Origin of the sequence: Roseofilum reptotaenium CS-1145, from assembly GCF_028330985.1 — a bacterium.
GTDB classification, from domain to species: domain Bacteria; phylum Cyanobacteriota; class Cyanobacteriia; order Cyanobacteriales; family Desertifilaceae; genus Roseofilum; species Roseofilum reptotaenium.
Map to the genome: position 1 here is coordinate 1 of NZ_JAQMUE010000041.1, position 51,095 is coordinate 51,095.

Consider the following 51,095-nt stretch of genomic DNA (forward strand, 5'->3'; position numbering starts at 1 on the left):
ATATCTTTTCACCAATTCATATATCCACCAACGGCTATATCCTGTTATTTTTTGCACTTGCTCCGGGGTTTTCCCCTGAGCTAAGAGCCAAATCGTTTGATATTGCCGACTCTTCCAAGCTTCTTTGGCTTCCTGATAAGCAATGAACTGGTGGAGATGGAAACGGTTATGCGGCAACTGGTGGAAGCCACTGCCTCGATTTCCTCGAAACTAGGGGTCATGAATCAGAAAGCAGGTAATATCAACAATGTGGTGATCCCGATTACGAAAGTTGCCGATCAAACCAGTCTCCTATCCTTGAATGCTGCTATTGAAGCCGAAAAAGCGGGAGAATATGGAGCGGGTTTTGCCGTCGTTGCTAGAGAAATTCGCCGCCTCGCTAATCAAACTGCTGTCGCTACCCTAGAAATTGAGCAAATTGTCAAAGATATGCAATCAGCCGTTACCGTGGGTGTGATAGAAATGGACAAATTTAACCACTCTGTGAGTACCAGTGTGGATCGAGTCAGCAAAATTAGTGATGAAGTCGCCAAAGTGATTCATCAAGTCCAAAGCCTACCCCCACGATTTGAACAAGTTAGTCAACGTATCGAAGAACAATCCGAGGGAGCGCAACAAATTAGTGAGGCAATGGGGCAACTGAGCCAAGCTTCCCATCAAACGGTAGATGCTCTCAGAGAAACTAATAACGCCTTGGAACAACTTGACGATACAACTCAAGGACTACGCCGAGAGATTTCCACGTCCCAACCCTATCGCCATATGTGATATAGCACTTCGCGCTACCTAATAGGGAATAGGCAATAGAAAATGTCCTAACTTTCCTTTTCCCTGCTACATGCGATCGCTCTCCGCATCCCCCATTCCCCCACCCCCATCCCTCTATGAGCGTAGAAACTCACCCAATCGACGAACATCTAATCTTGCATGACTGCTGGAATCAAATCGGAGTCATGGGCGATCGCTCCTGCGATCAACTCGAAACCGTAATCCATTGTTATGAATGTCCCGTCTATACCGAAGCAGGTGACAGTTTGCTCGAACGGGAGCCGCCCCCGAATTACTTGGATGAGTGGTGCGACATTCTGGCAGAAACGGCGATCGAGCAAGAAGATATAGAAGGCGATGACATCGTGATTCATACTCTCGATGCCATTTCCGTGATTATCTTTCGACTGGGCAATGAACGGTTAGCCCTTCCCGTAAAAATGCTGCAAGAAGTCACCTCTCCCTGTGTGATTCAACCCCTACCCCATCGCAGTAATGAATTATTTTTGGGATTGGTCAATATTCGCGGTGAAATTTTGCTTTGTGTGTCCCTGAGCCATTTATTAACCTTAGAAACCACTGCCCCAGAGTCTGCCTTAGTCACCACAACTCAAAGCCAAAGGATGATGGTGGCTGGACAAGGAAGCGATAAGTGGGTGTTTCCTGTCGATGAGGTTCACGGAGTCTACCGCTTTGCCCTCAAGGAATTACGAGATACACCAGTCGTGATTACCAAAGCCACAGAAGCCTACACCCAGGGCATTATTTATTGGCAGGGGAAGCAGGTGAATTATCTCGATTCTGAATTACTCTTCTATACCCTCAATCAGAAAATTTTGTAGCTGAGTCTAGGAGTCAACCAACCATGAGCGGGTACTCAAAACTGGAACTGTTTCGTGAAGAAGTGGAAACTCAGGTTAACGTCCTCAAACACGTGATTCCTTTACTCAAAACCCAGTCCTTACCTAAACAAGAATTGGGGCAAGCCATTCAGGCGGTTCATGCCATTTGGGGAACCGCTCGGATGGTTAAAAGAGAGGAAATGGCTAATCTGGCACAACTGCTCAAGGAATGCTTAATTGCCGCTCAAGAGCAAACGATTATCCTGGGTGATGAGCCAATCGATCTCCTGCTTCATGCTGGGGATTTACTCTTGGGTATGAGTCGAGTAGAGAGTGACGCTCTTGAGAATTGGATGACTGAGCATTCTTGGGGTTTGGGGGTGACTCAACGGGGGATGGCTGCTCTGTTGGCTCCTAACTCGAGTGCGCGTTCTCAGACGTCCTCTGAGCCAGAACTCCCTGCTCTAGAAACCGATGAAGCGTCTGTCAATGCTCCTGTTCCCCTGATTGATTCTAGTGAGGACAATGAGGAAATACCGGAGGTTAAGACCGAGATTCCCTCGCCTGAGCTAGAACAAGCCCAGGCTGCTCCTACCCCTACCATAACCCTCACGGCTGACGAGTCGATGATCGACCTATTTCGCCTGGAAGTAGAAGCACAGATGGTGGTTTTAAATGAGGGACTGCTGGCTTTGGAAAGTAATACTCAATCGACACAAGCTTTAGAACAACTGATGCGAGCGGCTCACTCGATTAAGGGTGCTGCGCGAATTATTGGACTCGATGCGTTTGTGAATCTGGCGCATGTGATGGAGGATTGTTTTGTCGCCGCTCAGAAGGGTTCCCTTGTCCTGACTGCCGATGATGTGGATGTTCTGTTGCAAGGGGTGGATTGGTTGGGTCGTGTTTGTGAGATTAATAATGAGGAATTGCCGGATTGGTTAGCTGGGCAATATTCATCTATAGAAACGACTAGAGAAGAGGTGAATCAGATTTTAAACCCTGAAACGTTACCCCCACGCCAGAAGCAGTCGAGTTCGGTGGTGGTTAGTACACCTGAGTCTTCATCATTGGTGGAATCTTCGCCCTCTTCTCATGTGCAAGATAGCTCTGGTGAGGGGGCGATCGCCACCCAACCCAGTTCAGAGGTCATTCAACCCTCTAGTGATCCATCTGGCTCCTTGAGCGTAGTCGAAGGGAGCAAAGGGGGAGGACAACAGAGCAATATTAGCGATCGCGTCGTGCGAGTCAGTGCGGAAAACTTGAATCGGATTATGGGATTAGCTGGAGAATCTCTCATTGAAGCCAATTGGTTACAACCCTATGCCGATTCTATGATGACCTTGAAACGGCGCATGGTAAAGCTCTCACGCATCCTAGAACAGTTGGAGGATAGCCTAGGAGACAGTGTTTATAGCCAGGAAGTAAACGATTATTTAGAACAAGGGAGAAACAAGGCACAGGAAGGTCTGGATTTTTTAGGCGATCGCCTCGAAGAATTAGAACTCTATGCCCAGCGCACTGCGAACCTCTCTGATCGCCTCTACCGAGAAGTGATCACCTCCCACATGCGTCCCTTCGTCGATGGCGTGCAAGGTTTTCCCCGCATGATTCGCGACTTAGCTCGTAAACTAAATAAGCAAGTGCGCTTAGAAATCCTGGGTAAAGCCACCCCTGTCGATCGCGACATACTCAAGAAATTAGAAGCACCTTTAACTCATATTCTACGCAATGCCACAGATCACGGCATCGAACTACCGGAACAGCGGATTGCCGCTGGGAAATCTCCAGAAGGTACAATCCGCCTAGAAGCTTTGCATCGTGGCGGAATGCTGGCGATTACTATTACCGATGATGGCAAAGGTATCGATCCAGAAAGGTTACGCCAAAACGTGATGAACAAAAATCTCGCCAATGCAGAAATGGCAGCCAAACTAACCGAGATCGAGCTGATGGAGTTTTTATTTTTACCTGGATTTTCTACTGCCCAACAGGTTACAGAGATTTCTGGACGGGGAGTCGGTTTAGACGTAGCGAAAAGCATGGTGCAGGAAGTCGGGGGCACCGTGCGAGCCATGTCTCAACCGGGAAAAGGAACCAGTTTTCATTTTCAACTGCCCCTCACCCTTTCTGTTGTTCGCACCCTGTTAGTAGAAATTTCTGGCAAACCCTATGCAATTCCCCTAGCTCGCATCGATCAGATTATGACCCTGGAGAAATCACAAATTTCAGAGGTCGAAAATCGCCAATATTTCACCATGAACCAACAGCATATTGGCTTAATTGCGGCCCATCAAGTTCTGGAGTTAGCTGAAGTTACTTCTAGTCCAGGTTCCCTATTTGTGGTGATTCTTAGTGATGGACCCCATACCTATGGTTTAGTGGTTGATCAGTTTTTAGGAGAGCGAGATTTAGTGGTGCGTCCCCTCGATCCTCGGTTGGGTAAAGTCCCTGATATTAGTGCTACGTCTTTAATGGGAGATGGATCGCCGATTTTAATTGTTGATGTCTCGGATATGGTGCGATCGATTGATCGGATTCTGAATGCGGGACGACTCATGAGAGTGGGGAATGAAATACAGAAATTCCTGACTCAAAAGCATAAGCGGGTTTTAGTGGTTGATGACTCAATTACCGTACGGGAAATGGAGCATAAACTCTTGGAAAATAGTGGCTATCAGGTGGATACCGCAGTCAATGGTGTGGAGGGATGGAATGCTGTTCGCACTAACACCTATGATTTAGTAATCAGTGATATTGATATGCCCCGGATGAATGGTATTGAATTGGTGAAGCAGATGAAGGGGCATCCCCGCTTGTATGATATTCCTGTGATTATTGTTTCGTATCGCGATCGCGAGGAAGACCGGATTCAAGGTTTAGAAGCAGGTGCAGATTATTATCTTACCAAAAGCAGTTTCCATGATAAAACCCTGATTGATGCTGTAGTGGACTTAATTGGGCATTGAGTCGGGAGTAAGTAGTCGGAACGATACAGCGCAAAGCGTTGGGGAATAGGCACGAATCGCAATAGGGTTGTGGTATATGGAGAGAGAGGATTCAAGCTTGTGTTTTATAACAATTGTCCTATTTCTGGTTCCCTATTTCCCATTGCTGACGGCGCTATTGTAAGATCAAACCAATTTTTAATTTTTCATTGAACCATGCGAGTCCTGTGCTTGAGTAATGGCCATGGGGAAGATGCGATCGCCACTCGCATCTTACGCCAATTGAGAGCCACCCCCAATCCCCCAGAATTATCAGCTTTATCCTTGGTGGGAGAAGGTCAAGCCTATCGACACATGGATATTCCTCTGATTGGCCCAGTCAAAGCCATGCCCTCTGGTGGCTTTGTATATATGGAGGGTCGCCAATTAGCCAAAGATGTCAAAGCGGGAATGCTGCAACTCCTTTGGCAACAGTATCAAGCCATTCGCTCCTGGGCAAAAGATGGAGGTTCAGTCTTAGCTGTTGGAGATATTATACCTCTACTGTTAGCTTGGCTCAGTGGCTTGCCCTATGGATTTGTAGCGACAGCCAAGTCAGAATACTGGATTCGGGATGAGAATGGGCCCTTAACCGCTGGTGTCGCCCAGGGTTGGTCCGGTTCGGTGTATTTGCCTTGGGAGCGCTGGTTAATGGCACGGCGGCGCTGTATGGGCGTGTTTCCCAGGGATCGGTTAACGGCTCAAACCCTACAACAATGGCAGCGGTTACCCGTGTTTGATTGTGGGAATCCAATGATGGATGATTTATTACCAGTGGAGCAAGAACCCGAAGAAGAGGAAAAAGGGAAACCCTTGGCATTGGTTTTACTCCCCGGTTCCCGCGCTCCAGAAGCCTATGAGAATTGGCAGGTGCTATTAACTGCACTGGGGCAAGTTATGGGCGAACCAAAACCGTTTCCAGGGTTGCATCGACCGATAAGGGTGTTTGCGGCGATCGCTCCCGGATTAGGTTTAGAAACCTTTGGCCAAATCCTGGAATCCTTTGGATGGCGGCGCAAAGACCTCCCTGAAAGCATGGCTCTGCCTTCTCCAGAAACACTCTGCTATACCCTCAGTAATGGCACATTGTTCTTAACTGAAAACGCCTATAATTGTTGTCTACAACAAGCCCATTTTGCCCTGGCCATGGCTGGAACCGCCACTGAACAATTTGTCGGTCTCGGTAAACCCGCCCTGACTTTCCCCGGAAAAGGCCCCCAATTCACCTCCCAGTTTGCCCAAGTGCAAGCCAAACTTCTGGGCCCATCCGTTATACCAGTTCAAAGCCCTCAAGCTGTAGCCCAAACCCTCCAAGACCTTTTACACGATCCTGACCGCCTACAATTGATCTATGCCAATGGCAGACGGCGGATGGGCGAACCTGGTGCTTCCCAAAGAATTGCGACTTGTTTCTTAGAAAAAATTTCTGCTCAGGGTGGCTAATTGCCTAAACCTGTGTTATGCTGAGATATAGTCTCAATTTATGGCGAGCGTAGCCAAGTGGTTAAGGCAGCGGATTGTGGTTCCGCCATTCGCGGGTTCAACTCCCGTCGTTCGCCCTCTTCAAAAGCATTTAGCTCCGGGATTTTCATCCGCCAATGGCAGAACTGCAATCCTTTGCACTGCACGCATTCAACACAAAACCACTCTACCACTCCAAAATGGAGTATGAGGTAAATAGGTTATAGGAACAGAGAAAACTCATCTATGGAAGCATTACCATAGACTTTCATCAATATATCAATCACATGACCATCACCTTAAGGGGTGACAAGGAGACTAAAGAGTAGACTGTATAAGGGATAGAACCTTTAATCCCTTCTGGAAAAATAAGGGTTTATGAGGTTTAGAATCCATCAGTTCTTGAGCCAAAGAAGACCAACATTGAAAGGAGTGAGCCCACAATAACCCATAGCATTCGATATAAAAATGACTGTGGCGTTTTACTTTACGTTCCTTTTCTGTAATCCGGGCAAGATAAGGACTTACCTCCATTTTTTCCCAAGCTATTCCTTTTAGGGTTGCCCAAGTATAAGCCATTGCTATGACTAATATAGTGGCCAATATTCGTTGCTCATTGACTCTCGTATTCTCTTATAATTCAGGGAACATTTGCATTTTTGGTGGTCTCTACCAGACCACTTTACCTCTTTTAGCGTTCGCGAAGCGACTCTGTAGGAGTATCGCGACCTTTTAGTTGATGTTTTCGGCAAAATACCACCAAAAAAGCTTGCTATAGCAACCTTTGAGTTGCCTTGTCACCCCTTAAGGTTTTTCAATCAAGTTAATGATTTCCTCCGCAGACAAAGGAACTGCATCTTCAGCCGTTTTCAGTGTTGTAACTAATGTGTTTATCCTATCTTGGCGTTGATTTCTTTCAAACAACAGCAATCGAATAATTTCAGCCATCAGAATATGAGGTAAAACTCGATGGCGATAAATATCATCGAGTAAATTCAGAACAGCTTGATACAACTGTGGCGGTTTGCCAACAAGATTCAACTCTTTAGTCAGTGGAAGATTGCGATTTCTTAGGGCGGGAGTGAGAAAAGCAGTAGTATTATTACAGGGCAAGTTATGCTGATTAATGAAAGGTGTAATATAGCGCTCATCATAAGTTCTACCGGAAAAACAGTCCGGATCGCCAATTTCTGTATATGGCTTTCTAATATCGAGATCTGGTCGATGTAATTTGGCCAATAAACATGCCATTAAAATACGAACTCCTGCACGATTTTTCAGATTACAAGCAACATAGTCAGCCGATTCTCGGATCTGGGGATCTTCAATAAAAGAGTCTTCTAAGTTGGTGTTAGCTTGTCGAAAAGTGGCATTGAGGATGTCGATAGGTTCTGACATTGGCTCATCTCGGGTGGCAAATCATAATTTGTCCAAAACACCTCTGTTCGAGGCTTTTTTACTGAAAGACATTGTTTTGAGGGAGCTTCAGTACGGTTCCAATCTTGGTAGAGTTGATCGAATAATGAACAACCATAGCCGGATAGAGCGACTTTTCCTTTAACCTGGTTCAAAACTGCCGCTAATTCTCGATGATTGTCATCGGTCATTTCGTATCGGTAAGCGTAGAGATCTCCTCGTGAATCATGGGGATAGGGAGGATCGCAATAAAATAAGGTTTCTTCACTATCATATCGCCTAATGACTTCTATCGCTGTCCCTTGTTCAATTTGAACCCTTAACAGTCTTTGCACAATTTCTGAGAGTCCTTCCACGCTTCCTAACCAACGAGAAACTGCTCCTGCCATTTCTGCTCGACTAGTTAGTTTACAATGGGCCGGCCGATCTTCCCACGCTAGCAGTTTGAGCTAGTCCTGTTCTCACTTGACGAGCGCGAACAAAAAAACGCCGCGCTCTTTCGAGTTCTGTAAAATGTTCGCTGGGTTCTTGTACGGCAATTCTTAGTTCTTCTCTGGAAAATGGGGTTAAGGCTATTGCTTTAATCAAGTCTTCTTGTTGGTCACGCAGAACCCGAAAAAAGTTGACGACTTCCCCATCAATATCATTATAGGTTTCAACAGGAGACGGTTTACGATTCAGGAGTACAGCCGCAGATCCTGCAAACGGTTCACAGTAATGGGTAGCTTCTGGTAATAAAGGCAGAAGCCAGTTTAAATGATTAAATTTTCCGCCATACCAACCAAATGCAATCCGTTTTCCCATGACTTTCAAAATTTATTAATAACGCAAATTCCGCCCCAATTCCTGGATATATAACCCTGGATCTTCAGCCACCCAACCCACAGCCGATTTATAGCGCATTTCAAAATGGAGATGGGGAATGGAAAACTGGGGATTTCCAGTTGTTCCCACGGTTCCTAGTACGTCTCCTTGGCGAATATTTTGACCGGGGGAAACTTGAATCGTTTGTAGATGAGCGTAACGGGTTTGTCGTCCTCCAGGATGGTTAATGACGACGAGTTGACCATAGGAAGCGCGATCGCCTGCATAAGCAACGATACCATCTCCCACTGCCGAAACGGGAGTACCAATGGGGGCGCGGATATCTACACCACTACTAAATTCTCGTCTTGAGGTTTGTGAATTTAAATACCAACCATATCCTTTGAGCAAGGGCGCAACAGCCGGAAGGGGATAGGCCGAGAGCTGAGTGCGCATTTCCCTAGAAGGACGACCGGGAGACCAATTGACTCCTGGGACAAACACCATTTCTGGGTTCTGTTGACATCCATTTACCTCAAATAGGGCATCAGCAGGAACTCGGTATGCTTCGGCTACATCGCGCCAAGTTTTACCGACTGGAATCCGCACTAAGACCCCATCATAAGGAGGAATCACAATTTGAGTGCCAACGGGGGCTTGTCCGTTGCGTAAGGAACGATTGAGACCCATTAAAGTTGACGGCATTAATTGATGATTTGCAGCAATTTGGCTTAGGCTTTCTCCCGGAGAAATTGTGTAATAAATAAAGCGATCTATGGCAGGTTCTTGGGGACAAAATTGTTCTGGATTCGGTCGTAAGGGAATAAAAGATGGCTCATCCATGGGGGTTTGAGCGAGACTCGCAGGAGTCAATAGAACAGGTAAGATTAAAGACAGGCAAGCAATGAAGATCCCTCTCAATCCTCCTTGAGAAAGGGGATTTTCATTGCTTCCCAAACGTAAGTACCCCAAGCTATTTCCTCTTGCCTCTTGCTTTTTGCCGAGCGCGAAGCGCTGTAAGTGCCACATAGTCAAGAATTCCTATTAATTCGCTTTCGCTTTCTTTTTGGCCTTTTGTTTCGCTTTTTGTTTTTCCCGTTTTGCGGCTGCTTTTTCTGCTTTCGCTTTGGCAATTTCCGCTAACTTCACCTTTTCTTTTTCTTCGGCAATTTTATCCAGATAGTAATGGTAGTTCCCCAGATAGACGTGAAATTCACCTTCGCGAATTTCCACAATCTTATTGGCGACTTTGGAGATAAAATAACGGTCGTGGGAGACAATAATAGCGGTGCCATCATAATGTTGGAGCGCTTCCTCTAACATTTCCTTAGCCGGAATATCTAAATGGTTGGTCGGTTCATCTAAAATTAATAAATTCGCCGGCTGTAATAACATTTTGGCTAGGGCTAACCGGGCTTTTTCTCCCCCACTCAGGGCTTCCACCTGTTTATAAACGGTATCCCCACTAAATAAGAATCCCCCTAAAAGGGTACGTACTTCCTCATTTTTCCAATCGGGGACTTCATCATGAATGGTATCCATGACCGTTTTATCTAAATCTAAGGCTTCCGCTTGATTTTGTTCAAAATAACCTGGAATCACGTTATGTTTCCCTAGGCTGACGCTGCCTTCTATGGGTTGTTCCCAGCCCATCATTAATCTCAGGAGGGTGGATTTTCCACAACCATTGGGCCCCAGAATGGCGATGCGATCGCCCCGTTCAATCCCCAGAGATGCCCCCAGGAAGAGGATTTTATCATCATACAAGTAGGTTAAATCCTTGATATTGACCACGTCGCGACCACTGCGGGGGGAGGGAGGAAAGCGGAAATGGAGCGTTTTTAGGTCGCTGATGGGGGCTTCGATGCGTTCTATTTTTCCGAGTTGTTTCTCGCGACTTTTGGCTTGGGTACTGCGGGTGGCACTGGCGCGAAATCGTTCAATATAAGCTTGCTGTTTCTCTAATTCCTTTTGCTGATTTTCGTAAGCACTTTGCTGGGCAGCTTTTTGCTCGGCTTTTTGTTCCAGATAGGCGGAATAATTGCCTAAATAGGTCGTAGACACTCCGCGCTCGGTTTCCACAATTTGCGTACAGAGGCGGTCTAGAAATTCCCGGTCATGGGAGACAATTACCATGGGGATCGTTGAGCTTTTTAGATAGGTTTCTAACCATTCAATGGTTTCTAAATCTAAATGGTTTGTCGGCTCATCGAGCAACAGCATATCGGGAGATTGCAGCAAAATTTTACCCAATTGAATCCGCATTTGCCAGCCCCCAGAAAAGGCGCTGACCAGGCGATCGCCATCATCTGCCTCAAATCCCATCTCGGGTAACATCTTCTCAATTTGTGAGTCTAACCCATATCCATCCAGCGCTTCAAAGTGCCGTTGTTGCTTATCGAGTTTATGGATAAGAATCTCTAGCTCCTCTGGAGTCGCCGTTTGCATCAGATGCTGAATCTCGGCGATCGCATGATGGACTGCATTAGCCTCATGAAAGACCGTCCAAAATTCCTCCCGCACCGTATCCCCAGGATTGACATCAAATTCCTGGGTCAAATAGGCGATCTGCAAATTTGCTGGTCGGATCACCTCCCCAGAAGTCGGCTCAATTTCCCCCGCAATAATCTTGAGCTGCGTCGATTTTCCCGCACCATTGACCCCCACCAAACCCACGCGATCGCCAGGTTTCACTTCCCAATTGATATCATTGAGCACTTGGCCAGTCGAATAGATTTTGCTGATATGCTCTAATCGCAGCATCGAAACCTCCAAGGGCAGGGTAATAGTCAGGATTCAGGGGAATGAGTTAATGGACTTCTGGTTTGACCTCAAAATTGGAGGAGATAACCGCGATCCATCACTAGGGGTTTGAGCGTAGTGCTTGTAAACTTGCACAATATTGTACAAAGTTTGACAGATAGTGGCATATAGAGATTATAGGTCTAACTCATGCGAGAGTATCTGAAGCAGCCAAACTATCAGGCGTGTCAACGCCAGACTATATGCCGTAGAATAAATAGATAGTACAACAATTAAAGGAAGTAGCCAACGATTTTTGTTGTGAAATCATTCAAAACCTCACTCAACCTCAACAAAAAGCAACGCACCTTAATGGCTAAACACGCAGGAGTGGCTCGTCACGCCTATAATTGGGGACTAGCAATTTGTCTTGAAGCCAAAGAAAAAGGTGAAAAGCGCCCCAGCGCGAACACCTTACATAAGCGTTTGGTAGCTGAGGTAAAATCTCAATATGAATGGTACTACGAAGTTTCTAAATGCGCTCCCCAACAAGCCTTGAGGGATTTGGATAGTGCATTCAAGAACTTCTTTACTGTCAAAGGGCGTGGGTTCCCTAGATTTAAAAAAAAGGGGAGGCATGACAGCTTTTACTTAGAAGGAAACATTCAAATAAGAGGAAACCAAATCAGGTTGCCTCGCATTGGGTGGGTAAAGACCTATGAAAAACCTCTTCCTCCTATCTTGGTAAAATCCAACAGCAACGTAACAATTAGTCGTCAGGCTAATAAATGGCTTATTTCTTATAAGGTTGATGTGGAACCGGAAAAAATTGACCATTCTAAAGGCGTTGTGGGTGTGGATTTGGGAGTAAGGACTCTAGCTACATTGTCTAATGGGGTGATATTTCCGGCGGTTCATGCTTATCGGAGTGCTAAGAGAAAATTAGCCTCACTCTCTAGAAGTGTCAGTCGTAAAGTCAAAGGTTCCAACAACCACAAAAAAGCAATCAAGCGTTTAGCCAAAGCACATTATCGAGTTGCCTGTATTCGTAAAGATGCCACCCATAAGTTAACGTCCTACTTAGCTAAAAACCACAGCGAAGTAGTCATAGAAGACTTAAACGTGAGCGGGATGCTCAAAAACCATCGGTTAGCTCAAGCTATAGCAGATGGTGGTTTTTATGAGTTTAGGCGGCAACTGGAGTATAAATGTCAATGGTATGGCAGCTTTTTAACAGTCGTAGATAGATTTTTCCCTTCTTCTAAAACTTGTTCAGATTGTGGAGAAATCAAGAAAGACTTAAAACTCAAAGAGAGGATGTTTATCTGTCCATCTTGCAGCTTCTTTTTAGACCGTGATTTAAATGCTGCCATTAATTTGTCGAAGGCTTGCCCTGAGCGAAGCCGAAGGGCGGGAAGTTCTCCCGTGTCAGCCTGTGGAGTATCAGATAAACGCAATGCTATGGCAAAGTGGACACAGCGAAGCAGGAAGAAAACATCAGATTATGTACAGCTTAGTTTAGGCTTATCATAGTTTGTCTAAGTTTTTCAGAACGGTTTATAATTCTTAACCATTATATCTGGTTCAGTCCCCTGCTGAAGGCCATCTCTTAAATCCAGTTTATTTAGGGAAAAATCCGGTTGTCCTTTGATTTCCAAGATAAGTGTGTTGTTTAACACCCAACCCGTGTAAACTGATCTAACTGAAACGGGAATTAAGGGTCTCAAGCTTTTTAGGCCGTTCTATCATCATCCGTTCTGACTATTATCTTCAACCCTAGCTATGGCGACATCTTCTAACTCAACTTCCTCCACCATGTCAAGTGAATCGAGCAACCTATTACGCACGACCACTCAAATTGCTCTATATCTTAAGGACTCTCCCCAAAGTCAGGCGTTATCTACATTCGTTGAAGTCAGTCGCATTCCCATGATGGGCGAATTTATTGAAATTGGAGGCACGCTCTATCGCGTCTTTCTCGTTTGCCATCAACCTGACTCCCAAGAGGTTACTGCATCTGTAGGAGCAGTCAAAACCCCTTGGGAAGGTTGCCAAAGTTTAATTGAAACCCAAAATATATAGTGCCTGATGCTGGTAATGGGTAATCCGTAAACTGCTACAATCAGAGCTTCTAGAACTCTCAACGCTCAAACTCTCAATGAAGACAAACGGGTTAAAAACATGGATGAGTAATCTAGGGTTAGCAGCCGGAAGCTTACTCTTTGCCCTATTAATGGCTGAAGTGGGACTACGCATTGCCAATATTCCCCCTCAAGCAAAACCGGAACCCCAACCCCAAGCATCAAGTTCTCCAGAACCGACTCCCTCTCCTGTCGAACCCTCTCCCTCTCCAGCGCCTTCACCTGCTCCAGCACAGGAGAATATCTTGCCTTCCCAGAGAAATGCGCCGCCTAAACCTGCACGGGGAACTCCTCAACCGAACTTTTTCCAAACCGATCAGGATTTGGGATGGACGCATCAAGCGGGAGTGTCGGGATGGTGGACAGCCGAAGGAGAAGCCTATATTGAGATTAGCTCTGCTGGATTGCGCGATCGCGAACATCCGATCGAAAAACCACCCAATACTTTCCGCATTGCCCTCTTAGGTGATTCCTTTTCCGAAGCACTGCAAGTTCCACTCGAACAAACCTATTGGTGGTTCATGCAACACGCCCTGCAAAACTGTCCAGCGTTGCAAGGACAAACGGTAGATGTGATTAATTTTGGTGTAACCAACTATGGAACGGGACAACAGTTATTGCGTTTGCGTCGGGATGTATGGCAGTACAACCCAGATATAGTCCTTTTAGCTGTGTTTACAGGCAATGATGTCCCGGATAATTATAAACCTTTAGATGCTCGCAATCGTCCCTATTTTGTCTATAACAATCAGGGAGAGTTAGTGCCAGATATGTCGTTCCGAAATCCGGATAAAACTCTACCTCCCTATAATTTATCTAGGGTAGATAGGTTACCGGATTGGTTGGTGGATCATTCTCGGATTTTGCAGTTGGTGCGTAAGGTGGAAAAGGATATGAAAAACCGAGAATTGGAAGCGCTGCGCCAGTATACTTATAATTATTTGTATCGGGAACCAGAAGATGAAACCTGGGGAAAAGCTTGGCAAATCACGGAGGATTTAATCGGGTTAATGCATCAGGAGGTTAAAGAGAAGAGTGCCGAGTTTATGGTGGTGACGTTAAGTAATGAGGCGCAAGTCAACCCCGATCCAGCCTTTCGTGATGGGTTTGTAGCCAGTAATGGGATTACGGATTTATTTTATCCAGATAACCGGATTAAGGCATTAGGCGATCGCCTGAATTTTCCGGTGGTGAATTTAGCGCCAACGCTACAAACCTACGCCGAAGAGAATCAGGTGTGCCTACATGGATTTGCCAATGCGGTAGAATGTGGGGGACATTGGAACGATCGCGGTCATGCGATCGCCGCTCAAGTGTTAACTCCCCAAGTGTGCCAATACCTCAGTTCAACCCTCGGAAAACAGGAAAACTGAATGTCTGGCGATCGCACCACCGCTTTTAATAATAACTGGGGCTATTTGAAAACCGAGTTTAACTGGCTCGATCGCGTTCTCCGTTTGGCAGTTGCTAAACGACAACGAGAGAGAAAAGCCATCGATCGGGTGTCCAAAACTCCAGGCGATCGCGCCAGTAGTGATTGGTGGAAAGGACTCGTTACTCTAGACGGAACAGTGGGACGAGATGAAATTGACAAACTAGAGGTTTTTGCCCAGAAATCTGAGACTTTAAACTATCAGCAACAATTAGAAGAAAAAATTCAGGCTAGTCAAGAACAAGGGGTTTTATTGGGATTGCCGATGCTCTGCAATCGCGCAGCTTTAACCCTATTTGAAAAACACCTGGTGTTAGCCAGTTTAGCACCAGAGGTTAATCATCGCTATTCCCGTCTCTATCAGTATTTGCAAGAGGATCGGCACAGTTTTTTACCCACAGTCGATCTGATTTTACGCTTATTTTGTCGAGGGGATAATCAATGGAAAGAGGCAAGAAATTTGCTGACTTCTACCTCAATTTTAACTCAATTGGGTTTAGTGCAATTTTTGCCCCTTGACTCAGAAACATTTCTCAATAGTGGGGTGAAGCTTACCCCAAAGTTAATTAATTATTTGTTAGCCGATCGCCCAGATGAACCAAGTTTAAACGATTTATTACACCCCACAAGAGAAGCTCTGAAGATTAAATCGTATACTCCGAAAAAATCTTGGTCAGAGTTGATTGTGGCTTCGGGTTTGCAGGAGACTCTTAAGTATATGGCTTACCGATATCGATGCGATCGGGAGATGGAAATCGAGGGAATTCATCCAGGGCAAATTATGGTTTTCTCTGGAATTTCTGGAACTGGAAAAACTACAGCAACCGAAGCGATCGCTACTGAGGTCAACCAGAATATTACTGAAGTCGATCTTCAGCTTTTGCCCGATCCGATAACTGAATTATCCGATCTTAAAGCACTCAAGGCTCCCATTTTGCTGATTAAATCGGCTCATTTGTGGTTAAAAAGATGTAATCAAACACCAGTCTATCGATTTTTACGCGATCGCCAGCAACACGAAAGCCTCACCATTTTAACCTTCGATCCTGCCTATCAAGGGTCTGTGGTGCTGCAAAAATGGCTCAGAGAAGGGGTTGTAGAGCAAATTTTAGCGTTTCCTGTTCCTGGAACAGGCGATCGCCTCAAGCTCTGGAAACAAGCCTTTCCTTCCCCCATTCGAGTCAGTCCATCCTTAGACTGGGAAGACGTAGCGCAGCGTTGGAAACTCACAGGGGGACAAATTCTGGCGATCGCCCATAAAGCCAGGATTTTTGCTACTCTCGAATCACTAGAAACTGCCATCACCCAAGAACATTTACAACGCGCCTTTTCAACCTTTCCCCTACTTCAAAACAAGAAATCCCGAAAATCCTAAACTATGACTTAACGTTCATTAGCAGCATTTAAAATAGTTATGTAAAGTTGCTAACTAATACGAAAGCCAGCTCGATCGATCAAATTATCCATGATTGGTTTAATAACTTCGATCAATCCTTCTTGCTTGGCAGTTAACAAAACACCCAAAATACCAATAAATTCCAGATTAAATTCAGTAGCAACTTTCCTACCTGGATTTTCATCTATGATTAAGAGATTAGCATTTAATTCAATAGCCAAGGCGATCGCCTCAGACTCTCCTCGATCTAACTCAGTTTGAAATTGACTAACCAGATCTTTATTTTTGACCGGTTCAGTTCTAATCCAAGACAGGGTTTGAACTTCAGCCCTCCCTGGAACAGGATAACCTACATCGGTCATTTCCCGATCGACAGCTTCTGGAATAATAATGCTTCCATAGATTTGTTGTAATAAATTTAATTGTCCAATCGCAGCTAAACTTGTAATTGGTGATGTATCGCTGACGACAATCATAATTTACCCATTCGCTTTAAGGTTTCTATATCAGCCTCAAAATCTGCTACATCATAGTTGACACAAATTCCTCGACTAGATATTTCTCTCCTAAATTCTAGTAAGTTCATTTCTGCAAGACGGCGAGCTTGTCCTGTACTCAGTTTCCTTTGTTGATAGAGTGAGATTGCCAATTCTACTTTAAGATCTGCTTCGGACAGTTGAGCAGAGTTCAGGATTTCGTCAGGGATGGTAATATTCATCTATCGCCTAATGCTCTTACCTTAGCAAGATATAGTTTTCCTCTAGAGTACCATATTACTCATAGCTAGAGCTTACCAATAGCCAAATCTATGTATAATAGAAATGGATTTTGGGGAATCACATCATGCCACAGATTGCGCCCATACTTAACCAACAGCACAGCCAAATCTCCATCTCGGTGGATGAAGTCGAACAAGCTAAAGAGCTTCTGCCTACTCAAGAGGCGAAATCTCAGTTTGAGCGCCAATTGGAAAAACCGGTATTAGCCTTTAGTCATGACGATCGCTTTCAGACGGTTAGCACTCGCTACAATGCTCCATTAGCTCGTGGGATTCATCCCCTAGCATTTGCAGTTCATCTGGCATTTTCCGAGCATCGTCCCTTATTGCTCACCCCGGATATTATTTGGATAACGATCTCTTAAGGATTTGCCCACCATGTTAACAATCATGCCGAAGAATTGCGCGATCGCTTTGTATCCCATTCGGGTAAAGAGACTCTGACTATCGAAGTCTTGGAGATGCCCAAACAAGCAGACGAGTGGAGCCAAGCCGTTCATGAGTGGACGTTGTTGATTCGCGATCGCGTTGGAGCAGAAGTTTATCATCTCTTAGAATGTAACTTTAGCACCACCACCCCTAACGCGCTAACCGCCAGTCGCATCGTGATGATGGATGCCTTTCGCCAGTATTTTGACTATAAAATGATAGGTGCTTGTGGTATTCCGAAGATTACTCTATTAGGAACAGTACAAGATTGGCAGAGTATTTGCGATCGCGTCCGCATGATGGCTGAATATAACTTAAACTGGTGGACAGATCGATTATTACCCATCTGTGAAGAGTTGGTAAACACTGCATCAGGACATCCTTCCTTGTCATTTTGGCAACAAATTTACAAACCCCAAGAAGTATATCTTGCAGACTTAACTAACGGTTGGTTAGCCGATTTATTTCCCTATCTCCTTGATCCGATTACCCGCGAGCCTTCAAGACGAAATCCTATTTTGGCGATCGAGCGATCGAATATTCAAAGTGATGATGGTATTCCTCTTCATCGATTACCTGTAGGTCTGTCTAAAGTTCCCTTTAAACTTACACTAAATCAACAAGAATATTCTCTAGAACTATTGGCTGGCTTGATTGGCGTTTACCAAAATCCAGATGAAAGCACGTTGACTCCTGAAATCGGGTGGTCTGTTCAAGAAGGAGATCGATTTCAACGATTATTAGATAAGATTGAGCGCGAACATATCATAGAAAAATCGATTGATTGGTCGAACTTTAGATCGAAGAGTTATCTTTCTAAAGAACATATCCAAATTCTAGAACGATTTGATGGAGCGACGCTTTACCCAAACAGTAGTCATAGTTGGTTCTTTTCTAAATATGATGTTTTTAAAAGTTATAGATGCGATACAGTCAATGATTATGGCTCATCTCAACCGTTGATCGAACTAGAGGATGGACGCTGTATTGGCTACACCTACAAAGGATTAATTTTACTAGGAAAACCTGTTTCATCTCCCCATCCTTTATTTGAAGATATGACAGATTATGAGTTAAAAGATTCCGTCGTTATTGCTGAAGGAATCGAACAACTCCTAGAGCGCATCTTCCAATCTGAAGGTCGTTATTACTTTGACGATCCTTCATTTCAAATGCAACTACGATCCTAGAAGACGAACAGAAATAAATGAAAACTCTACAAGAGATTAAATGCTTTTTACATGAACACCAGGAATTGGTATTCCAACAGGTTCGGGTGACAGAAATGCGAGTTTTTGATTCTTATGCACAAAGATTCAGGAACAGGTTTGGGTAGAGGGAGTTGAGATATTAGTCAAGGAGATTTAACAGATTTTTTACAAGATATTTTAGTGCATGAGTATTGGAAAGTTGATGTTCAAGTGGTTTGGGAAACTGTTTCTGAGGCATGACCTTTGCTCAAGTCCGTTATTATCCAAATAATTAGTGAGAGTAGGAAGACATATTTTCCTAACAGAAACTCGAAAATCCAGTCAGATCAGTACATCTCTCTCTCCATAGGGGATACAGCGATCGCGATTTCCGAAAGTGACAGAAGAGGGATTAGATATCGGTTGTAGTATTGGGGGCAGTAGCCGGATTTTAGCGACCGAATATGGTTTTGATGTGACTGGAATTACCATTATTCCCCAATAGGTACAACGGGCCTAAGAATTACTCCGAGTCCTCAAACCCGGTGGAATTTTAGTGCTGGTTGACTGGAATCAACGGGATGACCGGCAACTTCCTCTGAATGGCCTAGAACGGGTGATGATCAAACAATTGCCAGATCAGTAGTCTCATCCCGCGTTTTCCAGTATTCAAGAGTTTTCTGAACTCTTAAAACCATAATCTAACTATCCTAACCAACTCTTTCTCTGCTATGCCCACTCTATTGTTAATGCGGGTGGCTTTTGGGACGAGTTTATGTCGGCTTGGCATGTTTTGCGCCATTCGGGGAAGTGGCCCTGGGGATCTCACGGAATCCAAATCCGATCGGATGAGTATAATTACTTCTTAGTCTGACTTATGATTGCGATCGCGCATCTCAATCAAAAAGTAACGTTACATAAGTTCAAAATTGGCTATAGTAGACAACAAGACTTTATCTTGAGATTGAGAAAGATGATGATCGATCTAGCTCCAGCTCCATGCTTGTCAAACCAGGCTGGAGAGCAGGAAGAAGCACGGGCCCTCAGAGAAGTATTGGCGAACATTGATGAAAGGAGTTGTCCCGATTCCTACAATTTTCATATGCATACCCAGTTTTCTGATGGAAAATTACGCCCGGAAGAGATTATTGACCAGGCAATCGCGATCGGATTACAGGGACTGGCGATCACAGATCACCATAGTGTTGGCGGTTACAAAACCGCCCAAAACTGCCTCAATCATCCCAATCTCAACCCTAAACCCTCCCTCCACCTATGGAGTGGTGTAGAAATCAATGCTTATTTGTTGAAAACAGAAGTTCACATTCTCGGTTACGCCTTTGACCCCGATCATCCGGCTTTAGAACCCTATCTCCAAGGCCATGCTGTGGAAGGCAACGCCTATCAAGCCTCAGCAGTTATTGATACCATTCATAAAGCGGGCGGTTTAGCCGTTCTCGCTCATCCGGCTCGATATCGTTATCCAGCTACTGAATTAATTCCTGAAGCTGTCTATCTTGGTATTGATGGGGTAGAAACTTATTACGCTTATAATAATCCCACACCTTGGATACCGAGTCCCAAACAAACCAAGCAGGTTCGAGAACTGGGCGAATTCTATAATTTACTGCATACCTGTGGTACAGATACTCACGGTCGAAATATCCAGAAGCGATTGTAATGGGAATAGGGAATAGCCAGAGTCGAGCAGTGGGGGTTCTGCACTCTCGCTAACACACCTTGCATCTATAGCAAGGGAAGAGGGAGTTAAGACATTTTCTGTTCCCTGTTTCCTAAAACTACAATTTAGCTGTCCTAACTTAACGAGTTCCTTGACTATGAATTAACTCCACCTCTTAAAACTTGCACCACAGACAAAGTCCTATCTCCTGAAAATCCCTGCAAAAAGGGTGACTCTAGCACTTCTTCTCCAGAAAACCCTCGCGACTCATACAACCCTTCGACTAGCACAAATACGGTTATTCGTTCTTCCATGGGATCGACAATCCAATACTCGGAGATGCCCCTGGACTGATACTGTGAAAGCTTATACCGATAATCTCGGTTTGCGTTCTCTTTGCCTGGTGAAACCACTTCCACGACTAACTGAGGTGGAGACATCTCCAAGCTAACTGTGGAGCGACTTGCTCCTTGTAGGGACTGCGCTCCTTCTTCTGACAACACTAACAGATCGGGCACTCTAACTGTTGGCCGAAGTCCACTCACCACTACTTCCGTCTTCATCCTCAAATAGTGAGGTAAAATTCCAATCTGTAGGAAATACGCAAACAGAAACGATTCAATACGCTGATTGCGATCGCTCTCTGGAGGCATAACTACCAACTCCCCATCTTCTAACTGATATACCGTATCTGTGCCATCATCATAATTCAGAAACTCCTCTAGACTCATACCCTTAAGCTCCTGCAAAGCTTCAAGTGCGACTACCATTTTTGCTCTACCTCCCAGACAATAATGGATCGAGATCTATACTTATCTTATCAATTAAAAATTTAAAATTTAAAATGGTTTTTTGTAGTTGGTAATTACAAGTTAAGGTGATGTACAGTTTGTCAGCTCCCTCTTCCCTAACCCCCCTTACCAAAGTACTAAATAGGGATCGTCTAAGGTTTGGTTAGAGGTGGCGAGAACTTGCTTAAATTGATTCATCACGATCGCTCTTTGTTCTGGATTGAGAGTATATAATCCAGTTCCTTGAGCAATAAATAGGGGTTGATTAAACTCTAATTGAGGACTCAGGTAAAGGCGATCTGATGTTTTCGGAAGTAGTCCAGGAGGAAGATTGCCTGCGAGCAGTTTGCGCAAGCGATCGCCACAAACTGCCGTATTAATCCCCCGTTGTTCTAACAAGGAGAAAATCTGCCCTTCGGCGATCGCCTCATTGGGGATTACCCTAAGCAATTCTAACAACAGAAAATAATCACTATATTGATGGCGTACTGTATTGAGAACTTGGGGATAGAGCGGTACATTCGCTAATCCATAAGCTACCCGACTACATTTAGGCGGTTGACCTTGTGGGGTACGGTCTTGAATAATTGCCGCGCTGGGTAGTTTTTGCCGTAACCAACGGGCGATCGCCACTAAAGATGCACTCCCCCCCGTACACAAAGCCTGGCGTATTCCTTGAGGGGCGACTCCCGTCTTGATAAACAGGCGATTAATCTCCCGATTCAGGGCACGCAAAAAAGGCACAAACACCTTCATCTCTAAATCGCGACGCTGAATAGTCCACTTTTGCTGCTTGAGGCGTACTGTAATCTGGTTTTGTGCCTGAAGTCTATGCTTAACCTCTCTGGCGATCGCCAATAACCCCTGACCCCAATCTGAACGTCCCAAATATTGGCTGAACTGATAACGGGTTTCTAAATCCACCTCTCCCACTTGGGGCAACTTTATTCCCTGCTCTTGCTCTGATGAAGCAGATAATAAGGGATGATCCCCATTCAACAACAACTGAGCAATAATATCCTGATCGATCGCATCTCCCCCATAAGCCAAAGATCCCAAATAGAAATTTTCCGACTTGAGTTGGGATTTGTTTAACGGAACATCCACCAGAGCGAACTCCGTCGTCGTTGCTCCCGAATCTAGAATTAATGTTGCGCCTTGCCATTGAGTACCCTGAGCCGTATCACGCAACTCTGATATGACTAAAGCAATTGGCTCCTCTAAGAACAGAATTTGGTGAGGCTGATCTACCCAACCTGTCCTTAAAATTGCCTCTCGCAGATTAAAGCGATAGGCATCACTCCAATGGGCCGGACAGCCCACAATTACCCCACTTAACTGATTCCAAATCTCTTGGCCATACTGTTCTTGCTCATTCGCCATCCCTTGCAACTGGGCCACCATCTCCTCAATAATCGAGGCCCCATCGACCCCAGGTAAACTCCAATCTAAGTAAAGTTTTAGAGACACCCCAACCTGGGTTCGCTGAGTGGGGAAACGCTCCCAGGGATAAAAACAGCGTGTTGAGTAATTGAGGAACACGGCTGAGATGCCAGTCGTTCCCCAATCGATTCCTAGATACCACAGCGGATTTTGCCCATCAGAATGACTCTTCACACTTCTGCTCTCTTTCATTCTCAGAATTAATTCTTCTTCAAAGAATTCAATGGTGGCTCAGGATCATCATCATCTGCAAACCCTTCAAAGACATCATCTAGGCTCAAGGTTTCTTCTACAGTTGTCCCATCAGGTTGACTTGATGCCGGGAGGGGTTCATCGACATTTACCGTTTCTCCCCGCAAAAATCCTTCAAACATATTTTCTATCGTAGATGTGCCTTTTGGCGATCGCCCAGTGGATGGATCGATAGCATCCTTATCCCCCTGATTGTATTCCTCAAACACATTATCTACGGTAATGGATTTCGGCTCTTCAGTGTCTAAATTCTCAGACTCTTCCCCAAACACCGTATCGATGCTTAAAGACTCTGGCAAGTTGATACTGCTTTCATCTTCCCACAGACCGGTTAAATCTGCTGTTTCTTCCTCTGGAGTTGACTCCTGAAATGTAGGATCTTCTGGGAATCCTTCAAATAAACTATCTACTGTTACTCCAGGTTCAGAATTTTCTCGATCTTCAGGTTCTTCTTGTTCTGCCGAAGTCCCTGACTCAGGAGAAGTTAAAATTTCATTGAGGAAATTCTCCGTATTTATGGGAGCCTCTTCTTCATTCATGACGGTCTCTTCTTCAGGAGCAGAAATTGTAGAACTGGCGGGTTCTAAATTCCCAAAGAGATCCGTAACTTGCTCTTCTGGAACTGGCTCAGGAACGGGTAAAGTTCCCTCACCTTCGAGACTAAATAAATCCTGACTTAACTGTTCTAAGACTTCGCCTTGTAAATTTAACTGACTGACCTCCTGTGGTTCTTGGATCTCGGTGGGTAATAAGACTTCATCGGGAGAAGCAGAGATATAAAGATCTTCTGTGGCGTTTAAGGGGGTTTCGTCGGCCCAATGGGTTTCTAGGCTCTGTGATGTAATCTGAGGTGGTGAATCTTCTTCGCCAAATAACTCCATAAAAGTTTCTAGAGATACTGGATCTTCCACTTGGGAAGGAGCCGGAGCGCCTTCAAATAAATCTGATTCTAGAACTGAAGAGGGTGAGGATAAGTCAGTTGCAGGGAATTCCTCTGCTGCTAAAGGTTCTTGTGGCTCGTCTGTTTGGGCTTCAACATCACCTAGTCCTTCAAATAAATCTGATTCTAGGGTTTCGGCGATCGCCTCTTCATCTACAGGTTGCTCCCCTTGTGCTTCTGGTGGCGCGATCGCTTCTACATCCAATTCTGGTTCAGGTTCTTCAGCAATTTCATCCACTTCTGCCTGTTCTGCAAACTCTTGCAGGGGATCATCAGATTCCCCCTCGTCTTCCCTTTCACCTGTTGTAAACCGATCGGAAGCAAACAGTGCATCATAAAATTCATCACCTTCCATTTCCTCTTCTAGGAGCTGATTGGCATCCGCTGATGGCTCGTTAGAGAGTTGATCGATTTGATTCTCTTCAATCTCTGTAATTTCAACAATCTCTTCAACCTCTTCAAATTGTTCAAAAAACTCCAACCCGATCTCTTCATCAAGATCTACTAACTCTTCTAATTCCTCTGTATCCTCATCATCTATGGATTCCGGTTCAAAGCTATCCTCTTCCTCCTCAACCTCTTGGGCTAACTCAACCGACTCGGTTAAATGCTGGAGATCGCTAGGTTGGACAATAGGGCGATCGGGAGGATCTGAGGTTTGGGCATTTTGGGCTGCTCGATCGGTTTCAGGAGCGATCGCCGAAGGATTCAGGGATTTCCCTCCACTTGGTGTTTCTAATGTTTCTCCCAAAGAGTCTTCAGAACGGCTTTGAATATAAGAGGATGCTTCTCGTCCCAACTGGGATGCTAACCGATTTACCAAGGCACTAAACATTACCTCGCCCTGTTGACCCAAGCTGTACATATGCTCAATGCCTTGAGTCATTGATTCACTGTAGCTTTGAAGATTACTTTGCAGTGTCTCAAAAACCACATTGATCGAGGCATCTAGGGTTTTGAGTAGTTTATCTGATTGAGCTTGCAGCGCCCTCAATTGTTCAAGTCGTTCTTGGGGAGTCAACAGAGATTGATCGGTGCTACTATCCGCAGCCAGAATTGGATCGTGGGGTTCGCGGGACTGATATTGCAGAAATTCTACCTGCAAATCGGCTAAATTTTGAGCTACCTGTTGGGTGAAACTTTCTGCACAGCGATCGATCAGAGTTTGGAAAAACTCAGTCATCATTTTCTGAGATTGACCCGACATCGCATTCTTGCCACGCTGTTGATCCAGATATTGCAGCTCCTGGCGCATCTGTTCCCGCTGGTTTTGTAGGGCCGCAATTTCTTCTTGCAAGGGGATCAGAATGCTCGATCGCAAATCTTGCACCACAGCTTGCACAATTTGTTGATTTGCCGAGTTCGGTGGTTCTAGTATCGGTTGGCGCTCTTGGGACAGATCCGCCCCCAGTAAAGAAAGACGACGGCGACTGGCAGGTGTCGAACGGCTTGAGGGAGGAAGTTGACCTTTAGCAGTAGGGCGCTGAGTTGGGGAAGGGGGTAAACTGCCTAAATACTCCCGAACCCGTCTTAAAACTCGACGTTGTTGGCTCACCTCTCCCGCCATCACCCAGGGAAGGCGAGACTGGGTTTTGGATAGCACACTATCGATTTCTGTTATCAGTGCTTGACGCTGGTCAGTCTGAGGTGTCACAATCGTCATCCCTAACTATATGTTCGGTCGGTTTTGCTGAAGGTGAGCATACTGCAAGCAGTTTAAGTCAAAACTGAGTAAGAAGGGGGGATTTGATGCGAAAATTAACTTTATCTTACTTTATGAGTTCACGTTATTGAGGGCGATCGCCCCAATCGACTGATAAATCTTGTAGATTTTGAGGCACTTTACGTTATGATTGCCTTATCGTTTAGGTTGTAAACTCATGGCCTGCCCTCCAGACCCATTTTTAATTTTTAATTTTTAATTTTTAATTGATATTACCCCTATGGTAGAACGACACAAGTCCCGTGGTGAATTGAATCAGCGTGAACTGATTAAGTCAGCGCCCTTTTTTGAAGGGTTACCGGAGGAGATTGTTGAACGGACGACGGCGCAAGTGGTGGTGCGAGAACATCCTTCTAACCAGGTCATCCTATTGGAAAATGATTGGGGTAGCTCGGTTTATTTTATTTTGGAAGGATGGGTTAAGATCCGCACTTATAATTTAGATGGTAAAGAGGTTACCCTCAATATTATTGGTAAGGGGGAGTTATTTGGAGAAATGGCTCCCCTCGAAGAGGTGCCACGCTCTACTGATGTGATTACCCTCGCCCCAACCACGATTGGCAATATGCCCGCTAGTGATTTTGTTAACTTGATTCATACGGAACCAAAGGCGGGTATCCGGTTGGCCCAATTGATGGCACGGCGCTTACGACAAGTCAACCGACGGTTACGACTACGGGAGTCTGATAGTACCTCCCGTGTAGCGGATATCCTCTTGTTTTTGGCTGATGGTCAAGGAACGAAAACGGCTGAGGGGGTAGAAATTCCCAATCTCCCCCATCGGGAATTAAGTAGTTTGAGTGGATTAGCGCGTGAAACGGTTACCAGAGTTTTAAGTAAATTGGAAAAGAAAAAGTTGATTGTGCGCCCCGATCGCGATACTCTTTGTATTCCAGATTTGGGTGCTTTAGAGCGCCTGATGGTTTGATGGGTAATGAGGTAATAGGTAGTCATAGGTAATGGGTAATCAGAAGCCGGAGAGTCAAGTTAATCTGACCTTACCTCTAGTAGAATCAGCGTTTTTGGCAAGTACGTCTAGTCTGATTTGGTTGGTGAATTATTATTTTCCACCCGGGCCATTATTGCGGATCTTTTTTCCCGTACCGATCGCCTTGGCCTATTTGCGTTGGGGCAGTCGCAATGCTTGGATGACTATGACGGTAACGGGTTTGCTGTTAACCGTTTTAATGGGACCAACCCGCAGTATCCTGTTTCTGATTCCCTTTGGACTGTTGGGAGTGCAGTTGGGGATGATGTGGAAGCGGGGAGCAAGTTGGTTGGTGTCTATTGGTTTAGGAACGCTGTTGGGAGCGATCGGATTTTTCTTCAAAATTTGGTTGGTGTCCATTCTCCTGGGTGAGGATTTATGGCTGTATCTGATGGCACAGGTGACCAGCTTGATCGATTGGATATTCCTGAAGTTGGGATTATTGGCCGAGCCGGATATCACGATCGTACAGGCGATCGCCGTAGTCATGATTTTAGTCAATAATTTGATCTATTTGTTCGTTGTCCATTTGGTCTCTAGTTTGCTTCTCGAAAAGTTGGGTAACCCCATTCCCTTGCCTCCCGCTTGGGTGGAAATTCTGTTAGATCGGGAATAGGGAATGGGGAATAGGGAATGGGGAATAGGGGGATATGGAGGACACGGAGACGCGGGGACATCGAGATCGGCTATTATCTATTACCCATTACCCATTACCATTGTTAACTGATATGATTTCTGTTTATACCGAGTTTGAGCGGGGAGAAAATTGGTTAAATAAGTATCGTGGAAGTCGGCCCCATTTTGCTTGTATTCTCGGTTTCACAGAAACGGCATTAATTCCGGGAATCTCTGCTGCCGGAGCAACGCCGGAAGACCGGCGCTATACCTGTTTGGCAGATGCTGAGTTTTTATACAATGGAGTAACTCCGAGATATGCTTATCCGTTACCTCCCTTACATGCCGGTATTTCTCCCGTCTTTATCTCCCGTGCTATTTGTGAAGCGCTCCAGATTCCCATTACTTTGTTGAACGCGGGATTACCCATTCCTCCCCCTGTAGAAGCGGTAGATTTGGGGGGAACTCCTGCCTTCTGTGTCAGTAGCGGACAAGCTTTAGATCGAGAAAGGGTTCGTCATCTGTTTAACCAAGGGCAAAAATGGGGAACACAGTTAGCTCAACACACTGATTATTTAATTATCGGTGAATGTGTCGTAGGCGGAACAACCACCGCATTAAGTATTTTAACGGGATTGGGATGGCCAGCATCGGGTAAAGTCAATAGTAGTCATCCCACCTGTAACCACGCTCAGAAAATAGAGGTCGTGAAGCAGGGGTTAGAGCGTGCAAGATGGTTCAATCGGCCCGGATCGGTGTGGGAATTAATGGCAGCAGTAGGCGATCCCATGCAACCGGTAGCTGCTGGAATGGCGATCGCCGCGAGTCAATATTGTGGTGTTCTCTTGGCTGGCGGCACTCAACTGTTAGCTGTGTATGGTTTAATGCAAGCTATTGCTCAGGAGGAAAACCGGATTTGGGATACGTCTGAAGTGGTGGTGGGAACGACGCGATGGGTGGCTGAAGATCCAACGGGAGACACGGTTGGTTTAGCGAAACTATTACCTCCAGTTCCATTAATGGCAACCCAACTGAGTTTTGCTAAGTCTAACTATCACTCACTTCAAATGTATGAACAAGGGTTTGTAAAAGAAGGTGTTGGTGCGGGGGGTTGTGCGATCGCCGCTACCCTGTGCCAAAATTGGAGACGAAAAGACCTCCTTGAGGCGATCGAAACCTTAATCGACCGTTATTCTCATGGGTAATGGGTAATATATTAGGTATAGGTCAATCATTTTCCCTATTTATCCCCTATTTCCTAGTCCCCAGCGCTATAATTGAATCCGCTTAGACAGTAATTGCTCCTCTAGAGCAGCAATGCGATTATAAGCAGCGGTCAGTTGTGCAGTTAAGCGCTGCACTTGCAGTTCAGGAGATAAATATGCATCTGACCGGGATTCAGATATCTCACGACGGTTATCATAATCATCATCAACTAATACATCTTTATGATCCCAAATGGGGAGATCGGATAACTCATGAGTATAGGAATGATTACTAGTACCCCGTTCTGGCAGATGAGTCTCTTCTGCGGGGAGATGGCTCGACCCAGGTTGAGATTCTAGCAAAGAGAATTTAGAATTAAGCCGTTCAATCGCATGGGACATGCTTTCTATTTTTTCCATCAGCATCATAATTTGGGTTTCCAAAATTTCCATGGGGGACTCCAGAAGTTACAGGTAAGGATTGTTCTCTACGATTTTAGATAGGCTTTGACAAGATTCTTGATTTATTTTTGAATCATTTAACTTTTAGTAAAAACTGTAAATAAATACTTAACATTTTCTCAGTTATGGATCGTCGAAGATTTTTGTCAGGAAGCCTGAAAACCGCCACTTTAGCACTATCGAGCCTATCATTGTCCTCAGTCTTGACTACGGGATGCAGTCCCACTGCCAGCTTAAAGATTTCGATTCTCAAGGGATCGATTCCAGCGACGTTGATCAATGAACTCAAAAAAGGACTACCGGAGAGTGTGAGTTTAGAAGCGATCCCGGTTAGTCAACTCGATCGCCTATTCCAATCTTTGAAGCGAGAACCCAAGGATTCTGAGAATTCGGTATGGAGAAGTTTAGCTTTTTGGCAAACGGCTCCCTCTGCTCCGGATCTCGTGACGCTTGGAGATGCTTGGTTAAGGGAGGCGATCGCCAATCAACTCATTCAACCCATCGATACCTCTTTACTTTCTTGGGATCAATTACCTAAAAGTTGGCAGAGCTTAGTAATGCGCGATCGCCAAGGGAATCTCGATCCGAATGGCGAAGTTTGGGGAGTACCCTACAGTTGGGGAACCACGGCGATCGTTTATCGACCAGATAAATTTAAATCCCTCGGTTGGGAACCCACAGATTGGTCAGATTTGTGGCGACAAGAATTGCAAGGTCAAATTTCCTTACTCAATCAACCCAGAGAAGTGATTGGTTTAACCCTAAAATCCCTCGGTTATTCCTATAACACTCCTGATTTAGAAACCATTCCCGAATTACTTCCAACCTTAAAACAACTCAATCGCCAAGTTAAATTTTATAGCTCTGACCAATATTTACAACCTCTAATTGAAGGGGATTCTTGGATAGCTCTCGGATGGTCAACAGATATTCTACCGATCTTAAATCGGTATAAACTTAAAGCTATTATTCCCCAATCTGGAACTGCACTGTGGGCGAATACTTGGGTCAGTCCTAAGCTGAGTCCTAAGAACTCCGGTATTCAGGAATGGATGAACCAGTTTTTAAACTCGGATTTAGCCCTCAAACTCTCTCAATTTACCGATACCGCCTCACCGCTATTAATTACTACGAACCGTGAGAGTTTACCTACATCTATCCTTCAATCTGGAGTGAAGTTCCCCGATCCTAGCATTTTTGCCAATAGTGAATTTCTCTTACCCCTCTCGGAGCAAACTCAGCAGAGCTATACCCAACTTTGGAAACAGATGCGGAGTCATGAATAATTGTTAATTGATACTACCAGCGCGAGGCGCTCTAAAGTCCATGCAGAATAACTTTCTTTTTTTCAAGCGATATAACCAAATTATTTTGGCTACTTTCTCTGTGATTTTCTTATCCTGTTGTGGATTGGTATACCTCAAATTTGAGACCCAATACAATTATCGCATTGATGAATTAGAAGATAGCTTTGAAAAACGGGTACTCAATCTCGATTTTTGGATGAAATCTGCCACCCTACAAATTGATGGGTTACAAGTTCAAGCTCAAGCTTTTTTAAGAAATCATCCTGAACCCTCAAACAATTGGCCATTATTAGAACAGTTTGCCCAAACCGATGGCATTTTTAACCTGGATGCGGTTACACCAGAGGGAGACCCTCGGGAAATGGGTAACATTACAGGTTTTGGTTCAGTACAAAACCGCTCGCCAGATTTCTATCGAGATTTAGAAATGACCTGGAATCTGAATTCCAAATTTGAGGCAGTTCTTCAGACGGTACCCAATGTGGCATGGCTTTACTATGTGTCCAAGCACAATTTTATTATCGTTGCTCCTTGGTTTTCATCTGAAGAGGTAACTATTTTGGATACAACGATCACTAAAGATTTTTATATTTTGGGATTACCGGAAAATAATCCAAAACGCGAGCGCTTTTGGACACAACCCTATATTGATGAAAGTGGCAAAGGTTTAATGGTAACCTTGGCCAAGCCGATTTACGATAAAGATGATTTTTTGGGGACGGTTTGTCTCGATTTTACTCTGGATGTATTGACGGATTTTGTCATTAGTGAAGATCCAGATGATGGAACGCTGCTAGTAATCGACAGTTATGGCAATTTGCTCGCACATCCCACCTTAGTCAAATCATCCGATCAAGACGTTCAATCGGTACAAACTTCACTTCCTGAAGGGATTGACCTCAAGGATATTTTGCAGACTGAACCCAACTCCATTGTGCAAATCAATAATCACTTATTCATCTACCGAGAACTGGATAATGTGCCCTGGAAAACCATTTTATTTGTGCCCAAACAAGTCATTTTGTGGAAATCCATATCGGATGCTGGTGTGAGCTTTATTCTGCTACTTCCTGGAATTGGATTAATTTTAGGATTGAGTGCCTTTATGACTCACAAAGAATTTATTTATCCCTCTCAACAATTAGTGCAGCATATCGAAAGAGAAAATAGTGGAAAACCGTCTCCTATTCCTCAAGTTCCCAAAAATTGGAATCCTTGGTTTACAACGGTTTCCAGTACTTTTTCACAGAACCGCAGCCTGTTGACAGAATTAGAACAAAGGGTTGCCGATCGCACGGCTGAATTAGAAGTTGCCAAGAAAAAAGCCGAGGTTGCTAACCAAGCAAAGAGCGAGTTTTTAGCGAATATGAGCCATGAGTTACGAACGCCTCTAAATGGCATTTTGGGTTATGCCCAAATCATGGAACGCTCTCAGGATTTGAATGAACATCGCCAAGGAGTTCATGTTATCGAACAAGCAGGTTCTCACTTATTGACGTTAATTAATGATATTTTAGACTTAGCTAAAATCGAAGCCAAAAAAATGGAACTTTATTTGAAAAGCTTCTATTTTCCTTCTTTTTTGTCGGGAGTGTCAGAAATTGGACGAGTACGAGCGGAAACCAAAGGAGTCAGCCTAAGTTTTCAGGCTGGAGAACATCTCCCTAATGCTATCCTAGCCGATGAAAAGCGCTTGCGTCAAGTTCTATTGAATTTGTTAGGAAATGCGATTAAATTTACTGAAGAAGGTCAAGTTATTTTGACGGTAACCAGTCAAGATTTACCCGGGGATAGCCCAGAGAAAAATCCTCTTTCTCCGAAAGCAAGAATTTGTTTTACGGTACAAGATACGGGAGTGGGAATGACTCCAGAACAATTGGAAAAAATCTTTCTTCCCTTTGAACAAGTGGGGTCTAAGTCGAAGCAATCAGAGGGAACCGGCTTAGGGCTAACGATTAGTCGTCAAATTGTGGCGATGATGGGCAGTGAAATTAAGGTGGAAAGTAGGTTAGGTGCGGGGAGTACGTTTTGGTTTGAACTGGATGTAGCGATCGCCGAGGAATGGGTTCAAAGCGCGACCGTATCGAAAAAAGGGAAGATTATTGGCTATGAAGGGGAACCAAAGAAAATCTTGATTGTCGATGATGGCTCGGTTAATCGCGTTGTAATTGCTGAAGTTTTAAGACCGTTAGGATTTATCATTGATGAAGCAGGAAATGGTCGCCAAGGACTAGAAGAGTTGGAAGCTTTTCAACCTGATTTTATCATAACTGATATTGTAATGCCGGAAATGGATGGTTACGAATTAGTGCGAACCATTCGTGAGTCCTATGCCCAAAACTTGCCCATTTTAGCGGCGAGTGCAAGTATCTCGTTAGCGGATCAAAGTTTAGCAATCGCTGCTGGATGTAATGACTTTTTATCCAAGCCAATTAATTTTGAAATGCTATTTGATCATCTACAAAAATACTTAAATTTACAGTGGATCTATGAAACAGGAAATGAAGGGAAAACCGATACAGAACTAGCAGCAATGGTTATTCCTCCTATCGAGAAACTACAAGCTATTTATGAAGCGGCTAAAATTGGGGATATCGAAGAAATCGAATTACTTGCTGGAGAAATCGCTGAACAGGATTCAAGATACGAGCAATTTACACAACGACTACTAGAATTAGCTTCTCGATTTGATGATCGCCCCATTCTTGACTTAATTCAACCTTATATTTAAGCAGTCTTTCCTCCTAATTTATATCGGTGGTGCGTTACACTGCACTAACGCACCTTACTTGAGTGTCTCCCCTGTTCCCTAACCTCCACAGATCATGTTTTCAGCCAGCCCTAGCCTAAAGAAGCCATATCAATAGATTGAGAATGGTCTTTTTCCTGGGCTTGATGAACTAAGAGTAAGCCATATTCTAGACCTTCAACAACGGCTTGATAGGACGCATCTAAAATATTTGTGGATACGCCTATGGTTGTCCATCGATTTAATCCATCACTCGATTCGACTAATACCCTGGTTTTAGCTGAAGTTCCGGCTGTTCCATCAAGAATTCGGACTTTATAGTCAGTTAAATAGAAACCCCCAATTTCTGGGTAAAATTTCACCAAGGCTTTTCTGAGTGCTGCATCGAGTGCAGCCACGGGGCCATTTCCTTCGGCAACTTCGAGAAAATTGCGCTCATTTACCCTCACTTTGATGGTGGCTAACCCATTACTGGTCATGGTCGGATCTACCGTGGGCGCTCCCATGTCACAATGGACATTAAATCCCTTGATTTCAAACCAGGATTGAGCTTGCCCTAAAGCCGACCGCATTAAGAGTTCAAAGCTGGCTTCTGCCCCTTCAAATTGATAGCCTTGATTTTCTAGATCCTTCAGCCGTTCTAAAATTTGCCGACAAGCAGGATTGTGTTTATCTAATTCGATGCCAAAAGAGCGGGCTTTCGCTAAAATGTTACTTAATCCGGCTTGATCGGAGACCACAATCCGCCGTTGATTGCCGATTTTTTCCGGTTGTAAATGTTCGTAGGTGAGGGGATTTCGCGCGACCGCAGAGACATGAATACCACCTTTATGGGCAAAGGCAGAACGGCCGACAAAGGGGGCATGATGATTGGGGGCTAAATTGACGACTTCACTGACAAATCTACTGGTTTCCGTGAGGTTGGCTAATTGGTCTTCGGCTAAACAGGAATAGCCGAGTTTGAGTTGCAAGTTGGGGATGACAGAGCAGAGGTTGGCATTGCCGCAGCGTTCGCCATAGCCATTGATGGTTCCTTGTACCATTTGCGCTCCCTCTTGTACAGCAGCGATCGCATTAGCAACTGCCGTATCGGAGTCATTATGGGGGTGAATCCCTAGTTTGACTGTATAATTGTGCTGCTGAAAATGGGCTTTTACATCTCGCACAATAGCAGTGATTTCATAGGGTAGGGTTCCGCCATTCGTATCGCACAGTACCACCCATTCTGCGCCTGCTTGTACCGCCTGGTCTAGGGTAGAGAGAGCATATTCAGGATTTTGCTTGTAGCCATCAAACCAATGTTCCGCATCATACATGATGCGACGACCTTGAGTGCGGAAATACTCGGCCGTATCTGCAATCATGGCTAAATTTTCTTCTAAGGTCGTATGTAATCCTTCGGTGACATGCAGATCCCAAGATTTACCAAAAAAGCAGATCCATTGGGTCCCAGCACTGAGAATGGCTTGGATCATGGGATCGTCAGCCGCTTGGGTATGAGGACGACGGGTAGAACAGAAGGCAACTAAGGCGGATTGCGTGAGGGGTTGTTCTTTCAGATGCCAGAAAAATTGTACATCTTTGGGGTTTGCACCGGGCCAACCCCCTTCAATAAAGGGAACACCTAGTTGATCGAGACGGCGGACGATTCGTAGTTTATCGTCTAGGGAGAGTGAAAGTCCTTCTCGTTGAGCGCCATCTCGGAGTGTCGTGTCGTAGATCCAGATGGGTTGAAGGTTGGATAAGGTAGTCATGCAATTAAACCCGCTTGCGTCAGGCGATCGATTTCGTCCTTAATTGTAGAGAAAGAGTTCAGCAGGAAAATGTAAATTATGGTGAAGATTAAAGTAGCTAGCCAAGAGATTACCTGTGAGTCGGGAGCCAATTTGCGCCAAGTGCTGTTGGCCCATGATATTGCACTGTATAACGGTCAGTCAAAGGCGATCAATTGCCGAGGAATTGGGACTTGTGGCACTTGTGCAGTGTATGTGGAGGGTGAGGTTTCGCCCCCAAATTGGCGCGATCGCACTCGGAGATCGCTTCCTCCCCATTCTGGCGATCGCCCTTTGCGTTTGGCTTGTCAGACTCAGGTTTTGGGTGATATTTCTGTGACTAAATTTGATGGGTTTTGGGGACAGGGAGAGCAACCGGTTTGGACTCCAGAGATCCGCTAGTCAGGAGTAAGCCCTTTGATTAAGCCAAGAGTGTGCCGGAAATCATCGCAGCTAAGAGGACAAAGCCAATGATCACGTTTTGACCAAAAATTTGACCGTAGAGGGTGGGGGAAATTTCCGGTTGCAGGAGATCGTAAACCTGTTTCGCCCAGAAGATAATGGCGAGGCTCCACCCCAACCAAAATGTCCAGTTTAATGCCATGAATTGGCTCTCTAAGGCTAATAAAACAGCAGTTCCGGTAAAAAAGATGCCTACAGCGATGGGAGTCTTATCGCCGAAAAACAGGGCACTGGAGTTGACACCGATCCGTTCGTCATCTTGGCGATCGGGGAGGGCGTAGACTGTATCAAATGCTAGAGTCCAGAGGATCACCGCGCTCCAGAGTACCCAAGTGGCAGGTTCGAGGTTAGCAGTAACGGCGCTCCAGCTAATCAGTACGGCAAATCCCCAGGCAATGGAGAGGACAAGTTGGGGAACCGGAAATACGCGTTTAGCGGTGGGATAAAAGACAATGACGGGAACAGCAGCAACGCACAGAAGAAAGCTAAACCGGTTGAGATAGAGGGCTAAGACAGCAGCGCACAACAGAGCTAAAATGGCGATCGCTACTCCAACCTGAATCGAGAGGGCGCGAGAAGCGAGGGGACGGCTACGAGTCCGTTCTACTTCTGGATCAATATTGCGATCCCATAGGTCATTAATCACACAACCCGCAGCACTAGTCACGAATGTACCAACAATGATGACCCCCACTAGGGGAAGGGGCGGAGTTCCCCGTGCTGCCAGAAATACCGCCCATAACGCTGGAACCATCAGAATAAATCGACCGGCAGGTTTATTCCAGCGCAAGAGTTTGATAATACTCAGCCAGGTGGGATCGCTTTGAGGTGTCGATGGGCTAGTCATGGGCAAGTAGGGAATAGGGAATAGGGAATAGGGAATAGACAATGGGCCATTTCCGCGTCACCGTGTCCTCCCCATCCAGAAAAATCACTCAGTCTGAGTGACTGACCGAATACTGCTAATTTTAAGTAAATCGCTTAGGGTTGGACAATAAGTCGTTAAACCTAGAGTCTCTGGACTCACTGGATTTTGATAGCGAAAATGGCGATAGCGCATACAAAATTGATCCCAAGCTCCCATTTCAATTTTTACCCCAATTAGTCGTAAAATACCAATGAGGGTATCGGCTAAAGCGACAGATAGGGGAATCCGAAAATAGATTTTTTTCTGTAAAAACTGGCAAATTTGGGCAATCCCTTCATCGACGCTAAGGACGGGATTTCCTAAAACTAAATGATGGGCAAAGGCAAAACTTTCATTGGGATCGGGGGGAAGCGTATGATCGACCAAATGGGTAATGACTTGGGCAATATCATAAGCATGAAGAAAATGGAAACTACCATCGGCGCTAAAAAAACGAGCCAAGTTAATCCATTTGGGAATTTCTGATAATCCAGAGGAGAGATGGGAATAGGGTTTATTCTCATCTCCCCCAAATACTAAGGTGGGAAAGACAATGGAAATGGGAGGAGCGCTCGTTAGTTTACTCAGTTGCTGATAACAGTCGTACTTAGAGCGAATATAATCAGTTCCCAACTGTCCTGCTTGGGGTAAAAGCTGATTATCTTGACCCAAAATGCTAGCCGTAGAAAAGTAGATAACTTGGTTACAAACATTCGGATCTAAGGCTTTGATCAATTGAATGGTTTTAACCACATTAATATCAAAAACTTCCCTAGGGCCACCCCAAGCAGTAGCGGCTAAAATTGCCCCATCGACCGTACTTAACAGATCGTTATATTGGCTAATCTCGCGCAAATCGCCTTCTAATATGGTAATTCCCGATCGCGCTTGATAGTCGAATTGTAATTTTTCTGGTTTTCTCACCAGCAAAAACAAATCATGACCGGTCTTTTGAATTAATGACTCAGCAATATAGTGGCCGATGCAACCACTGGCACCGGTTATGAAAATCCGTTTTTTTTTCGGGGTTGATGGGGTTAGAGTCATAATCAGTTAACAGGTAGCCAGATCCAGTTGTTTCGCTGTTTCAAAGAAAAATTGGGCATTTTCTTCAGGGGTTCCTGGTAAAATCCCATGACCGAGGTTGAGGATATGACGCTTGTTGCCCGCTTTGCGAACGGTGTCTAACATGCGATCGCGGATAAAGTCTTTAGAGCCAAAGAGCGCACCTGGATCGACATTGCCTTGTACCCCCATGGTTTCTGGTAAGCGAGACCGAGCATCCTTCATATCTACAGTCCAGTCTACACTAATGATATCGACTCCCGATTTAGGCATCAAATCAAAAACACCAGCACTACCACTAATATATAGAATCAGGGGCGTGTCGGGATATTCAGCCTTCACTTGCTCAACCACCCGTTGTTGATAGGGTAGAGCTAAAGCTTCATAGTCAATGGGACTGAGGTTACCCGCCCAAGAGTCAAATAATTGTACGACTTGAGCACCATTTTTAATTTGGTATTTGACATAAGTCGCGATCGAATCAGCCACCTTACCCAACAGTTGGTGTAACATCTCTGGCTCACTAAAAGCCATTTGCTTAATGTTGCTATAGGTTTTTGAAGTTTTGCCTTCAATCATATAAGCGGCTAACGTCCAAGGAGAACCCACAAAACCCAACACAGCCGCCTTATTCCCAACTTCTGTCCGTAGCTCTCGCAATACTTGACCGACAAAGGGCAATGATTCTTCTGGGTTTAATGGAGTTACTGCTTCTATCTGTTGTAGAGAGCGAATCGGGGGGTCAATGACTGGCCCTTTACTCTCGACAATATCAAAGGGAATCCCCATTCCCGGTAAGGGCGTGAGAATATCGGAAAACAGAATCACCCCATCCGGTTGAAAGGCCCGATAGGGTTGCAGAGAAATTTCTAGGGATAATTCGGGATTTTCGGAGCGTTCCCGAAAGCTCGGATACTTATCTCGCAGGTCGCGGTATACTTTCATATAACGTCCTGCCTGCCGCATCATCCAAACGGGGGGGCGTGAGAGAACTTCGCCACGGGTAGCGCGTAATAGATAGGGTATCTCAGTTGATTTGGGAGATATCTCAGTTGATTCGGTCATGCTTTAAGGGTTTTTATTCCAAGGGCTGGAGATGAGTGCAAAAATTGAGGATAGGGAAGCCTGTTAGCTCGTTTCGTTGCTTCTTTGGGCTAAGAGTTGGGGACAAGCCGGTTAACTTCACCAATCCAGACAACCGGCTATAATGTTCCGGATTGCCTTACCTATCATCTCATAAGATGCGATCGCTTGAATCGTCTCCTGTAGCTCTAAAATAGAATTTTGGCTTTTTTTCCAATACTGATGCTCAACTTGTGGAGATAGTACGAGAGTTTTAATGAATATTACGGAATTTTTACAACAGACTGCGGGGAAATGGTTTTCCCAGCGCACTGCCCATCCCGTCGAATCCAGTCAAACCCAGACCGGCAAATCTACCCTCTATGTCGATTTTCTAGCCAGCGATGACCCCAAAGTAAAGGCACTTAGCGATCGCCAGGGTCTAAACAATGTCTTAGGAGGCACTCTTGTAACCTGGGAAGCCACCATTGATCCCTCTGCCCAATTCTACAAGGGAGAGCGTCTATTGGTTTGGGTGGGCGATAGTGATGTTCAAAACCCCCAGAGGGGCAAATTTTTCTCCTCCCTTGAAGGTTCTCCTCCGGGTTCTTTTAGCCTAGATGAAGACGAAATTTTAACCTTAAGAATAGAATCCCAAGGGCAAGTTTCCGAAGACCGCATCTGGTTTGCTTCCCCCAACTTTCGCCTCCGAACCAGTTTTACCCAAGTCTCGGGTGAAACCGTTTTTGCCTCTCTGTGTACTGAAATTCGATTGGGGAATGGGTAATGCTTAAAAATTAAAAATTAATAATTGTTGATTATTAATTTTTAATTATATAATCCTCATGTACTTCATCTAATGGGCCAATTTATGGGTTCACCCCTAACTGCCATTTACCCAGGAAGCTTTGACCCAATCACCCTAGGACATCTCGATATCATTGAACGGGGTTGTAATCTATTCCACGAGGTGATTGTGGTTGTCATGGTTAACCCCAACAAAAATCCCCTCTTTTCAGTCACCAAGCGGATTAGTCAGATCCAAAAAGCCACCGAACATTTAACCAATATCAAAGTTGACAGTTTTGATGGTCTGACCGTAAACTATGCTAAAATTCAGCAGGCCCAAGTGTTGCTGAGGGGTCTGAGAGTGGTATCAGACTTTGAAAAAGAACTCCAAATGGCCCACACCAATAAAACCCTCCTAGAGGAAATCGAAACGGTGTTTCTGGCAACGTCTACAGAATATGGCTTTCTGAGTAGTAGTCTGGTTAAAGAAATCGCTAAATTTGGTGCTTCCATCAATCACCTAGTTCCCCATCACGTTGCCCTCGATATCTATCAATGCTACAACAAGACCCCTCCCCCATAAACTCAGAACGTGAACCCCACGAACCACCCCAGGCCGAATCCTCTGCCAATGGAACCAGTGGACTCAATACTAAACCAGAAGTTGATATTCAAGAGGAATTAGAGCGCCTCAAGGAAATGATTTTGATGAGTACTCGCATTCCTTGGACGCGCTATACATTTGTGGATGAAGACCAGTTATTAGATCAAATTGAGTTAATTCAGTTTCATTTACCCAAAGTCTTTGAGCAATCTGTGACCTTGGTGAGTAATCGGGATGAAATTATGCTCAAAGCGAAACGGTATTCTCAGGATCTCATTAGTGCCGCAGAACAACAGGCCAGTGAGATTCTAGACGAAATGAGCTTAGTCCAGCAAGCGGAACAGGAAGCTCAAGCCATTTGGCAACAAACGCTACAGGAGTGCCAAAAGACGAAGGAAAATTTAGTTTTGGAATTACAGGAGTTAGAAAAACAGTCCACGCAAGATTTAGAACTCCAGCGTCAGAAACTTCTGGAAGAGTGTGAGATGATTCAAAAAGGAGCTGATGATTACGCAGATCAGGTATTGCAGGATCTGGAAAGTCGTCTAGGAGAGATGTTGCGGGTGGTTCGTAACGGTCGCGAGCAACTCCAGTGAATTCACTTAACTGAGAAGATCTAAGTAATTTTATGGCCGAGAAATTTCGTCGCCAATTGCGCCAAGAGGCTGAAATTTGGAAATCTGAAGGGTTAATTTCTGATGAAATTTATACTCAATTATCCGATCGCTATCAGTTCGATCGCCTGGAAGTGGCCGCCAGTAACCGATTTATTGCCGTATTGGTGGGATTAGGGGCAGTATTATTGGGATTGGGAGCGATCACATTTGTGGCAGCCAATTGGCAAGGATGGCCGCGATCGCTCAAAATAGGCATATTACTATCAAGTTTAATCCTAACTCATAGTATTGGATTTTACTTATGGCGATTTCCCTCCGATCGATGGCAACATCGATTTGGCCAAGGGTTATTGCTCTTGGGTACTCTTCTCCTAGGTGCGAACTTGGGATTAATGTCACAAATGTTTCACTTAGATGGCCCCATTTATCAACTCTATCTGATTTGGGGATTGGGGGTAACCGGTTTAGCCATTAGCTTGCGAATGCCTCTCTTAGGCTTTGTTTCTCTTGTGTTACTGGCTCTTGCCTATGGATCGAGTCTAGATGATTGGTTGTCTATTGGGAGATTACCAGGGATTGCCGGAATTTTGCAACATGCACCCTTCATTACGGGAGTAGTTGGAATTATTTTAGCTCGTTGGTGGAATTCACGGGTCATTTTCACCTTAATGATGATCGCGTTTATCCCTACCGTATGGATACAGCTTGCGGCGATCGGCGTGTGGACTGTTCCCGCCGTAGTTAAACTGACATTAGGGTTAACATTACCCCCCGCATTTTTGTGGAGTTACAACGATCGCACGATCGCCTTTGGCAACTTCGATCACCAACTGTTTCAGCCCCTTGCTCGTAGATTAGCTCTATTGCTGATTGCTCTACAGTTATACCTCTTTTCCTTCCATGGATGGTGGAATGGCTGGGGCGGCTGGGGTAATATTGACGATACCCTAGGCGGATGGGAATTAAGTCTCGATATTTTTGCCTTAGTGGGGTTAACGGTATGGCAGTGGTTTCAACTGGCTAAATCTCGGCGATCGCCGGATCGCTGGCGTTTCGATAGTTCTAGCCTTCTAGTCATCAATCTTTTAACCATAACCAGCGCTCTTTTCCTCTGGCACAGTCTAATCTATCCATTACCCATTTTCGCCCCCTTAATCATCAATATCGAGATCTTTCTTTTAGCGGTTAACTGGATTCGTGTCGGATTAAAACAAGGAACTCGCTTAAGATTTTGGAGTGGGTTAATATTATTAACCGGTCAAATTATTAGCCGCATGTTAGAATACGAGACAGGATTATTATTGAAATCTATTGTCTTCATTCTCTGCGGCTTAGGTGTAATGGCAGCCGGATTCTGGTTTGAAAAAAAAAATTAAGAATAGTCGATCTTACCGGAGTAGGGTGGGCAGGAAAAGAAATATTCTCTATGCCCTATTCACTACTCTCTATTTCCTAACTTCTAAAAATGATCAAAACTCAAACATTGGCTTGGAAATGCTCGGCTCGCCTGGTAACCCTACTCTTGACGACCAGCTTAGGTCTTCTAGGCTGCACCTCTGTTTTCTCTGAGGTGACTGAAAACTCGACTCGCTCTTCTTCAATTCCTGAAATCGAGTCCTCGAATGGGGGAAAAGCCAACCCTACAGACTTGGCTCCCTCACGAACCTCTGCTACTCACGCACTAGGCCCAGCAAGTATCCCCGCATTAAATGAGCAATGGAAGGCTGAAACGGGTCTGCGCTATGGAGAAGTACGGAGGCGATTAATGGCACAGGGATGGATTCCCCATACTATAAAAACGACCGGCCCCGTGCGCCACTACAATCCTGGGGGGTTATTAAAAACAATGTATGACTTAGGGTATGAGGAAGTTGTTGATTGTGCGGGTACAGGTTTGGCCCCCTGCCGGTTTGAGTTTGTCTATGAAGATCGGGCTTTAGATAATGGTCCAGTGTTGGCTGTCATTGCCACAGTAGCGAGTGGTCCGAATCCCGATCCCTATTTTGCTGGTATGAATCCCGATGCTTATGGTGTTAATACAGAGTATCAAAATCGCTCTTTAGATGCTGCTTTGTTTGCAGAAATTCAACAGGATAAACGATTCTGTGGTGCGATAGGCACTTGCCCAGACTTATTTTCACCCTCTGAGTTGTATCAAGCTTACTCTGAGTTGTATCAAACTCAATCACAATATGCATTTCAAGATGTGGTGATTCTGGCTCGTGCTTATTTAGAGGGGGGGAATCGAGCCGTTATGTTTCCCCGTAGACCCGTTTCCCGGGCACAAGCTCTAGAGTATGCTAGGATTCTCGATACTGAAAATACCATTGATTTAAGCGATCGCAATCGGGAACTCTACAACTATGGCCAGCCCATTGAAAGTTATGCTGCCCCAGGAGAAGGCCCTCGTAATTTAATTACACTCGTATTAACATCAGATGGACAAGTCTCTGAAATCAGTTTTACTAAACCTGGATCGCTTTAAGAGCAGCTCAGGATGTTGGAGCGGATAGCTAGTTTGAACAATTCTTACAGCGCTTTGCTTGCGTTATGAAACACAAGCTTAAATCTGCTCTCTCCATGTACCACAACCCTATTCCCTATTCCCCAGCGCAAAGCACTGTAATAACACTGCATAATCGATCGGTTTATGTCTAATTCTATTCCCCCGTCTGTCCTTTCTCACCCTCTACCAACTTCCCTAAAACGCTCTCAGATGCCGTGGTGGCGCTTAATTGTGCCCTTGGCTATTCAGGTAGGCTTAGTCGTAGCCATTCCGGGTCAAGCGTTCTATACTAGAATCACAGGCCAAACCGTGATTTTACAAACCCAACCGGTTGACCCCTACGATTGGTTACGGGGCTATTCCCAAACCTTAAGTTATGATATTTCTCGCTGGGAAACCTTGCAGAATCTTCCTGGATGGGATGAATTATCGAGTACCCCAAACCAGTTCAGTCGAGAGTTTTATCTAATTTTGGAACAACCGCAAGAGCAACAACAGGGAGAACTCCCACAACCTTGGAGTGCGATCGCTGTTAGTCCTCGTTTACCACAAAACTTACCCTCTAATCAAATTGCCTTACGGGGACGAGTAAATCAAGGACAATTGGTTTATGGATTAGAAACCTATTATATGCCAGAAGATCAACGGCAGAAAATTAATGAGGAAATCAACTTAGCACAACAACAAGAAAGTCAACCCTTTGTTGTAGAAATTAAAGTTGACGAGCGAGGGCGCTCGGTTCTGATTCAACTCTGTATTAATGACCAATGCTATCAGTTTTAAAAATCAGGAATCATCCGGATCAATTGAAATAGGCAGGTGCAGTTTCTCATCCGATCGATAAGTGTACCAAATTTGCTGAGGAATTCCTAGAGAAATACCCGCTTCATCCAAAGCCTTCTTAATCCGTAAACGAAACGTCCGAGAAACCGCCCATTGTTCCCCCGGTACCGTTTTAATCAGAAACCGAATAATGCTTCCTTCATGGGAAATATCATCCACTCCTAAAATATTGACAGGCTCTAAAATTTTATCTTTCCATTCTTCATCTTTTTGAAGTTCATTCGATACCTGCTTAATGGTTTCCATAGCTTTTTTTAAATCTGCCCCTAAAGCAATTTTGATCGTTAAATTACTTCTTGACCAATCTTTAGTACTGTTAATCACAGTGGAAACTTGACCATTGGGGATAATAATCAGTTGACCATCTAAATTTCTGAGATGGGTAACATAAAGATTAATAATTTCGACTGTACCTGAAAAGTTGTTGATCTCAACAAAATCCCCCCTAGCATAGCGATCGGTCCAGAGAATTAGAATCCCATTAAGCATATCTTCCAATAAATTTCGCGAAATAAATGCTAGGACAACGGTTAACACCCCCATGCTAGCTAAAATTTTAATACTGACCCCTAACAGATTAATCGTAATATAAATGCCCAAGGCAAGAAATAAAGCATGTTTTCCTCCTTTTATGGCTGGGGAATAAGTGGTTACACGCAATGTATAACGATTCGATAAAGTATCAACTTCTTTCATTTCTTTAGCCCATTCATTTAATGCATGATCGATGATAAAGTCGAATATTTTATCAATTAGAGTAATAAGCATCCAAATCGCGGGCAGTAAAACTGCTTGAACACTAAAGGTAATGGTTAAAAATCGAGTCGTTCTAAATAATCCAAAAATCACAGCCAGACAAAAAAACAAAGCTGAGGGCTGTAAAATCAATAATATTCTTCTCAATAATTCGATTGAATTATTGATTTGATGAATGAAAAATATTTGAGAAAAAATATCTTCATTATTATCTTTTGCTGAATCTAATCTTGCGATCAACTTCCAGTCAGAGAGTTCTAGAAACTTATCTATATTTTTGGAGTCTATACTTTCTCCAGAATTTTCCTGGGAGTCACTCTCGAGTAATTTAACTAGGGTTTGGGTCTTTTTTTTGAACTCTCTTCTCCAGACCGTTACCTTCTCTCTTGCCACATGAAGAATCATGAAAATAATAAGGGTTAATAGAAGAGTTAGGATGCTCATTTTTAATCGAATCCAAGGATATCGAGCATCAAATTCTCTGCCCCATAAAATTTCACTAAAAGCCAGCTCTAAATTAGTCTGCCAGGTTTTAGCTAATTCTTCAATAGAGGTAAAATTGGCTCTGGAATCTATTTCAGTAACTGTGACGATGGTACCGGAGATTAGAAGTCCTAATTCAGGCTGAGGAGGTGCATAGATAACCGTTTGATTTTTTATCTTTCCAATAGCTAATCGTAGAGTCAGGGGATGTTGGGGTTTATCGTGATTCCAGAAAGACCAAAAATTCCAGCTTTTAGGCTCAGAGTTGTGGGGAAATTGGTGATTGTTTAGAGTTTTGTTAATTCCTGTATTCAGTAAAGATTGAACTAATTTTGCTCTTTGTTCAACTTCTATAATGGCCGGCTCTGGATTTTCTGATTGAAAATTTGAGGGAACCGCAAGCTTTAATTCTGGTTCTAAGATTCTATGGCTATAAAGATGTACTTCACTGCACCAATCTTGCCCACAGGGTTGCGCTTTGTTGAGATCCCACCAAGGTGTATTATAGGGTGGGCTAGAAATAGGCGGTTGTCCTATGAAAGAAAATTGAGCGATCGCCAAAGGTTGAACCGCTATAACCCAGTACGCAACACAGACTGCTATACCAATAAAATGAACGATTTTCATGAATTCATGGATCGGTGATAGGACATTCAAATTGAGCGTTGGGATTGCCGGTACTGATATAGCCTGTAGTGACTCGACCCACACCGCAGTAAAGTTGATGGTAATATCGACTGAAGGAATCTCCTTCAGGGGATAAAGTGTCTATACCAATGCCATTGCGACCGTTATCTTTTCCAGAGCTATGAATATATTTCCGATCGCCTAAATATAAAGCGACATGGGTAACTCGTTGTTTAGAAGAAAAAAATAGTAGATCTCCAGGTTCGGCTTCTTCAATAGCAATGGATTGAGTAAAATTATGTTGTTGATGGGCATCTCTGGGTATCCAGATCCCGACGGAGGCGAAAGCCGCTTGCATTAATCCAGAACAATCATAATTAGGGGGAACTGTTCCTCCCCACAGATAGTGATTGGGTTGATCGATGGCATATTGGGTGTAGGCAATAATGCGATCGATCTTTTTTTCTATTTCAGCACGGGAGACCGGACGCGGTTGATAGAGGGCTAAAGCAAGGTCGATTTTGTCCAAGTCCTTCAAAGATAACCAGCAGGAATAATCGTCTTCAGATAAGAGGATAGGAACGGCATTATTTTGAGGAGATCCAATGAGGTGAAATTGCCGATCGCCAGCCGCTTGGGTTGCTAACTCTTCTGTTTCACAGGAATTGTATAAATCTACATTGCCACAAAATTGATAAGCTTGGGTCGTGGTCAGTTTTTCAAGAGCAATCATAAGGGTTAATTGTTAAGGGTTAATCGAATTGGCAAAACCAGGCCGTTAAAGCGATCGCCAACGCATCAGCCGCATCATCTGGTTTGGGCATCTCTTCTAGAGCTAACTCTAGCATCACCGATTCTTGGACTTCCTCCTTATCAGCCTTGCCATATCCGGTCAGAGTTTGCTTGACTTGGGCAGGCGTATATTCAACCATAGGGATCTGGTGTTGAGCTAAAACCAGGAGCAGCACCCCTCGCGCTTGAGCCACCAGAATCGTATTACCCATACGATAGAAAAACAATTTTTCGATCGCCGCTAGATCCGGTTTCCACTGGGTGACAATCGCTTGCAGGTCATCATAAAGGGTACAGAGGCGATCTCCCACAGCTTGGGAACTCGGAGTGGTAATTACTCCAAAATCCAAGGGATTCAAGTGCTCCTCTTGGGTATCCTCGCATTGCTCGCAGTCCAGAATACCAAACCCCAAACGGGCTAATCCTGGATCTAACCCTAAAATCCGTTTTTGAATCATAATTGTGACTCTCTCTCCCATCAAGCTTAAATTAGGTATTACTGGATGGATTTACTCTTACCTGTTCTACTGGCCTTCTACGTCGCCTGCAATTTGGGCGCGAATGATGTGGCCAATTCCATGGGAACATCTGTCGGATCGAAGGCCATTACCCTCACCCAAGCGGTCTTGATTGCAGGTATCTTAGAATTTACCGGAGCGGTTTGGTTTGGCTCTCGAGTCTCCGAAACCTTAGCCACCGACTTGATTCATCTAGAAGAATTTGCCCCCGATCTGCAACTTCTTTTTCTGGGGATGGTTTCTGTACTGCTCACCTGCGGACTGTGGTTACAAATCGCTACGAGCTTTGGATTACCTGTGGCTTCTTCCCATGCCATTGTCGGAGCGATCGCCGGGTTTAGCGGGGTGGCGATCGGCCCAGAAGCCATGGATTGGTCTACCCTGGGGCGCATTTCCCTCGTTTGGGTCATTACCCCAGTGGTCAGTGGTAGCCTGGCCATGGTCTTTTATCATCGCCTCAAAGCCTGGATTTTAGACCATCCTCAATCCCAGCTCAGGCTGCAAGAATGGATTCCCTGGATCTGTACGGGTTTATTCAGTATCTTTGGGGCAATTGTCTTGCCCACCCTATTTGCCAATTGTTCCATTCCCCATCTTCCCAATCATACTGCCATGATTGGCACAGCCGCCTTGGGCACTCTCGGTCTGACAGCCCTCAGTTGGCATCAGTTTAGCTCAGAAAAACCCCTAGAAAGACTCTTTGCCCAATTCCAGGTGATCAGCGCCTGTTTTGTCGCCTTTGCCCATGGCTCAAACGATGTCGGTAATGCGATCGCCCCCTTAGCCGTGATTAGCCAAATTAGACAGGGGGATATGCTGATAGCGGGAAACTTTCAAGTCCCCCTTTGGAGTTTAATCGTTGGAGCGATCGGCATTGTTTTCGGATTAGCCATTTGGGGTAAAAACGTAATTTCTACCGTCGGCGAAAACATTACCCCCCTCAAACCCAGTGGTGGGTTTTGCGCCGAAGTGGCTACGGCTACCACCATTTTACTCGCCTCCCGGTTTGGGTTTCCCGTCTCCACCTCCCATGCTCTCGTGGGTGCTGTCGTTGGCATTGGTATAATACAGCGATCGCCTTCTTCACCCCTCAAATTCAAGACCCTCAAAGAAATTGGCCTAGTTTGGGCAATCACCCTTCCCCTGACTGCTAGTATAAGTGCTACTATCTTGGCAATAGTTCGCCTGTTTTGGGCATAAACACGGCACAGATCAACTCGCTCTGTGGGTTAAAAGCTCCTGGGTGCAGTGACGGCTATCCTCCTTGCTGGTTCTTCATTAAGATTGTTAAATTCCTAGCAAAAATCCTCCGTTCTCTCCCTTGGATCGCTATGCTTAAAGCAACAAAGGCCTTATTACTTCTGGAAAGGGCTTTCGCCCCCTACCCGTCGTCTTTCAAGTGAACATCAATGGACAATACGGACTTAGACAACTCTAAGGCAAGAAGCGCCGAAGAGACTTTAAGGAAAGTTAATCAAGACCTGGAACGGCTACAAGAGGAGCTGGCCCATCAATTGAATCAAGATGGCCAGCCCCTCGGTGACAAAGGGGCTAGACTTCTGGAGGAAATCAGAACTCTAGAGGGTTTGGCCCATCGCTTGCGATCGCAAATTGAAAAACCACAACTCACAGTAGAGCCGATACCCCCTTCTGCTACTCGGGAAAAACCGGTTAATCGGCCCCCAACCCCACCTCCAACACCCAAGCCGAAGCCCAAAGAAGGTCAAGTGGTGACGGGTTTACTCTTAGCCTTCTTATCCGCTTGCGTCCTTTCTTTATTCAACGTCACCCTGAAAATCTTATTAAAACTCTCCCCTGAACCCCGACTGGTATTAGATATGTTTCCTGTCGATGGGTTGATTACTCCGGGGTTAGGCAATTCTTTGCTGATTCTGTTTTTGCGGATGATCGTGGTGATGTTGGTCTTTCCGATCTTGGCTACATTTCTCTATCCTTCCGTTTGGTCAGACCTGAAGCGCTTCATCGAGTCCAATGATTATGACCACATGCTCAAGGTGGTTGGCAGTGGATTCTTCCTGTTTTTGTCCCAAGTCTGTATTTATATCGCCATTGGTAATATTCCCACAGGGATTGCGATTACGATTTTCTTTATCTATCCGATTGTAACCGTGTTTGCTTCTTGGGCCCTATTTGGCGATCGCCCCAACCTGGCTCGCATTATTGCCATGGCCGTTATCCTTGCTGGGGGAATCATGGCCCTACCTCAAGGTGGTGTCGAAGGAAATACCCAACTCGGTATCTCGGCAGCGATCGGCGCTGGAGTCACCTTTGCAGGTTATGTGCTATTAGTGGGCATGGGAACCAAGAAATTACACCCAATTCCGTTTTCTCTAGTGTCGTTTGCCGCTATTTTTGTCTTTTCTGGAATTTCCCTGATGTTTCCCTTACCCCCTGAGTTGGGTGTAGTCATTGAACCGAATACTCAAATGGGTCTGTTGATTGGGGGAACCATTTTGGGACTTCTCACCCTTGGAAGTTACTTGCTTAATAACTTTGCTATTCGCTTTGCTGGCCCTGCTTTAGCCTCTATTGTAGGAGCGAGTGGTCCGGCTCTGACAGCTCTGTTTAGCTTATTCTTGATTGCTGAGGCCCTCAAAATGCAGCAATGGGTAGGTTTAGGCTTGGTAACTCTAGGAGTGTTGGGCATGAGCTTAGAACGCATGTTAGCCTCCAAAAAAGCCTAAAATAGAAAAATCCAGGAGAATATACGGATGGGAGAAGCGGTGAATTTTGGCTAGCTCACTCCCACCTCTCCTATCTTATGTGCATAATGATAATTATTAATTGGATCGACGAAAGGTGCAGAGGTCTCCATGAGTCTTGAAAATGACCAAAAACAATGTTTAGAAAAGCTGGTTTGGGCGATCAATCAGTTAGAGGTAAAGGTTGAGCCAAGTACGCTTTCCAATATTGCTGACCTGATTGTGCAAACCATGACGGGGCCTTGGCGGTATTTCCATACGCCAGAGCATATTTTTGAAGTTGGAGGGAAAGACGATGCGATCGAAGTCCTGGCGGCTTTATTTCACGATGTGGTCTATGTACAAGTTGATAAAAGTGTAAATTTTAACTTAAGTTACTATATTAGTCCCTTTATTAGTCAAGTTGGAGAGGATCTGCTGATCCTAGACCGGGATAAATTGCCCAAAGATGGCATGTTTGAAATGGTCTTGGATTTGTTTAACTTCCAGGCTGGACAAAAACTTTCCCCCATGACAGGACAAAATGAATTCCTCAGTGCCTTAGTTGCCGCTAAGGTGTATGAAGATTTCTTGAGTCCGGGTCTAATCCTGCAAATTATCGCTTGTATTGAAGCCACGATTCCGTTTCGCTCTAAAACACCAGAAGGGTTAAGTAGTAGCGAAGTATTATACAAAAGACTAAGAGCAGTTAATGAAAAATATCAAACTGAACTCACGGAAGAAACTATGCTCGAAACCGTGTATAGTTCGGTACGAATGTCAAATCGTGATGTCGGTAGCTTTGCTTATGAAAGTGCGGCTCGCTTCCTAGATGGAACCTGGAATTTATTACCAGAAACCAACCATCACCTGAAAAATTCCAATTCCTATACGGTGAGCCAATATCGCACAGCATTGCAGAAAATGGAAGGCTTCATGAATTTCTTGAAACCGGAGATTATTTTCCATGAATTTCGGAATGTACCTGAATCAACAGAGTATCAGCTTTTGATTGAGCGATCGCAACGGAACATGGATGTTGGTCGTCTCTATTTAGGCACCAAGCTGCTCTCCATTGCCTTCCTGGAAGCCCTCTCCTTGCAATTTGGTAAAAACATCCCCATCTCCACCATGATGGGCGAAATGCGTACCGAAGGCAGTGTTGGAGTCGTCTTAGAGGAATTACTTCCCCCAGTCACCAATCCCCATCAACCCGGAAATGGACTAGAAAAAGAGGTTCTTACCCTCCTGGAAAAAGGACGTTTAAAAGATTCATCCTATGACCTGAAAAATTCCCCCTTGAGTACCTTTATGGTCAAATCCATGGGATTCGATCAGATTCGAGAACTCACCCTTCAGGCTAAAGCCTTTTTCAAAGGAGAACTCAAAGCCTCTGACTTTTTAGCACTGTTCCCTTCAGATGTTCTGCAAATTGTAATTGAAAAACTTTTGGAGTTGTTTGAAGCACGGAAAAGTGCCCTGAGAGCCGCACTTCCAGAAACAGAAGTTTTACCCGTGGGCTAAAAGGCAGAAGGTCAGCAATGGAGAGCGGTCACTAAGTGCAGTCGAAGTAACCGCTCTCCCTCATTTTTAAATTGTTCTAGGTGATACCCTTTCCCTATGAAGCGCTTCATGAGAAAGGGTATTAGCTTGACAGTTACAGCGCTTTGCGCTGTTATGAGGGAGCGCAGCTTGATGGGGAAATGGTATCAGACGTTGGGCACTCAATGCTCTGCGTGAGGAAACGACTCTCAAGCGCAGTCTTCGACAGAAGCAGAAACGGGCAGCCATGAATAATAATTATATGTTCTCTATCCTCAGTTCCTTTTGTCAAGGATGATTGAGATGCTCTTACCCTGAGTAGTATGGTTCTGTGACTTAGAAGAAAGAACTGAATATCGTCTGGTGACTAATATCAAGTCCGTTGAATAAGTTGTGATATAGCAGTGAGTTCACTCCACCCGTAAAAATCGGTTAACCCTCCAATTAATTCTGGCTGTTTCAATAAGGTTTGGCAGCGCTGGTACAACACTTCTTCTAGCTGATCG

At 44.8% G+C, this 51,095-nt stretch carries 41 protein-coding genes, 1 tRNA gene and 5 pseudogenes; 29 read left to right on the forward strand and 18 right to left on the reverse strand.

Going from position 1 to position 51,095, the window contains the following annotated elements; all coding sequences use genetic code 11:
• Positions 1-123: pseudogene (locus PN466_RS06815) on the reverse strand (IS630 family transposase); the annotation flags it as partial.
• 18 nt (positions 124-141) lie between these two features.
• On the opposite strand from PN466_RS06815, the pseudogene PN466_RS06820 reads away from it, so the two are divergent.
• From PN466_RS06820 to PN466_RS06840, 5 genes and pseudogenes are all read left to right on the forward strand, one after another.
• A pseudogene (locus PN466_RS06820) lies at positions 142-768 on the forward strand (methyl-accepting chemotaxis protein); the annotation flags it as partial.
• Positions 769-884: 116 nt separating this feature from the next.
• Entirely contained in the window at positions 885-1,610 is a 726-nt protein-coding gene (locus tag PN466_RS06825) for a chemotaxis protein CheW (protein WP_271938060.1), read from the forward strand.
• Positions 1,611-1,633: 23 nt separating this feature from the next.
• Positions 1,634-4,579 carry a hybrid sensor histidine kinase/response regulator gene (locus tag PN466_RS06830; RefSeq protein WP_271938062.1) on the forward strand — a complete coding sequence of 982 codons (2,946 nt, stop codon included), beginning with the start codon at positions 1,634-1,636 and terminating at the stop codon, positions 4,577-4,579.
• Between the two features lie 195 nt (positions 4,580-4,774).
• Positions 4,775-6,040, forward strand: a complete 1,266-nt coding sequence (locus tag PN466_RS06835) for a lipid-A-disaccharide synthase-related protein (protein WP_271938063.1) — start codon at positions 4,775-4,777, stop codon at positions 6,038-6,040.
• Positions 6,041-6,083: 43 nt separating this feature from the next.
• Positions 6,084-6,156: transfer RNA gene (locus PN466_RS06840), tRNA-His, on the forward strand.
• Between the two features lie 706 nt (positions 6,157-6,862).
• On the opposite strand, the gene PN466_RS06845 is transcribed toward PN466_RS06840, so the two are convergent.
• From PN466_RS06845 to PN466_RS06865, 4 genes and pseudogenes are all read right to left on the reverse strand, one after another.
• Complete coding sequence (locus PN466_RS06845; protein WP_271938065.1) at positions 6,863-7,456, reverse strand: hypothetical protein; 594 nt, start codon at positions 7,454-7,456, stop codon at positions 6,863-6,865.
• Positions 7,399-8,278, reverse strand: a pseudogene (locus PN466_RS26225) (DNA adenine methylase). Before PN466_RS26225 ends, PN466_RS06845 begins: the two are co-directional and overlap by 58 nt.
• Positions 8,279-8,293: 15 nt before the next feature.
• Complete coding sequence (locus tag PN466_RS06860) at positions 8,294-9,307, reverse strand: M23 family metallopeptidase (RefSeq protein ID WP_271938072.1); 1,014 nt, start codon at positions 9,305-9,307, stop codon at positions 8,294-8,296.
• Positions 9,308-9,322: 15 nt separating this feature from the next.
• Positions 9,323-11,041, reverse strand: coding sequence for an ABC-F family ATP-binding cassette domain-containing protein (locus PN466_RS06865; protein WP_271938074.1), 1,719 nt, complete (start codon positions 11,039-11,041; stop codon positions 9,323-9,325).
• Between the two features lie 351 nt (positions 11,042-11,392).
• Here PN466_RS06865 and PN466_RS06870 point away from each other — a divergent pair, with 351 nt between their 5' ends.
• From PN466_RS06870 to PN466_RS06885, 4 genes are all read left to right on the forward strand, one after another.
• Complete coding sequence (locus tag PN466_RS06870) at positions 11,393-12,553, forward strand: RNA-guided endonuclease InsQ/TnpB family protein (protein WP_390889977.1); 1,161 nt, start codon at positions 11,393-11,395, stop codon at positions 12,551-12,553.
• Positions 12,554-12,802: 249 nt separating this feature from the next.
• Positions 12,803-13,102 carry a hypothetical protein gene (locus tag PN466_RS06875; protein WP_271938078.1) on the forward strand — a complete coding sequence of 100 codons (300 nt, stop codon included), beginning with the start codon at positions 12,803-12,805 and terminating at the stop codon, positions 13,100-13,102.
• Positions 13,103-13,205: 103 nt separating this feature from the next.
• A complete protein-coding gene (locus PN466_RS06880; protein ID WP_271938080.1) occupies positions 13,206-14,534 on the forward strand; it encodes an SGNH/GDSL hydrolase family protein in 1,329 nt (442 codons plus the stop codon).
• Positions 14,535-15,968: a hypothetical protein gene (locus PN466_RS06885; protein ID WP_271938082.1), complete on the forward strand. Its 1,434-nt coding sequence runs from the start codon at positions 14,535-14,537 to the stop codon at positions 15,966-15,968.
• A gap of 50 nt (positions 15,969-16,018) precedes the next feature.
• Here PN466_RS06885 and PN466_RS06890 read toward each other — a convergent pair whose 3' ends face one another.
• Positions 16,019-16,465, reverse strand: a complete 447-nt coding sequence (locus tag PN466_RS06890; RefSeq protein ID WP_271938084.1) for a DUF3368 domain-containing protein — start codon at positions 16,463-16,465, stop codon at positions 16,019-16,021.
• Positions 16,462-16,707, reverse strand: a complete 246-nt coding sequence (locus PN466_RS06895) for a UPF0175 family protein (protein ID WP_271938085.1) — start codon at positions 16,705-16,707, stop codon at positions 16,462-16,464. Before PN466_RS06895 ends, PN466_RS06890 begins: the two co-directional genes overlap by 4 nt.
• 125 nt (positions 16,708-16,832) lie before the next feature.
• Between PN466_RS06895 and PN466_RS06900 the strand changes: the two genes are divergently transcribed.
• The 5 genes and pseudogenes from PN466_RS06900 (at position 16,833) to PN466_RS06915 (ending at position 20,067) form a co-directional block, all read left to right on the forward strand.
• Positions 16,833-17,132 carry a hypothetical protein gene (locus tag PN466_RS06900; protein ID WP_271938087.1) on the forward strand — a complete coding sequence of 100 codons (300 nt, stop codon included), beginning with the start codon at positions 16,833-16,835 and terminating at the stop codon, positions 17,130-17,132.
• Positions 17,133-17,147: 15 nt separating this feature from the next.
• A pseudogene (locus tag PN466_RS06905) lies at positions 17,148-18,386 on the forward strand (DUF4419 domain-containing protein); the annotation flags it as partial.
• 195 nt (positions 18,387-18,581) lie between these two features.
• Positions 18,582-18,647 carry a hypothetical protein gene (locus PN466_RS26230; RefSeq protein ID WP_390889978.1) on the forward strand — a complete coding sequence of 22 codons (66 nt, stop codon included), beginning with the start codon at positions 18,582-18,584 and terminating at the stop codon, positions 18,645-18,647.
• A 151-nt stretch (positions 18,648-18,798) separates the two neighbouring features.
• A pseudogene (locus PN466_RS26235) lies at positions 18,799-19,255 on the forward strand (SAM-dependent methyltransferase); the annotation flags it as partial.
• A 104-nt stretch (positions 19,256-19,359) separates the two neighbouring features.
• Positions 19,360-20,067: a PHP domain-containing protein gene (locus PN466_RS06915; RefSeq protein WP_271938088.1), complete on the forward strand. Its 708-nt coding sequence runs from the start codon at positions 19,360-19,362 to the stop codon at positions 20,065-20,067.
• Between the two features lie 155 nt (positions 20,068-20,222).
• Here PN466_RS06915 and PN466_RS06920 read toward each other — a convergent pair whose 3' ends face one another.
• The 3 genes from PN466_RS06920 to PN466_RS06930 form a co-directional block, all read right to left on the reverse strand.
• The gene (locus PN466_RS06920; RefSeq protein ID WP_271938091.1) at positions 20,223-20,837 is read right to left on the reverse strand and encodes a Uma2 family endonuclease; all 615 of its coding nucleotides are present in this window, start codon (positions 20,835-20,837) and stop codon (positions 20,223-20,225) included.
• Positions 20,838-20,984: 147 nt separating this feature from the next.
• A complete protein-coding gene (locus PN466_RS06925) occupies positions 20,985-22,493 on the reverse strand; it encodes an Hsp70 family protein (RefSeq protein WP_271938094.1) in 1,509 nt (502 codons plus the stop codon).
• Positions 22,494-22,501: 8 nt separating this feature from the next.
• Positions 22,502-25,147, reverse strand: a complete 2,646-nt coding sequence (locus tag PN466_RS06930; protein WP_271938096.1) for a hypothetical protein — start codon at positions 25,145-25,147, stop codon at positions 22,502-22,504.
• Between the two features lie 289 nt (positions 25,148-25,436).
• On the opposite strand from PN466_RS06930, the gene PN466_RS06935 reads away from it, so the two are divergent.
• From PN466_RS06935 to cobT, 3 genes are all read left to right on the forward strand, one after another.
• The gene (locus PN466_RS06935) at positions 25,437-26,144 is read left to right on the forward strand and encodes a Crp/Fnr family transcriptional regulator (RefSeq protein ID WP_271938098.1); all 708 of its coding nucleotides are present in this window, start codon (positions 25,437-25,439) and stop codon (positions 26,142-26,144) included.
• Positions 26,145-26,175: 31 nt separating this feature from the next.
• Positions 26,176-26,820, forward strand: a complete 645-nt coding sequence (locus PN466_RS06940) for a DUF2232 domain-containing protein (protein WP_271938099.1) — start codon at positions 26,176-26,178, stop codon at positions 26,818-26,820.
• Between the two features lie 112 nt (positions 26,821-26,932).
• Positions 26,933-28,024: a nicotinate mononucleotide-dependent phosphoribosyltransferase CobT gene (gene cobT / locus PN466_RS06945; protein WP_271938132.1), complete on the forward strand. Its 1,092-nt coding sequence runs from the start codon at positions 26,933-26,935 to the stop codon at positions 28,022-28,024.
• Positions 28,025-28,090: 66 nt separating this feature from the next.
• Here cobT and PN466_RS06950 read toward each other — a convergent pair whose 3' ends face one another.
• Entirely contained in the window at positions 28,091-28,477 is a 387-nt protein-coding gene (locus PN466_RS06950; protein ID WP_271938102.1) for a hypothetical protein, read from the reverse strand.
• 152 nt (positions 28,478-28,629) lie between these two features.
• Here PN466_RS06950 and PN466_RS06955 point away from each other — a divergent pair, with 152 nt between their 5' ends.
• Positions 28,630-29,772, forward strand: a complete 1,143-nt coding sequence (locus PN466_RS06955) for an extracellular solute-binding protein (RefSeq protein ID WP_271938104.1) — start codon at positions 28,630-28,632, stop codon at positions 29,770-29,772.
• Positions 29,773-29,812: 40 nt separating this feature from the next.
• Positions 29,813-32,524: a hybrid sensor histidine kinase/response regulator gene (locus PN466_RS06960; protein WP_271938105.1), complete on the forward strand. Its 2,712-nt coding sequence runs from the start codon at positions 29,813-29,815 to the stop codon at positions 32,522-32,524.
• Between the two features lie 110 nt (positions 32,525-32,634).
• On the opposite strand, the gene cimA is transcribed toward PN466_RS06960, so the two are convergent.
• Positions 32,635-34,296 carry a citramalate synthase gene (cimA, locus tag PN466_RS06965; RefSeq protein ID WP_271938106.1) on the reverse strand — a complete coding sequence of 554 codons (1,662 nt, stop codon included), beginning with the start codon at positions 34,294-34,296 and terminating at the stop codon, positions 32,635-32,637.
• 78 nt (positions 34,297-34,374) lie between these two features.
• Between cimA and PN466_RS06970 the strand changes: the two genes are divergently transcribed.
• Positions 34,375-34,716 carry a 2Fe-2S iron-sulfur cluster-binding protein gene (locus tag PN466_RS06970; protein WP_271938109.1) on the forward strand — a complete coding sequence of 114 codons (342 nt, stop codon included), beginning with the start codon at positions 34,375-34,377 and terminating at the stop codon, positions 34,714-34,716.
• A gap of 19 nt (positions 34,717-34,735) precedes the next feature.
• Here PN466_RS06970 and PN466_RS06975 read toward each other — a convergent pair whose 3' ends face one another.
• From PN466_RS06975 to hemE, 3 genes are all read right to left on the reverse strand, one after another.
• Complete coding sequence (locus tag PN466_RS06975; RefSeq protein ID WP_271938133.1) at positions 34,736-35,623, reverse strand: 4-hydroxybenzoate solanesyltransferase; 888 nt, start codon at positions 35,621-35,623, stop codon at positions 34,736-34,738.
• Positions 35,624-35,707: 84 nt separating this feature from the next.
• Positions 35,708-36,730, reverse strand: a complete 1,023-nt coding sequence (locus PN466_RS06980) for an NAD-dependent epimerase/dehydratase family protein (protein ID WP_271938110.1) — start codon at positions 36,728-36,730, stop codon at positions 35,708-35,710.
• 6 nt (positions 36,731-36,736) lie between these two features.
• Positions 36,737-37,813 (reverse strand): uroporphyrinogen decarboxylase, encoded by a 1,077-nt coding sequence (gene hemE / locus PN466_RS06985; RefSeq protein ID WP_271938112.1) that lies wholly within the window; start codon positions 37,811-37,813, stop codon positions 36,737-36,739.
• 274 nt (positions 37,814-38,087) lie between these two features.
• Here hemE and PN466_RS06990 point away from each other — a divergent pair, with 274 nt between their 5' ends.
• The 6 genes from PN466_RS06990 (at position 38,088) to PN466_RS07015 (ending at position 43,109) form a co-directional block, all read left to right on the forward strand.
• Positions 38,088-38,597 carry a phycobiliprotein lyase gene (locus PN466_RS06990; protein ID WP_271938114.1) on the forward strand — a complete coding sequence of 170 codons (510 nt, stop codon included), beginning with the start codon at positions 38,088-38,090 and terminating at the stop codon, positions 38,595-38,597.
• A gap of 84 nt (positions 38,598-38,681) precedes the next feature.
• A complete protein-coding gene (gene coaD, locus PN466_RS06995; RefSeq protein WP_271938116.1) occupies positions 38,682-39,182 on the forward strand; it encodes a pantetheine-phosphate adenylyltransferase in 501 nt (166 codons plus the stop codon).
• Entirely contained in the window at positions 39,155-39,799 is a 645-nt protein-coding gene (locus tag PN466_RS07000) for a DivIVA domain-containing protein (RefSeq protein WP_271938118.1), read from the forward strand. The genes coaD and PN466_RS07000 overlap by 28 nt, the downstream gene beginning before the upstream one ends.
• A gap of 32 nt (positions 39,800-39,831) precedes the next feature.
• Positions 39,832-41,196 carry a DUF2157 domain-containing protein gene (locus PN466_RS07005; protein ID WP_271938120.1) on the forward strand — a complete coding sequence of 455 codons (1,365 nt, stop codon included), beginning with the start codon at positions 39,832-39,834 and terminating at the stop codon, positions 41,194-41,196.
• An 89-nt stretch (positions 41,197-41,285) separates the two neighbouring features.
• On the forward strand, positions 41,286-42,305 hold the full coding sequence (locus PN466_RS07010) for a hypothetical protein (RefSeq protein WP_271938122.1): 1,020 nt from the start codon (positions 41,286-41,288) through the stop codon (positions 42,303-42,305).
• A gap of 165 nt (positions 42,306-42,470) precedes the next feature.
• Positions 42,471-43,109, forward strand: coding sequence for a GDYXXLXY domain-containing protein (locus tag PN466_RS07015; RefSeq protein WP_271938124.1), 639 nt, complete (start codon positions 42,471-42,473; stop codon positions 43,107-43,109).
• A 3-nt stretch (positions 43,110-43,112) separates the two neighbouring features.
• Here PN466_RS07015 and PN466_RS07020 read toward each other — a convergent pair whose 3' ends face one another.
• Genes PN466_RS07020 through ruvC form a run of 3 tightly spaced genes read right to left on the reverse strand, consistent with a single transcriptional unit; the run spans position 43,113 to position 46,282 of the window.
• Positions 43,113-45,035 (reverse strand): mechanosensitive ion channel family protein, encoded by a 1,923-nt coding sequence (locus PN466_RS07020; protein WP_271938126.1) that lies wholly within the window; start codon positions 45,033-45,035, stop codon positions 43,113-43,115.
• 4 nt (positions 45,036-45,039) lie between these two features.
• Complete coding sequence (locus PN466_RS07025; RefSeq protein WP_271938127.1) at positions 45,040-45,768, reverse strand: C40 family peptidase; 729 nt, start codon at positions 45,766-45,768, stop codon at positions 45,040-45,042.
• Between the two features lie 19 nt (positions 45,769-45,787).
• A complete protein-coding gene (gene ruvC / locus PN466_RS07030) occupies positions 45,788-46,282 on the reverse strand; it encodes a crossover junction endodeoxyribonuclease RuvC (protein ID WP_271938136.1) in 495 nt (164 codons plus the stop codon).
• A gap of 48 nt (positions 46,283-46,330) precedes the next feature.
• On the opposite strand from ruvC, the gene PN466_RS07035 reads away from it, so the two are divergent.
• The 3 genes from PN466_RS07035 to PN466_RS07045 all read left to right on the forward strand — a co-directional run bounded on the left by PN466_RS07035 (position 46,331) and on the right by PN466_RS07045 (position 50,571).
• The gene (locus tag PN466_RS07035; RefSeq protein WP_271938128.1) at positions 46,331-47,545 is read left to right on the forward strand and encodes an inorganic phosphate transporter; all 1,215 of its coding nucleotides are present in this window, start codon (positions 46,331-46,333) and stop codon (positions 47,543-47,545) included.
• 209 nt (positions 47,546-47,754) lie between these two features.
• Positions 47,755-49,050, forward strand: a complete 1,296-nt coding sequence (locus PN466_RS07040) for a DMT family transporter (protein ID WP_271938129.1) — start codon at positions 47,755-47,757, stop codon at positions 49,048-49,050.
• Between the two features lie 129 nt (positions 49,051-49,179).
• Entirely contained in the window at positions 49,180-50,571 is a 1,392-nt protein-coding gene (locus tag PN466_RS07045; RefSeq protein WP_271938131.1) for a hypothetical protein, read from the forward strand.
• The last annotated feature ends 524 nt before the right edge of the window (positions 50,572-51,095 follow it).

Coding starts and splice junctions, on each gene's coding strand:
- PN466_RS06935 (WP_271938098.1), top strand. CDS start 25,437: ATGGTAGAACGACACAAGTCCCGTGGTGAATTGAATCAGCGTGAACTG.
- coaD (WP_271938116.1), top strand. CDS start 38,682: ATGGGTTCACCCCTAACTGCCATTTACCCAGGAAGCTTTGACCCAATC.
- PN466_RS07005 (WP_271938120.1), top strand. CDS start 39,832: ATGGCCGAGAAATTTCGTCGCCAATTGCGCCAAGAGGCTGAAATTTGG.
- PN466_RS06960 (WP_271938105.1), top strand. CDS start 29,813: ATGCAGAATAACTTTCTTTTTTTCAAGCGATATAACCAAATTATTTTG.
- PN466_RS07015 (WP_271938124.1), top strand. CDS start 42,471: ATGTCTAATTCTATTCCCCCGTCTGTCCTTTCTCACCCTCTACCAACT.
- PN466_RS07025 (WP_271938127.1), bottom strand. CDS start 45,768: ATGATTGCTCTTGAAAAACTGACCACGACCCAAGCTTATCAATTTTGT.
- PN466_RS07020 (WP_271938126.1), bottom strand. CDS start 45,035: ATGAAAATCGTTCATTTTATTGGTATAGCAGTCTGTGTTGCGTACTGG.
- PN466_RS06870 (WP_390889977.1), top strand. CDS start 11,393: ATGGCTAAACACGCAGGAGTGGCTCGTCACGCCTATAATTGGGGACTA.
- PN466_RS06845 (WP_271938065.1), bottom strand. CDS start 7,456: ATGTCAGAACCTATCGACATCCTCAATGCCACTTTTCGACAAGCTAAC.
- PN466_RS06970 (WP_271938109.1), top strand. CDS start 34,375: ATGGTGAAGATTAAAGTAGCTAGCCAAGAGATTACCTGTGAGTCGGGA.
- PN466_RS06865 (WP_271938074.1), bottom strand. CDS start 11,041: ATGCTGCGATTAGAGCATATCAGCAAAATCTATTCGACTGGCCAAGTG.
- PN466_RS07045 (WP_271938131.1), top strand. CDS start 49,180: ATGAGTCTTGAAAATGACCAAAAACAATGTTTAGAAAAGCTGGTTTGG.
- PN466_RS06975 (WP_271938133.1), bottom strand. CDS start 35,623: ATGACTAGCCCATCGACACCTCAAAGCGATCCCACCTGGCTGAGTATT.
- hemE (WP_271938112.1), bottom strand. CDS start 37,813: ATGACCGAATCAACTGAGATATCTCCCAAATCAACTGAGATACCCTAT.
- PN466_RS06920 (WP_271938091.1), bottom strand. CDS start 20,837: ATGGTAGTCGCACTTGAAGCTTTGCAGGAGCTTAAGGGTATGAGTCTA.
- PN466_RS06880 (WP_271938080.1), top strand. CDS start 13,206: ATGAGTAATCTAGGGTTAGCAGCCGGAAGCTTACTCTTTGCCCTATTA.
- PN466_RS06940 (WP_271938099.1), top strand. CDS start 26,176: ATGGGTAATCAGAAGCCGGAGAGTCAAGTTAATCTGACCTTACCTCTA.
- PN466_RS06950 (WP_271938102.1), bottom strand. CDS start 28,477: ATGGAAATTTTGGAAACCCAAATTATGATGCTGATGGAAAAAATAGAA.
- PN466_RS06890 (WP_271938084.1), bottom strand. CDS start 16,465: ATGATTGTCGTCAGCGATACATCACCAATTACAAGTTTAGCTGCGATT.
- PN466_RS06900 (WP_271938087.1), top strand. CDS start 16,833: ATGCCACAGATTGCGCCCATACTTAACCAACAGCACAGCCAAATCTCC.
- cimA (WP_271938106.1), bottom strand. CDS start 34,296: ATGACTACCTTATCCAACCTTCAACCCATCTGGATCTACGACACGACA.
- PN466_RS06925 (WP_271938094.1), bottom strand. CDS start 22,493: ATGAAAGAGAGCAGAAGTGTGAAGAGTCATTCTGATGGGCAAAATCCG.
- cobT (WP_271938132.1), top strand. CDS start 26,933: ATGATTTCTGTTTATACCGAGTTTGAGCGGGGAGAAAATTGGTTAAAT.
- PN466_RS06830 (WP_271938062.1), top strand. CDS start 1,634: ATGAGCGGGTACTCAAAACTGGAACTGTTTCGTGAAGAAGTGGAAACT.
- PN466_RS06895 (WP_271938085.1), bottom strand. CDS start 16,707: ATGAATATTACCATCCCTGACGAAATCCTGAACTCTGCTCAACTGTCC.
- PN466_RS06835 (WP_271938063.1), top strand. CDS start 4,775: ATGCGAGTCCTGTGCTTGAGTAATGGCCATGGGGAAGATGCGATCGCC.
- PN466_RS06860 (WP_271938072.1), bottom strand. CDS start 9,307: ATGTGGCACTTACAGCGCTTCGCGCTCGGCAAAAAGCAAGAGGCAAGA.
- PN466_RS06875 (WP_271938078.1), top strand. CDS start 12,803: ATGGCGACATCTTCTAACTCAACTTCCTCCACCATGTCAAGTGAATCG.
- PN466_RS07000 (WP_271938118.1), top strand. CDS start 39,155: ATGCTACAACAAGACCCCTCCCCCATAAACTCAGAACGTGAACCCCAC.
- PN466_RS06980 (WP_271938110.1), bottom strand. CDS start 36,730: ATGACTCTAACCCCATCAACCCCGAAAAAAAAACGGATTTTCATAACC.
- PN466_RS07040 (WP_271938129.1), top strand. CDS start 47,755: ATGGACAATACGGACTTAGACAACTCTAAGGCAAGAAGCGCCGAAGAG.
- PN466_RS06825 (WP_271938060.1), top strand. CDS start 885: ATGAGCGTAGAAACTCACCCAATCGACGAACATCTAATCTTGCATGAC.
- PN466_RS06915 (WP_271938088.1), top strand. CDS start 19,360: ATGATGATCGATCTAGCTCCAGCTCCATGCTTGTCAAACCAGGCTGGA.
- PN466_RS06885 (WP_271938082.1), top strand. CDS start 14,535: ATGTCTGGCGATCGCACCACCGCTTTTAATAATAACTGGGGCTATTTG.
- PN466_RS07035 (WP_271938128.1), top strand. CDS start 46,331: ATGGATTTACTCTTACCTGTTCTACTGGCCTTCTACGTCGCCTGCAAT.
- PN466_RS07010 (WP_271938122.1), top strand. CDS start 41,286: ATGATCAAAACTCAAACATTGGCTTGGAAATGCTCGGCTCGCCTGGTA.
- PN466_RS06990 (WP_271938114.1), top strand. CDS start 38,088: ATGAATATTACGGAATTTTTACAACAGACTGCGGGGAAATGGTTTTCC.